This is a genomic window from Gellertiella sp. DMC107 (genome assembly GCF_056313605.1).
Genome location: NZ_JBQUZZ010000008.1, coordinates 1 through 55,936, shown reverse-complemented (window position 1 = coordinate 55,936; position 55,936 = coordinate 1). Strand labels below are relative to the sequence as shown.

Sequence of the window (55,936 nt, the reverse complement as noted above, 5' to 3'; positions counted from 1 at the left end):
TGGACTGGCCCGGCCGGCCAAGTTCCTGAAATTCCGCCGATGTCATGCCTCGCCTGCTCCCATGGTCAATCCGTGTGGGTCCTCGACCATCGGCCAGATGGTCTTCGGCGCCCGCCGATAGGGTGTCTTTGCCGGGTTGTTGGGATAGGGCGTTCCGGCCGAACAGTAAACGATCTCCGACGCAATCCGCGAGAAAGACGCAAAAAAGTGGTTCGTCGATTTGATCACCAGGATCTTCCGCGTGGTCGGATCGATCCCCATCGCCGAAAACAGGCTGGGATCGAAACTCTGGGCGCGGGTGGAGTTCAGGATGATCTCGATGCCGTTCATGATGATCAGGGCGGCATCGCCGAAGGGGGCGTAGCTTTCCCCGAACCGCATTTCGGCATTTTCCACCAGCTTCACAACCCGCACATGCCCATCGATGGGATTGCCTGTGCCGGGAGCGGACTTGGCGCCGAAGCGGAGCGGGATTTCAGCCCCTTCGCCGGCGGCCATGCAGATCTTCACGGCCATGGGATCCCAGATCGTGCCGATGGCGGTATCCGTCGCGCCGCGCGCCAGAAGCTCGGAAAGAAGCACGGTGGCATCGCCGGCCGTGCCGCCCCCCGGATTATCCCAGACATCGGCAATCACGACCGGCCAGGCCGTTGCCTTCATCGCATGCTCTACCGCCAGGCGCTCGTCGACCTGCGGCATGATAAAAGTGCCGCGCTTTTCGAAGAGTTCGAGACCAAGCCTGCGGGCGAGCGCATCGCCCTTGTCCTTTCGGTCATCCGTGACCACCAGCATCTTGGTGCCCATTTCCGGTACGTCACCGGCCATGAAGCCATGAATGACCGAAATCGACAGAATGTCCGGATCCTGTCGCTCTATCTCCACCAACCGGTCGACAAAGGACCGCATCGGATCGCGGGAGGTCGGGTAGACATCGATCATCCGGCAGTCGAATACGGACATCACGGGCTTCACCCGGCCTTCGAGCGTCGCGACCGTGATGCGCCACAGATCTTCCGCGCGATCGACGAAATCCGTATGCGGGAACTCCTTGAAATAGACGAAGACATCGGCCGCCTCGAGCCGCTTTGCCGTTAGATGGCTGTGGGGATCGAGCTCCGCCGTGATCAGCACATCCGGGCCGACGATGGCGCGCATGCGGGCAAGGATATCGCCCTCCGTATCCTCATACCCGGACGCCACCATGGCGCCATGCAGGCCGAGCACCACCGCATCGACGGGCAGGGCCGCCCGCAACTGTTCCAGCACCTCGTCGCGCAAGCCCTCATAGGCCTGCCGGTTGACAAGCCCCGCAGGATCGGCCCAGGCGGCGGTCCCCTCTATGAGCGTCCAGCCCTTTTCCCGGCAAACCCGCCGCCCAACGGTGATGGGGGCGGAGCACAGGGTCGGCGTATCGGGATGCGTCCCCGGCGGTGCGTAAAGCGATGCCTCGAATGCGGATCGGTCCACGCAGATCGGGGAGAAAGTATTGGTCTCGGTGGCAAGCGCTGCCGTGAAAATCCGCACGTTTCAAGCCTTTGTTTCTGAATGTCCCGACCGCAGAGCGGCCTCAGCCCATCGGATTCGGAAGGTAGCCGGTGAAGCCGGAGATTTTCCAGCGGCCTGCATGATGGCGGCAGTAGTAAAGGGTCTGCCACTTCAGCACGTCCTTCGAGCCGTCCGCCTTGGTGATGCTTCCGTCGAACTTCTTGCGAACAAGGGCGGTCTCACCGGCAATCTCGATGTCTTCCAGGCGGGTGGTGGTAAAGATGGCCGTGCGCGGATCCTCCGCAAAGCGCTCCTTCCTGAAGTCCTCCGCCTGCCGCAGCCACTCGTCGCGATAGGCGTCGAGGGTCGGGAAGGCAAGCCGCCATTCATCCGGATTGGTGTGTTTGCCGGCATCTATGCCGAGAAAGCCCTCCGCAATGAAGTCGCCGGCGACAGCCTGCCAGTCGGCAGCCAGGAACGCATCGATATCCCGGGTGACAAGCATCTCCCAGATGGCATGCCGGGCCGTGTCTTCAGGGGGGAAGGGATTGCGGAAGGGGTCACGCATTCGGGCCTCTCATTAAAATTCTTTTCATAAACGCCTGTTTTTCTCTGGTCAAAATCGGCTTTATGTGGTCATTTGTCAACTATCACGAAAATAATTTGCAGGAAATCGACATGACGATCAAGCGCTATGGAACCGTCCAGCAAGGTGCAGGCGGGAAGCCGCTGCCGTTCGCGCGGGCTGTCGAGGCGGATGGATGGCTTTATGTTTCCGGTCAGGTTGCCATGGAAAACGGGGAGATCATAGAGGGCAACATCATCGCCCAGACCCACAAGACCATCGAGAATGTGCTCGCCATTCTCCGCGAGGCCGGCTACGGGCCCGAGCATGTGGTGCGTTGCGGTGTCTGGCTTGACGATCCCCGGGATTTCTGGACATTCAACGCCATCTATCAGCAGTATTTCGGCGAGCATCCGCCGGCACGCGCCTGCGTGCAATCGGCCATGATGGTGGACTGCAAGGTCGAAATCGATTGCGTCGCCTACAAGCCGAAGGATGCCTGAGCCATCAAAAGCGGAGCGACGGGCATGGATCTCTTCTCGACATTGCAGGAGGAAAAGGGGCGGCTTTCCCAATCGGAAACGCGCATTGCCGATATCATCCTCAATGATTTCGAATTTGCGGTGAATGCCTCGATCATCGAGCTGGCGGAGCGGGCCGATGTCTCGCCGCCGACCGTGACACGCTTCTGTCGCCGCCTGGGTTGCGAAAGCTTTTCCGATTTCAAGATCCAGCTCGCCCGAACCGCCTATATCGGCGTGCGCTACCTGAAGCCGGAGCCGCAGAGCACCGATCCGGCGGATGTGGCGAAGGATATTGTCGCGAAGGCGCAGAATGCCCTTTACATGCTGCATCAGGCGCTGGATCTCGCGGCCTACGAGCAGGCGACGGAGCTGCTTGCCCGGGCCGAGATGATCTACGCCTTCGGCGCAGGCGGCAATTCCTCGATGATCGCCAGCGAAATCCAGAACCGCCTCTTCCGGCTCGGCCTTCGGGTCACGGCAAGTCCGGATCACAGCATGCAACTGATGATGGCCGCCGCCGCCAAGCCGGAAAAGGACGTGCTGATCGGATCCTCCTTTTCGGGCCGTAATACCGAACTCGTGCGCGCCTTCCATCTGGCCCGCGAAGGCAAGGTCTCCACGATTGCGCTCACCCAGAGCGGCAGCCCCGTGGCGCGCGCGGCCGACGTGGTGATCGCCATAGACATGCCGGAAGGCACCAATATCTATCGGCCCACCTCCACGAGGATCGCCTATCTCGCGGCCGTGGACATTCTGGCGAGTCTGGTCGCCCACAAGATCCAGACGCAGGCCACGCAAACCTTAAGACGCATCAAGCAGCAGCTCGTTACCCATCGCGACGGGGATGACCGGCAGTTGCTCGGCGACTAGACGAACAAGAAGGATACGGGAATGCCATCGACACTCGCAATCGTGACCGGAGCGGCCGGAGATATCGGGCGGGCCATCGTCAAGCGCCTGGCGCGGGATCACGATCGGGTGCTTCTGGTCGATATCGATGGCGATGCCGCGGCCAGGGCTGTAGAGGGGCTCGGGGGTGGCGCCGGCCTGGAAGCCTTTGCCTGCGACATCACCGATGAGGGGGCGCTCGATCGTCTCGCTGCGCGATCCGCCAGCCTCGGCATCCTCAAGACGCTCGTGAACAATGCGGGGGCGGCGCGGGCAGTCAGCCTGCATGACACGACGCCGGATATCTGGCGGATGGACAATCAGCTGAATCTCGAAGCCGCCTATCTCACGTTCCGGGCGCATGCCGATCAGCTGAAGGCGTCGCGCGGCAGCCTGATCAATATTGCATCCGTCAACGGTCTCAACGTGTTCGGGCATCCCGCCTATAGCGCCGCCAAGGCAGGGCTCATCCACTTCACCCGGCTTGTGGCCGTTGAATATGGCAAATGTGGCATCCGCGCCAACACGGTCGCGCCCGGAACGGTGCGCACGCAAGCCTGGCAGGCCCGTGCTGCCGCGAATCCGCATGTCTTCGAAGAGGCAAAGCGCTGGTATCCGTTGCAGCGGGTGGTCGACCCGGATGATGTGGCAGAGGCAGTCGCCTTTCTGGCAAGCCCACTTGCCGCTGCCATATCCGGCATCTGTCTCCCTGTGGATTGCGGCCTCACCGCCGGTCAGGCCGAGCTGGCGCGCACCTTTTCCCAATCGGAACACTATTGAGAAACGCGCGGCGACGGCCATGTGATGCAGGGGCTGCGCCGCGGGCGCGGCCTCTTTTCCTTGTCATTTCCCGATAAGCAGATCGCCATGTTCCGTTATTTGCCGCCCGTATTCAGCGAACCCACCGTCCGCGCCACCATGCTCGCCATCCTCGCCTTCGGTTTCTCGGGCGCGGCGACATCCCCCTATCAATCGATTGTCGGGATACAGGAACTCGGGCTCGGCAACGGCGCCTATTCGGCCCTGGTGCTGGTTGCTTCTTTCGTGAATGTGGCTGCCAGCATCCTGCTCGGCAATCTGGCGGACCGGATCGGCGCCTACCGGCACATGATGGTCGGCGTCAGTCTGGTGGGCGTGATTGCCTTTGGTTTCATCTATGCCTTTCCGACCCAGTCCAGTTTCGTGTTCAGCCTTCTGTTTCTCATACCGATCTACGGATCGCTGAATGCATTGCTGTTTGCCAATGTGCGCAGCGTGACCCGGCATATGGCCTCTTCGGACATGGCATCGGTGAACTCCGGCGTCCGGGCGATGATTTCCGTTGCCTGGATTCTGGTGCCGGGAATAACCGGCATTCTGCTGGCCGGTTCGCCCAGCATGCTGCCGGCCTATCTCTATGCCGCGTTGGCCTGTCTCGGCTGCCTGGTCATCGTGCTTGCGCTCATGCCGCGCGAGGAGGGGGCTCACAAGGCCGTTGCCAACCCGCTTTCCCATCTCGGGGCCCTCGGAGAGGTGTTGTCGCCCCGCGTTTTCGCCCGGTTGAGCGCCATTGCCCTGATCTGCAGCATGCTGCACATGAACGGCATCCTGCTTCCGCTGATCATGACGACCAGCGCCCGCGGACAGGTGGCCGATATCGGCTTCATCGTGGGCATCGTCGCTCTGCTGGAGGTGATCTTCATTTTTGTCTGGGCGCGACTTCAGCGTCGCATGGGGGCCGTCAGGGCGCTGGCGGCAGGGTCCGCCATTTATGTCGTGAATTTCCTGCTGCTCGGCTGGGTGAACGCCCCCTGGCAGATTTACGCCCTGACCATCATCAGCGGCTTCGGTGCTGCGGCCATCATCACCATTCCGATCACCTATCTGCAGGACCTGATTGCCGAGCGACCCGGTCTTGGCAGCTCGCTCATCTCGGTCAATATCTTCGTCAGCAGCGGAATGAGTGCGCTGATTTTTGCGATAGGAACGGCTCTGACCTCCTATCCGGGCACCGCCTTTCTCTCGGCGGTGGCGGGTGCGGTCGGCATAGGCCTTTTGCTGGTTCTCGAAAGAGGGCGCTAGCCGGGATCAGACGATCCCGCCGCCCGAACCGGTGACCGCGGGGCGCTCTGCCGCGACCCGGGCGCGATAAGCCGAGGCGCGGTAAGTGGCGACCGGATCAATCGCGCCGCCCGATTCCAGCCGTGCCATGGCCAACAGCGGCTCGACATCCGTGCGGAACGCCGACTTGAGGGTCGTCGTTGCCATCAGAGCGTCGTTTCCGTCCTGATAACCGGCAAGCGCCGTCCGGTCGACGATCAGGGACTGCGCATAAGCGCGCACCACCTCCATGGCCGAGACCATCAGGCTTTCGATCGGATCGGTCACGTTATGGCTCTGGTCGAGCATATGGGCCGGGTTGAAGCCCTTCACGCCGGAGAGTTCGGCGTCTGCCAGTTCGTTGAAAACCAGGAACAGGCGATAGGGATCGATGGAGCCCGTATCGAGATCGTCATCGCCATACTTCGAATCGTTGAAGTGAAAGCCTCCCAGCTTGCCGAACTGGATGAGGCGCGCGACGATCATCTCGATATTGGTGTTGGGCGCGTGGTGGCCGAGATCGACCAGGCACTGGGCCTTCGGACCGAGCTCGGTTGCGATGATGTAATTCGTGCCCCAGTCCTGCACCACGGTGGAATAGAAGGCGGGTTCGTACATCTTGTGTTCGGAGAACAGCCGCCAGTCGTCCGGAAGTGCCCTGTAGATCTCCCGCATCGAAGAGAGATAGCGCTCGAAAGCCTTGGTGAAGTGGCTCTGACCCGGAAAATTGGAACCGTCGCCCAGCCATACGGTCAGTGCCTTCGAGCCGAGCTTGCGGCCGATCTCGATACATTCCACATTATGGGCAATCGCCTGCTCGCGGGCGGCGGCGGACGTGTTGGTGAGCGAGCCGAACTTGTAGGAATGGGCCTGGTTCGGCTGGTCCTGGAACGTGTTCGAGTTCATTGCATCGAAGCCTAGACCGAGCGCGTCACCGGTTTCCTTCAGCGCGGCGATATCATCCACCTTGTCCCACGGAATATGAAGCGAAACGGTGGGCGTTGCCCGCGTCAGCTGCTGGATAACCCCGCAATCCGCCATCTTGTCAAAGACGTGGCGCGGTTCCCCCCTGCCCGGAAAGCGGGCAAAGCGGGTACCGCCCGTTCCGACACCCCAGGAGGGGACGGCGACGCCGAAGGCGGCGATTTTCGCCTTGATGGCTTCGATATCCACCCCGCGGCGGTCGAGAATTGCGGCGAGATGGTCGTAATCGGCGCGCAGGGCTGCGAGCGACCGGGCATTCTCCTGTTCGATCAGGTCGCGGCTGATCATGTCTCGGCTGGTCATCCTGTCCTCTCCCTTCCGATCAGCGGGTAAAGGACTGGGCATTGCCCGCGTCCACATTGATGATGTTGCCGGTCGATTTCGCGCTCATGTCGGAAGCGAGGAAGAAGGTGGCCTCGGCAATGTCCTCGGGATAGACGCTGCGCTTCAGCATGGAGCGCTTGCGGTAATGTTCCTCAAGCTCGTCAGGCGCCATATTGTAGGCGGCCGCGCGCTGCTCGCGCCATTCGCCGGTCCAGATCTTCGAGCCGCGCAGCACCGCATCGGGGTTCACCACATTGACCCGGATGCCGAATTCCGCGCCCTCGAGCGCCAGGCACCGGGCCAGATGGATCTCGGCGGCCTTTGCCGTGCAATAGGCCGCGGCATTGGGAGAGGCGGCAAGCCCGTTCTTGGAGGCGATGAACACCATTTCTCCGCCGATCTTCTGGCGCTTCATCAGGCGCAAGGCGGCCCGGGAGACGAGGAAATAGCCCTTGGCGAGAATGTCCATGTTGCGGTTCCACATGGACAGATCGGTCTCGTCATAGGGGGCGGAGGACGAAATGCCGGCATTGGAGACCAGCACGTCGACGCCGCCGAATTCCACCGTCGATTCGCGGAAGGCATGGTCGACGCCTGCCTCATCGGTCACATCCAGCTTCAGCGAGCGGACCTGATCGGCGCCATGGGCGCGCGCCAGTTCCTGGTGCGCTGCAGCAAGGGCGGTCTCGTCGATATCGCCAATAACCACACAAGCGCCATCCTGCAGGAAGCGATTGGCGGTTGCCTTGCCGATGCCGCCGGCGCCACCGGTGATGAAGGCCACCTTGCCGGCCAGCGCCTTGGGCTTAGGCATGCGCTGGAGCTTGGCTTCTTCCAGCAGCCAGTATTCAATGTCGAAGGCTTCCTGCTCCGGCAGGCCGCAATATCTGGACACCGAGGAGGCGCCGCGCATCACGTTGATCGCATTGACGTAGAATTCGCCGGAAATGCGAGCCGTCGCCTTGTCGCGGGCAAAGGTGATCATGCCGACGCCCGGCACCAGATAGACAACCGCATTGGGATCGCGCATGCCGGGACTGTCGTGCCGCTTGCAGCGTTCGTAATAGGCCGCGTAATCCTCGCGATAGGCGGCAATCGCCTCCGGCAAGGTGGCAACCAGTGCATCGACATCCGGGCGGGCAGGATCGAAGGCCAGGACCAGCGGGCGGATCTTGGTGCGCAGGAAGTGGTCGGGGCAGGAGGTGCCGAGCGCTGCCAGCTCTTCCAGACGGTGCGAGCCGACAAATTCGAGCACCGCATCGCTGTCGTCGAAATGACCGAGCTTTCGCTCGGAGACACTGATCATGCCACGGATGACGGGCATCAGCCGTTCGGCAATCGCACGCCGTTCGGCCGGCGCCAGCGCCTTGACCTTCTCGCCGCCGAAGACAGGCCCAGTTTTCTGCCCGTCAAACCAGGTCATGGCCTTGGAAATGATCTCCAGCGTGACCGCATAGCAGCCCTCTGCCGTATCGGCCCAGGTGAAAAGGCCATGACTTTCCAGAATGACCCCGCGCGCCTTCGGGTGATCGAGACAGAATTTCTCGAGCCACAGGCCAAGCTCGAAACCCGGCCGCTTCCAGGGAAGCCAGCCAATATCGTCGCCGAAGATGGCCGCGGTCAGTTCCTTCGAATTCTCCGCTGCCGCAATGGCAATGATCGCATCCGGGTGCATGTGATCCACATGCTTTCTCGGAACGAAGGCATGCAACGGGGTGTCGATGGAGGCCGCGCGCGGATTGAGATTGAAGGTGCAGTGCGGGAGATAGCCGACCATCTCGTCTTCGTGGGCGAGGCCGCGATAGAGCGTCTTCAGTGCCCGCAGCTTGTCCATGTAAAGCGTGGAAAAGCCATCCAGCTTGATCGTGCCCACATCGCCGCCGGAGCCCTTTACCCAGAGAACCTCCACCTCTTCGCCCGTCAGCGGATCCTTTTCCATCACCTTTGCCGAGGTGTTGCCGCCGCCGTAATTGGTGATCCGCTTGTCAGAACCGAGCAGGTTTGACCGATATCGGAGCAATTCCGGCTCGCTCATCTCCGCTGCCTTGGCGATATCCCACAGATTGGCGAGGCTATTGGCTGAATTCGTCGACGGCATTGTCCGTTTTCCTCCCGGCGGCGGATTTCCGGTTACAGAAATCACGCTATTGTCTCATCGCTCAAATCCCACGGGCAGAAAGCGATGTCAATCAAAAATGATCATTTCCAATCATATTGCGCTGCACAATGAAATAATATGATCAGAACTGATTGACAATGAACGAAGATGATGGAAGCATGAACGTATTGGAGGAGCCATGCACGAGAAAGAACGCCACAGGATCATTCTGTCCGCGGTGCTGGAAAAGCCCGTCGTGACGGTCGCGGAGCTGGTCGATTTGACCGACAGTTCCGAGGCGACGATCCGCCGCGACATTGCCGCGCTTCACGTGCAGAAGAAGCTGCGCCGGGTGCGGGGCGGGGCGGAAGCGTTGCACCCGCCGCAATTCGTCGGGCTCGCAGGGCGCCCCTTTTCCGTCAACGAGACGATCAACATCCGCCAGAAGCAGGCGATCGCCAAGGAAGCGGTGGCGCTTTGCGAGGATGGCGATCCGATCATCGTCAATGGCGGCACGACCACATTCCAGATGGTGCATTTCCTCGCCAATCGCCGGCTGCAGGTTTTTACCAACTCCTTCCCCATTGCGGAGCATCTACTGAAGAATTCCAAGAACACGATCATGCTGTCGGGCGGCACGATCTACCGGGAGCAGAACATCATCCTCTCCCCCTTCGAGAATGATGTGACCCGGAATTTCTATGCGAAGCGGATGTTCATGGGTGCGCAGGGGCTCGGACCGCTCGGCCTGATGGAGGCAGATCCGCTGCTGATCCAGGCGGAGCAGAAGCTCATCGATCAGGCGGACGAACTGGTCGTGCTGGCCGACTCGTCGAAGTTCACCAAACGCTCCAGCCTCATCCTGTGCGGGCTGAAGCGGATTGCCACCGTCATTACCGATTCATCCATCGAGGACCGGCACGCCGCGATGCTTGAAGCAGCAGGCGTCAATCTGATTGTCGCCAAAGTGCCAGATGTGAAGTCGAACCCATCCGCCGTACTCGCCTGACCTTTTGGGCGGCACGGTACGAAGCAGACCATCCACGGGAGGAAAAAATGGGATTGCTGAAGAAAATGCTCGTCATGGCGGCCGTCTCTACGGCGCTTGTGGCCAATGTCGCCCATGCGGAAAACAAGAAGATCGCCCTCGTCGTGAAGGCGCTCGGCATCGGCTTCTTCGATGCGGCCAACAAGGGCGCGCAGGAAGCGGCCAAGGAACTCGGTGACGTTGACATCATCTATACCGGCCCGACCGACACCACCGCCGAAGGCCAGATCGAGGTGATCAACTCGCTGGTCGCCCAGAAGGTGGATGCGATCGCCATCTCTGCCAATGACAAGGATGCGCTCGTCCCCGCCCTCAAGAAGGCCATGGAACGCGGTATCAAGGTCATTTCCTGGGATTCGGGCGTCGCGCCGGAAGGCCGGATGATGCACCTCAACCCGTCGTCCAACCCGCTCATCGGCAACATGTGCGTGAAGATGGCCGCCGACAACTTGCCTGAGGGCGGCGATGTGGCGATCCTGTCGGCTGCCGCCACCGCCACGAACCAGAACACCTGGATCGAGGAAATGAAGAAGGTGCTGCCGAACTACAAGGGCATCAACATCGTGGCCACCGTCTATGGCGACGACAAGACCGACAAGTCCTACACCGAAGCCCAGGGCCTGATGAAGGCCTATCCCAACCTGAAGGCCATCATCGCTCCGACCTCGGTCGGCATCGTGGCCGCGGCCCAAGCGGTGGAAGATGCCGGCATGACCGGCAAGATCAACGTTACCGGCCTCGGCCTTCCCTCCGAAATGGCGGGCCATGTGAAGTCGGGCGCTTCCAAGTCCTTCGCGATCTGGAACCCGATCGATCTCGGCTATGCCGCGACGATGATCTCCTACAACCTCGTTACCGGCAAGGAAGAAGCAAAGGCCGGCGCCGAGCTTTCCATGGGCCGCATGGGCAAGGTGAAGCTGGACGACAACAATGAAGGCGCGATGGCCGATCCCTTCGTCTACGACGCCAAGAATGTCGAAGAATTCGCCAAGATCTTCTGATCGGGCGACACGGGCCGCGCCCTGGCGGGGGCGCGGCCTTCCCTCTTTCGGGCCTGCATGAGGCCGGCCTCTTCCAAGCCTTGCACAGACAGGAATGACCCCCGTGACCCTTGCTTCGTTTCCGGCTTCGCCCCAGGAACCGGCTCCGGATGTGGCCCTGCCGCCGTCCGTGATCCGCCTGGTGGGCATTGCCAAGACCTTTCCGGGTGTCCGGGCGCTTGATGGTGTCGAGCTCTCGCTTCACGCGGGATCGGTAACGGCGCTGATCGGCGAAAACGGCGCCGGAAAATCCACTTTGGTGAAGATCCTGACCGGCATCTACCAGCCGGATGAAGGCCATATCGAAATGGATGGCCGTCCGGTCCGGTTCCCGACCACGATGGATGCGGCGCGCGCCGGCGTGACGGCGATCCATCAGGAAACCGTTCTGTTCGACGAATTGTCTGTCGCGGAAAACATCTTTCTCGGGCATCAGCCGCGAAACCGTTTCGGCCTGATCGACTGGCGGCGCATGCATGCGGAGGCGCGCCGGTTGCTGGACCGGATCGGCGCCGAGATGGATCCGGGCATGCGGCTCCGCGATCTCGGAATTGCCAACCGGCATCTGGTCGCCATCGCCCGGGCGCTTTCCATCGATGCCCGGGTGGTCATCATGGACGAGCCAACGGCCGCCCTCTCGCACAAGGAAATCGGCGAGCTTTACGAGCTGGTGGAGCGGTTGAAGGCGGAAGGCAAGGCCATCCTGTTCATCAGTCACAAGTTCGATGAGATCTTCCGGATCGCCGACCGATATACGGTGTTTCGCGATGGCCAGATGGTGGGGGCCGGCCTGCTTCGCGAAACCACCCAGAACGATCTGGTCCGGCTGATGGTCGGGCGCGATGTGGGGCAGGTCTTTCCGAAAGTGCCCGCGACAATCGGCGCGCCTGTCCTGACCGTTTCCGGCTACAGCCATCCGACGGAATTCGAGGATATCGGCTTCGACTTGCGCCGCGGCGAGATCCTTGGTTTTTACGGCCTCATCGGGGCCGGGCGTTCCGAGGTGATGCAGGCCCTTTTCGGCGTCACCCGGCCATCGAAAGGTGCGGTGAGGATCGATGGCGATATTGCCGTCATCCGGACGCCCGCCGAAGCGGTGGCACGCGGCATCGTCTATGTGCCGGAGGATCGCGGGCGGCAGGGCGCCATTGCCGCCATGCCCATCGTCTCCAATGTCACGCTGCCCTCGCTCAATCGCACGTCCCGGCGCGGTTTCATCCGCATGGCGGAAGAATTTGCGCTGGCGCGGGATTATACGGCACGGCTCGATCTGCGCGCGGCCGCGCTCGACCAGAATGTCGGTACGCTGTCGGGCGGCAACCAGCAGAAGGTGGTGATCGCCAAGTGGCTGGCCACGAAGCCGAAAGTCATCATTCTGGATGAACCCACCAAGGGCATCGACATCGGCTCCAAGGCGGCCGTCCATGCCTTCATGAGCGAGCTTGCGGGGCAGGGGCTCTCGGTCATCATGGTCTCCTCGGAAATTCCGGAGATCATGGGCATGTCGGACCGGGTCATCGTCATGCGGGAGGGGCGGATCGTCGGCCGGTTCGAGCGGGAGGGGCTGACACCCGAAATGCTCGTCCGGGCTGCGGCGGGAATTGGAGACATGACATGAAGGCCCTTCTGAAACATCGCGAGCTTCAACTCGTGGCCGTGATCCTTGTGATGATCGGGCTGATTGCCACGCGTTTTCCAAGCTTCGTGACACCCGCAAGCCTCGGTAATGTCTTCAACGACACATCGATCCTGATCATCCTCGCCCTGGGACAGATGACGGTCATCCTGACCAAATGCGTCGATCTTTCCACTGCCGCCACACTCGCACTTGCCGGCATGGTCGCGGCCATGCTGAACAACCTCTATCCGGAGTTGCCGGTGCTGCTGCTGGTGCTTGTCGCCATCTTCACCGGCGCTGTTGCAGGTGCGATCAACGGCCTGATGGTGTGGAAGCTCGACATGCCGCCGATCGTGGTCACGCTTGGCACCATGACCATCTATCGCGGCATCATCTTCCTGATTTCCGGCGGCAAGTGGATCAATGCCCACGAGATGACCGATGCGTTCAAGGCGGTGCCGCGCTCGGATCTGTTGGGCATTCCCGTGCTGAGCTGGCTGGCGCTTCTCGTGATCGGTGTGATGGCGGTGGGTCTCAGCCGCTTCCGCACCGGCCGCGCCTTCTATGCGGTCGGCGGCAATCCGCATGCGGCGGTCTATACCGGGATCGATGTGGGCTACACGCGCTTCCTTTCCTTCGTCCTTTCCGGGGCTCTCTCCGGTCTCGCCGGCTATCTCTGGATTGCCCGCTATGCGGTGGCCTATGTGGATATTGCACTCGGCTTCGAGCTGGATGTGGTCGCAGCCTGCGTGATCGGCGGCGTCTCTATCGCAGGCGGCATCGGGACGGTCTACGGGGCCGTGCTTGGCGCACTGTTTCTCGGCACGATCAAGAATGCGCTTCCGGTCATCAACATTTCGCCCTTCTGGCAGCTGGCCATCTCGGGAACGGTCATCATTCTTGCCGTCGCCTTCAACGCCAGGGCCGAGCGCCGCAAGGGCCGCGTCATCCTGAAGAAAGCCGAGGTCTCCGCATGAGCGCGCCGTCCGCCCGTACCGAACCCCGTTTCGTGCCCGACCGGCTGCAGGGCCGAAGCGAGCGGCTGTTCAAGAGCTGGGAAGCGCTGCTGCTGGCGGTCGGTATCGCGATATTCCTGATCAATGTCTGGTCCTCGCCCTATTTTCTCGATCCCTGGAACCTGTCGGACGCGACGTTCAACTTCACGGAAAAGGGGCTGATTGCCTTTGCGCTTGCGCTGGTCATCGTGTCCGGCGAGATCGACCTTTCGGTGGCGTCCATCCTGGCGCTTGCCTCGACGTTGATGGGACTGGCGATGAGCCATGGGGCCGGAACGCCGGAACTGGTTGCCATCGGCCTGTTGACGGGGCTGGTCTGCGGTGCGGTGAACGGCGTTCTGGTAAGCGGTCTCGGGCTTCCCTCCATCGTCGTCACGATCGGTACGATGAGCCTGTTCCGCGGGATCGCTTTCATCATTCTTGGCGACAAGGCCTATACGGGCTATCCGGCCGATTTTGCCTGGTTCGGGCAGGGTTATGTCTGGTGGGTGTTCTCCTTCGAACTCCTGCTGTTCGTTCTGGCAGCCCTTGTCTTTGCCGTGCTGCTGCATGCGACCCGCTTCGGACGGATGGTCTATGCCATCGGCAATAATGCGGTCGCGGCGCAGTTTTCCGGCATTCGGGTAGAGCGGGTGAAATTCATCCTCTTCCTGCTCTCGGGTCTGATGAGCGGTCTCGCCGCGATTTGCCTGACCTCTCGCCTCGGCTCGACCCGGCCCTCTATCGCCACCGGCTGGGAACTGGAAGCGGTGACCATGGCGGTGCTGGGCGGCATCAACATTCTGGGCGGCTCGGGACGCATTGGGGGTGTCGTGCTGGCTGCCCTGATCATGGGCATGGTCACCTTCGGCTTCGGCCTCCTCAACGTGCCGGGCATCGTCATGTCGATCTTCGTCGGCTTGCTGCTGATCCTGGTCATTGCCCTGCCGAAGGTCGTGGGCCGGCTGCGCCATACGAAGCGGAAGGGCTGATCATGGGCCTGCCGCAACGGATCGCCGTCATCGACATCGGCAAGACCAATGCCAAGGTTGTGCTCTTCGATGCCGCACTTGGACGCGAGACCGTGCAGCATTCCTGCCGCAACAAACCCCTCACGGCTCCCTACCGCCATTTCGATACGGAGATGCTGTGGCATTTCATCCGGGAAAGCCTTGCTTCCATCGGGCGCGAAACCGGCATCGATGCGATCTCGATCACGACGCATGGCGCCTGTTTCGCCCTTCTCGACGGAAAGGGAGATCTTGCTCTTCCGGTGATGGATTACGAAGAAACCACGCCGGATGATCTGGATACGGATTATCGCGCGCTGCGGCCGCCCTTTTCCGAAACGGGCTCGCCGCGCCTGCCCATGGGGTTGAATGCCGGGGCGATGCTGTACTGGCAGTCGCGCGCCGACCGCGCGGCCTTCGCCCGTGTGAAGCACATCCTGCCCTGGCCGCAATATTGGGCCTATCGGCTGACGGGAGTGATCGCCAGCGAAGCCACCTCCCTCGGCGTGCATACCGATCTCTGGAATCCGCATGAGGGGCACTTCTCCTCGATGGTCGACCGGCTCGGCTGGGCGGGTCTCATGCCACCGATACGCGCGGCTGCGGATGTGCTCGGCGCGTTGCGGCCGGCCCTTGCGGCCGAACTCGGGCTTCCTGCCGACATTCCTGTGCATTGCGGCATTCATGATTCCAATGCATCGCTGCTGCCGCATCTCTACCAGCGCCGGTCGCCCTTTTCCGTGCTGTCCACGGGAACCTGGGTCGTCACGCTTTCGGTGGGGGGGCGGGACGTGGCGCTGGACGAGGAGCGCGACACGCTCCTCAATGTGAATGCCCTTGGTGGCAAGACCCCTTCTGCCCGTTTCATGGGCGGTCGAACATTCGAACTTCTGGCCCCGCGGGAGCCGGCCGGCATCACCGAGGCTGACCGGAAGCGGGTGCTCACGGAGCGGATCATGCTGCTGCCGTCCATCCCTTCAAAATCAGGCCCTTTTCCGCATGCGGAAGGGCGCTGGACCCGCGATCCCGGAAGCGGTGGAGAGCGGCTCTATGCGCTCTCGCTTCATCTGGCGCTGATGGCGGGCGTGACGCTCGATCTCGTGGGTGCGGAAGGGGATACCGTGGTGGAGGGGCCGTTTTCGGCCAATCCGGATTTTCTTGCGATGATTGCTGCGCTGCGCGGCCGCCATCCGGTGGTCAGCGAAGGGCGCATGACCGGGACGTCCTATGGCGCGGCGTGCCTTGCCCTCGGACCCTCCGCCATAACCGCCCCAGCGGCGGCAAAGCCTGCCCGTTCATCCGATCCCCGGCTGATTGCCTATGCGATGGACTGGCGCGTGCTGGCCGGTCACTGACAAGGAGCGACCATGACTGAAACCTTTGCTTTCCGCATGAACCTTTTTCCCGGCCAGGCCGAGGAATACAGGCGGCGCCACGATGCTCTTTGGCCGGAGCTCGCCACGCTGCTGAAGGCGGCGGGTGTTTCCGATTATTCGATCTGGCTGGATGAGGATACGAACCATCTTTTCGGGGTTCTCAAGCGGCCAAAGGATCACGGCATGGACCGGTTGCCCTTCGAACCCGTGGTACGCCGCTGGTGGGACATGATGGCCGACATCATGGAAACGGAGCCCGACAATACGCCGGTGCAGGTGCCGCTCCGCAAGATGTTTCATCTTCCCTGAACTCAGAAAGGGCGCCCCGGAGGCGCCCTTTTCAGCCGCCTTCAGGCGGTCATGGGTGTTTCCCGCATGGCCTTCAGAAGAGCGGGTCGGTTTTCTGTCACCAGGGCCTCGATGCGGGCGACCCGCTCGGGCGTGAAGTGCTGCTCCACATCCAGAACATTCACGGTGCCGATCACCTCGCCATTCTCGGAGACGGGCATGTTCAGGGCCGAATGGCAGCCAAGCGCATTGATCAGCGGATGATCGGAAAAATAGGGGGAAAAGCCGTCCGTGGTATTGGCCACGAAGGTCTTGCCGCTGTCGATCACCTGTTCGCTCCAGCCATCGCTGCGCATCGGCTTGACGCCCGAGGTGGGATATTCGGCCGGGTGAGACGTATAGGCCCGGCGGGCCAGCCTTGCCTTGCGATCAAGCACCGTAACGGTAAAGAGGCGCGCGCCGACGGCGGTGTCGATGAGTTTGTGAAGGGATGCAAAAACGGTTTGGGGATCGGAAGACATGAGCTTGGTCCTGAAACAGATTCTCTCTGGGCGGCGGGGCCGGATGCCCCGCCGCCTCATAGCCTTGGGAGGCTTTGGCTCGGTTAGTTTTTCTTGACGAGGCGATAGAAGACGAAATCCGAAATCGCGCCGTTGACGTAGCCGGAGACCTTGGCATTCATGGCCACCTGCTTGACTTCCTGGAACATGACCACGATGGGCGAGCTTTCCTGGACGGACTTCTGAATCTCTTCATAGAGCTTCAGACGCTTGGCGGAATCCTGTTCCTTCAGCGCGGCCATCGTCTTGTCGTTCAGCTCGGCCGGCGGCATCCAGGCATTGCGCCAGGTGGTGGTCGACGCATACTTGTCGTCCGCATTGTCGGCATTATGCGCGAAGGCATAGGCGTTCGAATGCGGATCCATGAAGTCCGGGCCCCAGTAGAGCAGCATGGCCTCGTGGGTACGGGCGCGATACTTGGTAATGACCTGCGAACCCGTGCCGGGGACGATCTCGAAATTGATGCCGGCCGGTGCGAAGGACTGCTGCAGGGCCTGCGCCATGTCGTTGAAGGGGTTGGCGTTGATGACGTCCATCTTGATGGTCATCGGCAGCTTGACGCCACCCTTTTCCAGAATTTCCTTGGCCTTGGCCACGTCATAGGTAAAGGGCGTATCGTTGAGCGCGCCGGGGAAACCCTTCGGCCAGAAGGCCTGGTGAATTTCCATCTGACCCTTCAGGATCGTGTCGGTCATGCCCTTGTAGTCGACCAGGTAGCGGGCCGCTTCCCAGAAAGCGGGGTTGGTCAGCGCCTCGACCTTCTGGTTGAAGGACAGCCAGTGAACGGCGGCCTGCGGATAGGTCTCCACCTTGATCGATGCATTGGTCGAGAGCCCGGCAATCTGGTCGGGCGTCAGGTTCTTGGCCAGGTCCACGTCGCCGGATTCCAGCATCAGGCGCTGGGTTGCGGCTTCGGCCACATGGCGGATCACCAGCTTCTGCATGGCCGGCGCGCCACCGTAATAGTTCGGGTTTGCCTTCATCGACAGCATTTCGGCGGGGCGGAAATTCACCAGCTCGAAGGGACCGGTGCCAGCGGAATGCTGGTTCAGCCAGGCTTTGCCCATGTCGCCATTTTCCTCATGCGACATGACCGTCTTCATGTCGACCACGGAAGCCGGGCGGGAAGCGAGTACGTTCAGAACGAAGGAAGGCGAGAAATCGCCGGTCCACTTGACGGTCACCTTGTTGCCCTCGACAGTGACCATCTGGTCCATGTTTTCGGGCGTCCAGCCGAGCTGCGTCAGGATGAAGGCCGGCGCATCGTTGAGCTTCACCACGCGCTTCCACGAGCCGGCGACATCTTCGCCGGTCAGCGGGTTGCCGGAGGTGAAGGTGACGCCATCGCGGAGCGTGAAGACGAGCGTCTTGTTGGCCGCGTCTTCCGTCCATTCGCTGGCAAGACCGGGCGCGAGCTTCGAGGGATCGGCCGCATCGTAATGCACGAGGGGATCATAGACGTTGGCGACATATTCGCCCGAGCTGAACTCATAGGCGGTCGCCGGGTCGATGGTGACGATATCGTCGATATTCTGCGCGACAACGAGCGCATCATCGGGCGTGGCGGCCAGTGCAGGCGCGGTTGCGAGCGCCAGCATGCTGACAGCAAGCGTCGTTCTGAAAATGGACATGTTCCCTCCAGTTCGTTTTTTCAGATTTTTGTCATATCCGGCCCGGAGCATCCCGCCCCGGAGCCGCCTGGACCCCCGTCGATAAGCCTATTCGGGGGTCTTGCCCAGCAAGCGCGGCGCCGTGCCCGTCCACAGGAGACGGGCTGGCCGGTCGCCGATATTGCCGAAGGAATGGGGCGTATCGCCCATGAAATGCAGGCTGTCACCCGGGTGCAGCACCATTGCGGTATCGCCCAGGGTCTGGCGCACGGTACCTTCCAGCACCATGATGAGTTCCTCGCCCGTATGGGCGGTGATTTCCGACTGATAGCCCGGCGGAATCTCGATGATCAGCGAGGACAGCGTTCCGCCGGGAAGGCTTGTCGTGATGCGTTCGTAGACAAGCGAGCTGTCCGCCAGGGAAAATCGTTCGCGTTCTCCGGCGCGGGTGACGCTGTCGCGCGGCTTCGGCGTGGCGATAAACCAGTCGATCTCCACGCCCAGCGCGGCAGCAAGGGCTGCGAGCGTGCCGAGCGAGGGGGTGGCCTTGTCGCGCTCCACCTGGCTCAGGAAGCCGACGGAAATGCCCGCCTGATCGGCAAGTGCCTGAAGCGTAAGGTCATTTTTTCGGCGAAGCTCGCGAATGCGGCTGCCGAATTGCGGGGAGTAGGGCGAGTCCGATTTTTGAAGAGGTGCGTTCATGCGAAGCCGTTCCGATATTTCTTTTGACCCTAGTAAAAATTTTTTGCTATGTCAAAAAAACTTTATGGGGGACCAATTATGACACAAAAGGGCAGGGCTCGTCTTCTCCCCCCGGGGCTGAAATCGGCCTCGGGCTTCATCCTTTCACTGGCCATGACCGGGCTGGGGCTGCTGGCGATCACTTTTTTCATTGGCCGCGTCGTGCCGATCGATCCGGTCCTGGCCGTCGTCGGCGACCGTGCCCCGCAGGCCGTCTATGAGGCGGCCAAGGAGCGCATGGGACTGAACGATCCGCTGATCCTCCAGTTCATCCACTATGTGTCGGCGATCCTGCAGGGCGATTTCGGCCTTTCCGTCAGCACGCAGCGGCCCGTCATGGAGGATATCGCCCGCTATTTCCCGGCGACGCTGGAAATGGCCACCCTCGGCATCCTGATCGGCGTGGTCATCGGCGTGCCGCTTGGCGCGCTCGCCGCCGCGCGGCAGGGAACGGTCATCGACCAGATCATTCGCGTGATCGGCCTTGCCGGTTATGCCATCCCGGCCTTCTGGCTGGGGCTGGTGGGCCTCGTCGTCTTCTATGCCAAGCTGAAATGGGTGTCCGGCCCCGGTCGGATCGACATCTTCCTCGACGGCATGGTGACGCCGGTGACCGGCCTGCTGCTGATCGACAGCCTCATTGCCGGCGATTTCGAGAGTTTCGGCAATGCGCTCAGCCATATCCTGCTGCCCGCCTCGATTCTCGGCTTCTTCAGCCTTGCCTATATCGCCCGGATGACGCGAAGTTTCATGCTCGACCAGCTGGGGCAGGAATTCATCATCACCGCCCGCGTCAAGGGCGTGCCCGCCTGGGTGATCATCTGGCGCCACGCCTTTCGGCCGATCCGGGTGCAGCTGATCACGGTCATCGGTCTTTCCTATGCGGCGCTTCTGGAAGGCTCCGTCATGGTGGAGACCGTGTTCTCCTGGCCGGGGATCGGCAATTACCTGACCACGGCGCTTCTCAATGCCGACATGAACGCGGTTCTCGGCGGCACGCTGGTCATCGGCGCCGTCTTCATCGCCATCAACAAGATCTCGGATGCGCTCTACCGCATCCTCGATCCGCGCGCCCGCTGAGGAGACGGTCCATGGCTCTTTCCCTTCTTTCCCGCGACTGGCTGCTCGACGAGAACCCGGAAACCCGGATGCAGGCCAAGTTCGGCCAGTTCTACCGCATGAGCCGGGCGCTGATGCGCAATCCGCTGGCGGTGCTCGGGCTCGTGATCATCGTCGCGCTGGTGGCGGTTGCGGCGCTCGCGCCCTGGCTTGCGCCCTATTCCCCCATTGAGGGCTCTTTGTCGAACCGGCTGCTGGCGCCCTCCGCCGCCCACTGGATGGGTACGGATGAACTCGGTCGTGACATTCTCTCGCGCGTCATCCACGGTGCCCGCATCACCCTCTACATCGTGCTTTTGGTTGCGGTTCTTTCGGCTCCCCTCGGTCTCGTGCTCGGGGCGGTCTCCGCCTATTTCGGCGGCTGGGTGGACCGGCTGCTCATGGGGATTACGGATATCTTCCTCTCCATGCCGCGTCTCATCCTGGCCCTTGCCTTCGTGGCGGCGCTGGGGCCGGGCATCGGCAATGCGGTCATCGCCATCACGATTACCGCCTGGCCGGTCTATGCCCGTATCGCGCGGGCGGAAACGCTCACCATCCGCAACAGCGACTTCATCGCAGCGGTGCGGATGCTGGGCGGCAGCCACTGGCGGATCATATCCCGGCATATCCTGCCGCTCTGCCTTTCCTCCACCATCATCCGCGTCACGCTCGACATGGCCGGCATCATCCTGACCGCTGCCGGCCTCGGCTTCATCGGTCTCGGCGCGCAGCCGCCGGCGCCGGAATGGGGCGCCATGATCTCGCGCGGACGCACCTTCATTCTCGATCAGTGGTGGGTCGCCACCATGCCGGGTTTTGCCATCGTCATCGTCAGCCTGGGCTTCTGCCTGTTCGGCGACGGCCTGCGCGATGTTCTCGATCCTCGCCAGCGGAGCAAGTAACCATGGCCCTTCTCGAAGTCGAAAACCTGAAAGTGCGCTTTCCGACCGAGCGCGGCGTTGCCGAAGTGGTCAAGGGCCTGAGCTTCTCGCTGGGGCAGGAGCGTCTCGGCATCGTCGGCGAAAGCGGATCGGGCAAGTCCATGACCGGCCGCGCCCTGCTCGGCCTTATCCCGAAGCCCGGTATCGTTACCGCCGACCGCCTGCAGTTCGATGGCATCGATCTCACCCGGCTGAACGAGCGCGCCTTCCGGAGGCTGCGCGGCGCGCGGCTGTCCATGATCCTGCAGGACCCGAAATTCTCGCTCAATCCGGTGATGACCATCGGCGAGCAGATCGGCGAGGCGCTGGCCTTTCACGGACGGCTTTCCGCCGGAGAGCGCCGCAAGAAGGTGCTTGCCATGCTTGAAGCCGTCCGCATCGCCGATCCGGAGCGGGTCTATCGCCTCTATCCGCATGAGGTTTCCGGCGGCATGGGGCAGCGCGTGATGATCGCGATGATGACCGTGCTCGAGCCGGACCTGATGATTGCCGACGAACCGACCTCCGCGCTCGATGTTTCCGTCCGCGGACAGGTGCTGGAAATCCTCGACGACCTCGTGCACCGGACCGGCATGGGCCTCATCATGATCAGCCATGACCTCAACATGGTCGCGCGCTGGTGCGACCGTATCCTCGTGATGTTCAACGGGCGGGTTGTGGAGGAATGCGCGGCCGGCAAACTGTCAGAGGCGACCCATCCCTACACGCGCGGATTGATCGCCTCGCTGCCCCGCCTTGACGAAACCCGTGAAACCCTGCCCGTCCTCGACCGGCAGAGCCTGGGAGCCCTGTGATGATCCGCATCGAAAAACTCAACGTGCATTATGGGGCCGCCCATGTGGTCCGGGATGTCTCGCTGGATATTGCAACGGGTGAAAGCTTTGCCCTGGTGGGTGAAAGCGGGTCTGGCAAATCCACCGTGCTGAAGGCGCTGGCGGGGCAGGTGCGGGACTGGAGCGGTTCGGTGGAGATGGGCGATGCCCGTCTGCAGCCGGGCGGAATAGACCGTACGCTGGTGCGGAAGGTGCAGATGGTGTTCCAGGATCCCTATGGCTCCCTGCATCCGCGCCGCACCGTCGACGATCACCTGGATGAGCCGCTGCATATTCACGGAATCGGGGACCGGGATCGCCGTATTCTGGAAATGCTGGATGCGGTCGGTCTGGCGCGCAAATTCCGCTTCCGTCTTCCCCACCAGCTGTCCGGCGGCCAGAGACAGCGCGTGGCCATTGCCCGTGCGCTGATGCTGGAGCCGGAAATCCTGCTGCTGGATGAACCCACGTCCGCCCTCGACGTATCCGTGCAGGCGGAAATCCTCAACCTTCTCAAGGGACTTCGGGCCGAACGGGGCCTGACCTTCCTGCTGGTCACCCACGACCTGCCTGTCGTCTCCTTCCTCTGTGACCGTCTCGCCGTCCTGAAGGCAGGGCAGATCCAGGAAATTGCCGAGGTGGAGCAGTTGCGGCATCGCGACCTGAAGAGTGCCTATGGGCGGGAACTGATGGCGGCTGCCGAAGGCATGGGGGCGGAGGCCGCCTAACAGGAGAGCGCAGATCCCAAGCTTTTTTGCCCTGCGGATGCGTGAGCATGCAACGAAATGCCGATTCGATGGTTTCGGTTCAGCGTTGTGAATGTTCCTGTCCTTTCTGGACTTCGCTGATGGTGACACAGCCGGCATGGCGTTTTGAAGACGTTCGCATCGATTGAAATGGCCGGTTTTCGTGGAAGCGGCTGTAATTCATGCAGTATGGCGAGCAGGTTCATGAAGTCAGGCGGACGGGATTATGTGGATATGGAGAAGGCTGAAAGGCGTTTCCGGCTTGACGAGCCGCGCTCCGCCCTGCGCGTACCGTCAGCCGAAGCCGAGGGCCTTCCTTCCTTTCGCGAATATGTGAACGCCCTCGACATACCTGCGGGCGCGCTCACGGTGGCCGGAGATTTGCTCCATGGCAATCCGGCATTGATCCGGCTCATCCAATCCTCCCGGGGAAGCGACAGGGACAGTGCGGCCGAGCCCGGTTTTCCCGAGGATGTGGTTGCCGCGCTCGACGCACTTGTGCAGCGTGCTGCTCCCGCCAGAAGCGATGCGGACATCAAGATCCGTATCGATGGAACCATGCGCAGCTTCAAGGTCGTTGCGGTTCCGTTCGGAGACCGCGAAGAACCGGTGATCGCCGTGACTTTCCATGATGTGACGCGAACCGTGCTGGTCGAACAGCAGGCGCAGCAGCTCATGCGGGAGGTGGATCACCGGGTCAAGAACACGATGGCGCTGGTCTTGTCCATTTCCAATCGTACCGCTTCCAGTGCGGACAGTCTGGACGGATTTCGCTCCGCCTTCTCGGGTCGCATACGGGCCTTGGCTGCCACGCATAATATCCTTGCTGAACGGGCCTGGTCGTCCGTCCGGCTGGCGGATATTCTTGAGACGGAATTGCGCCCCTTCGACACCGCGCTGGCAAGCCGGGTTCGTCTGACAGGGGCGGACACCGCCTTTCTGCCCCGTGCGGCCATCGCGCTCAGCCTGATCCTGCACGAGCTCATTTCCAACGCCATCCGCCATGGTGCCCTCTCCCGCGGAAGCCGGGGCGAGGTTGCGATCGACCTCACCTGTCAGCCAGGCGCGGCCTTTGCAGAGCTGAAGTGGCGGGAGCAGGGCGGCCCTGCCGTCAAACCACCGTCACGGTCGGGATTTGGCCAGGCGGTCATCCTTCGCAGCCTTCAGTATTCCCCCCATGGCGGCGCCGATCTCCATTTCCCCAGGAGCGGGGTCGAATGCACGATCCGCATTCCTGTCGAGGACTTGGCCTGACGGGCTTTTTCGGATCTTTCTGCTTCGCCGCAAATGCGAAATAAAATTACGCGCCGGCGTAAGAATAAAACATAATGCAATGGACGCCGCGCTTTTCAAGACGAGGCGTCTATGTCATGATTTCCGTGAGTGAGGCTTTTAAGTCATTGTTTTAAAAGGCTTGATGGATGACCGCAGGGAGAAGGCGGCATCCTTGCCGGGGAGGCAATCCATGTTTCAGGCAACCATGCGTTTCGCGCTCGGGGACGAGGCGGAGGCCGTTCGGGATACGGTGGAGCGGTTCGGCCGCGAGCGGCTGCAGCACCGGGCGGACGAAATCGACCGCACCAATGAATTTGCGCGGGACCTGTGGCCGGAGCTCGGCGCGTTGGGGCTGCTCGGCCTGACCGCCGATCCGGAATTCGGCGGATCGGGGCTCGGCTATCTCGCCCATGTGGTGGCGGTAGAGCAGCTGGCGCGCTTTTCCGCATCCACTTCGCTCTCCTACGGGGCGCATTCCAATCTCTGCGTGAACCAGATCAGCCGGAACGGCACGACGGAACAGAAGGCCCGCTATCTGCCGAAGCTTTGCTCCGGCGAGTATGTGGGCGCGCTCGCCATGTCCGAGCCGGGTGCCGGGTCCGATGTGGTGTCCATGAAGCTGAAGGCCGAGAAGCGCGGCGGCACCTATGTGCTGAACGGCAACAAGATGTGGATCACCAACGGCCCCGATGCGGATGTGCTGGTGGTCTATGCCAAGACCGACAGTGCGGCAGGCGCCAAGGGCATTACCGCCTTCCTGGTCGAAAAGGGCTTCAAGGGCTTTTCCACGGCGCAGAAGCTGGACAAGCTCGGCATGCGCGGCTCCAACACCTGCGAGCTGGTGTTTTCCGATTGCGAAGTGCCGGAGGAAAACGTGCTGGGTTCGGTCGGCAGCGGCGTCCGGGTGCTGATGTCCGGGCTCGACTACGAGCGGGTGGTGCTGGCCGGTATCGGCATCGGCATCATGCATGCCTGCCTGGACGTGGTCATGCCCTATGTGCATCAGCGCAAGCAGTTCGGGCAGCCGATCGGCGAGTTCCAGCTGATCCAGGCGAAGATCGCCGACATGTATACGGCGATGAATTCGGCGCGCGCCTATGTCTATGCGGTGGCTGCGGCCTGCGACCGCGGCGAGGTCACCCGTCAGGATGCGGCAGCCTGCTGCCTTTACGCATCGGAACAGGCGACCCAGCAGGCTCTGCAGGCCATCCAGGTGCTGGGCGGGAACGGCTATATCAACGACAATCCGACCGGCCGTCTGCTGCGCGATGCGAAGCTGATGGAAATCGGTGCCGGGACCTCCGAAATCCGCCGCATGCTGATCGGCCGGGAACTCTTCAAGGAGACGGACTGATGGCGGTCCTTTCGTCCTCGCACAATCCGGCCAGCGCCGAGGCGAAGGCCAACCGGGCGGCCATGGCGGAGAAGATCGCGGAGGTCCGTGCGGCCGTCGATCTCGCGCGGGCCGGGGGCGGGGCGGAGGCGCGCCAGCGGCACGAGAAGCGCGGCAAGATCCTGCCGCGCGAACGGGTGCAGCGCCTGCTCGATCCGGGTTCGCCCTTTCTCGAAATCGGCGCAACGGCAGCACATGGTCTCTATGACGGGGCGTCGCCTTCGGCGGGGATCGTCACGGGCATAGGCCGTGTCGAGGGACAGGACGTCATGATCGTTGCCAATGATGCGACGGTGAAGGGTGGCACCTATTATCCGATGACGGTCAAGAAGCATCTCCGCGCGCAGGAGATCGCGGCGGAAAACCGTCTGCCCTGCATCTATCTGGTGGATAGCGGCGGCGCGAACCTGCCCAATCAGGATGAGGTCTTTCCGGACCGGGATCATTTCGGCCGCATTTTCTACAATCAGGCGCAGATGTCGGCCGCGGGCATTCCGCAAATCGCGGCCGTGATGGGCTCCTGCACGGCGGGCGGCGCCTATGTGCCGGCCATGTCGGACGAGTCGATCATCGTCGCGAACCAGGGAACCATCTTCCTGGCCGGCCCGCCGCTGGTGAAGGCGGCAACGGGAGAAGAAGTGAGCGCCGAGGATCTCGGCGGCGGCGACGTGCACACACGGCTTTCGGGCGTGGCGGATCATCTTGCCGCCGACGATGCCCATGCGCTTCAACTGGTGCGCCGTGCGGTGGCATCGCTCAACCGCCGCAAATGCATCGATCTTGCGCTGGCCTCCCCGGAAGAGCCGCTTTACGACCCGGAGGAGATCGCCGGCATCGTCCCCGCATCGCTGACCCAGCCCTATGACATCAGGGAGGTGATCGCCCGGCTGGTGGATGGCTCGCGCTTCGAGGAGTTCAAGGCGCGCTACGGTACGACGCTGGTGACCGGCTTTGCCCATGTCATGGGCTTTCCGGTGGGGATTGTCGCCAATAATGGCGTGCTCTTTTCCGAAAGCGCGCAGAAGGGCGCCCATTTCGTGGAGCTTTGCTCGCAGCGCAAGATCCCGCTCGTCTTCCTGCAGAACATCACCGGCTTCATGGTCGGGCAGAAATATGAAGCGGAAGGGATCGCCAAGCATGGAGCCAAGCTGGTGACCGCCGTCGCCACCACGGCCGTGCCCAAGGTGACGGTTCTGGTCGGCGGGTCTTTCGGTGCCGGCAATTACGGCATGTGCGGGCGCGCCTATTCACCGCGCTTTCTCTGGACCTGGCCAAACAGCCGCATCTCCGTCATGGGCGGTCCGCAGGCGGCGGGCGTTCTCTCCACCGTCCGGCGCGAGGCGCTGGAGCGGGCGGGCAAGAGCTGGAGTGCCGAAGAAGAAGCGGCCTTCCGCCAGCCGGTCATCGACCAGTTCGAGCGGCAGGGGCATCCGCTCCATGCATCGGCGCGCCTCTGGGACGACGGTATCATCGAGCCGACGAAGACCCGGCAGGTGCTCGCCCTCAGTCTTTCCGCGGCGCTCAACGCGCCGATTGCCGAGACCCGTTTCGGCCTTTTCAGAATGTGAGGTGCGCCGTGATCCGCAAGGTTCTGATTGCCAATCGTGGTGAAATCGCCGTTCGCCTCATCCGCACCTGCCGTCGGCTGGGCGTGCAGACGGTTGCCGTCCATTCCGATGCGGACCGCGATGCACTCTTCGTCGACATGGCCGATCAGGCCGTTTCGCTCGGCGGAGAAACGGCGGCCGAAAGCTATCTGAAGGGCGGTCTGATCATCGAGGCGGCGCTTCGCACCGGCGCGGATGCCGTCCATCCCGGCTATGGCTTTCTTTCGGAAAATCCTGATTTTGCCGAAGCGGTTGCCAGAGCCGGTCTGCGCTTCATCGGCCCGCCGGCGGATGCGATCCGGGCCATGGGTTTGAAGGATGCAGCCAAGGCCGCCATGGAAAAGGCCGGCGTGCCCGTGGTGCCCGGCTATCACGGCGAGAGCCGGGATCCGTCCGCGCTGCTTCGGGAGGCGGAGCGGATCGGCTTTCCGGTGCTGATCAAGGCTCGCGCCGGCGGCGGCGGCAAGGGCATGCGTCGCGTGGAGACGCCAGAAGCCTTTCCGGCCGCGCTTGAAAGCGCCGAGCGGGAGGCCAAGGCGAGCTTCGGCGATCCGGCCTGCCTGATCGAGAAATATGTCTCCCATCCCCGCCACATCGAAATTCAGGTTTTTGCCGACGATCATGGCAATGTGGTCCATCTGTTCGAACGCGACTGTTCCGCCCAGCGCCGGCATCAGAAGGTCATCGAAGAGGCGCCGGCACCCGGCATGACGCTGGAGATGCGCGAGGCGATGGGCGCCGCGGCCGTGCGGGCGGCGCGTGCCATCGGCTATTCCGGTGCCGGAACGGTCGAATTCATCGCCGATGCCTCGGAGGGGCTTCGCATGGACCGGTTCTGGTTCATGGAAATGAACACCCGTCTGCAGGTCGAACACCCGGTCACGGAAGCCATCACCGGCATTGATCTGGTCGAGTGGCAGCTGCGCGTCGCCTCCGGCGAGCCTTTGCCCTTGCGGCAAGAGGCACTTGCCATTTCGGGATGGGCCTTCGAGGCCCGGCTTTACGCCGAAAACCCGTCGAAGGGCTTCCTGCCGTCGACCGGCCAGATCCGGCATTTGCGCCTGCCGGACGAAACGGCCCGCGTGGACAGCGGGGTGTGTGCCGGAGACCGGATCAGCCCCTTCTACGATCCGATGATCGCGAAGATCATCGTGCATGCGGAAGATCGCGACGCGGCCCTCGAAAAGCTTGCCCGTGCGCTCGACCGGACCGATGTTTCGGGCGTCGAAACCAATGCGCGCTTTCTTGCCCGGCTCGCCCGCCAGCCCGACTTTGCCGCCGGCAATCCGGATACGGGATTGATTGCCCGCCATGCCGATGCACTGGTCGGCAGTGATCCCTCGACGCCGCTTGCCCGCGCCCTTGGAGCAATTTTCGCTGCCGGTCTGGATGCCTCCGGCGAGGGACCGGACCCCTGGTCGCAGCGCTCGGGTTTCCGCCTGTTCGGACAGGCGGAGGAGGTGGTTGTCCTGGAGGAAGAGGGCGCGATCCATACCGTCCGGCTGACCCGGACGGGCGAGCGGCAGTGGGCGGCACGGGAGGAGGGCGCACCCTTGTCGTTCCGCCTGATCCCGCTTGCGCCCGGCGTTTTCCGCGTTGACGCCGAAGGGGCAAGCACCCAGCTGATGCTCTTTCGGGATGGTGAGGGCGCGGATATCCGCATGGAGGGCCGCAGCCATCGCTTCCGCCTGCATGATCCGGTGCCCGATACCGCTGCACAGGCCGGGGGCAACAGCGTGCGCGCGCCCATGCCGGGTTTGATCAAGCATCTTGCCGTGTCGGTCGGTCAGTCCGTAAAGACCGGCGACCCCGTGATCGTGATGGAGGCGATGAAGATGGAGCTCTCGCTCTCCGCGCCGATGGACGGGCGGATTTCCGCCATCCATGCGGATCTGCGCCAGCAGGTGGCCGAGGGGACGTTGCTCGTCGAGATCGAGGCCGAGGAGGGAGCGGCATCGCATGGGTGATTTCGTCCTGATCCATGAAATGGCACCGCGTGACGGCTTGCAGAACGAAAAGCGGCTCATTCCGGCTGCCGACAAGATCAGGCTGGTCGATCTTCTCTCGGAATGCGGCTTTCCGCGCATTGAGGTCACCAGCTTCGTGCGGGCCGACTGGGTGCCACAGATGGCGGACGCCGCCGAAGTGATGGCCGGCATTCACCGACGGGAAGGCACGGCCTATACGGTTCTCACGCCCAATCTGCGCGGCTTCGAAGGCGCGCTTGCCGCCCGGGCTGACGGGGTTGCCGTCTTTGCTGCCGCGTCCGAGAGCTTCAGCCGGAAGAACATCAACTGCTCCATTGCCGAAAGCATCGAGCGGTTTCGTCCTGTTTTGCTCGCGGCGCGGTCGGCGGGCATTCCGGTGCGGGGCTATGTCTCCTGCGTCACGGACTGCCCCTATGAGGGTGAGATCGCACCGCAAGCCGTGGCGCATGTGGCAGAAGCGCTCGCCGCACTCGGCTGCCATGAAATCTCGCTTGGCGATACGCTCGGCCGCGCCGTGCCCGACCGCACCGCTGCCATGCTGGAGGCGGTGCTCGGAGGCGTCGATGCGGGCATGCTCGCCGGGCATTTTCACGATACCGGCGGATGCGCGCTCGAGAATATCGGGGTCGCGCTCGACAAGGGGCTGCGCGTTTTCGACAGTTCGGCAGGCGGGCTCGGCGGATGTCCCTATGCGCCCGGGGCCGAGGGCAATGTCGCCTCCGGCGCGGTGGTGGATTATCTCGCGGCGCGAGGCTTCGAAACCGGGATCGACCGGGCAGCACTCGCCCGGGCGGAAGCCTTTGCCAGCAGCCTGAAGGGAGCGGCCCATGAGCTTTGAGACCATAAGGTTCGACACGGATCATCGCGGGATTGCGAGCATCACGCTCGACCGGCCCGAAAAACACCATGCGCTCAACGAGGCGATGATGCGGGAGCTGATCGCCGTCGCCGACCGGGTCGAAACGGATGCGTCCATCCGTGCGGTGGTGCTGCGCGCAGAGGGCCGCAGCTTCTGTGCCGGTGGCGATCTTGGCTGGATGCGGGAACAGGCCGGGCTCGACCGGGCCGGCAAGATGGAGGGCGCCCGCCTGCTCGCCCGCATGCTGCAGCGGCTGGACGCGCTTCCGGTGCCCCTCATTGCCCGGGTGCAGGGCAATGCCTTCGGCGGGGGGCTCGGCATGATGGCGGTGGCGGATATCGTGATTGCCGCAGATCAGGCGAGCTTTGCCCTGACCGAAACAAAATTGGGTCTCATTCCCGCGACCATCGGCCCCTATGTGGTGCGCCGGATCGGGGAGGGCCATGCGCGCCGTATCTTCCTGAATGCGGGGCGGTTCGGCGCAGCGGATGCGTTGCGGATGGGCCTTCTCTCCCGGGTCACCGGCGCGGACGGCCTCGATCAGGCGGTCGAGGAGGAGGTGGCAAGCCTTCTCGATTGCGCACCGGGTGCGGTTGCCGATGCGAAGCGCCTTGTCCGCATGTTGGCGCGGGGCGAGGCGGAGGATCCGGTTGCGGCCAGCATCGAGGCGCTTGCGGATCGGTGGGAGAGCGACGAGGCAAGGGAGCGGATCGCGCGGTTTCTCGCCAAGGCCTGAGTGATACAGCGGAACGCTCCGGATTGCTTGCCCGGGTTGCCCCGGTCAGACTGGGCTATTGCCATGCGTTTCGCTTCGGGGCTAACTCACAGGGGATGCCACCGGCGCCAGAGCCGGTCTGTTGGCAGGAGGAAGGACTTCAACATTCATGGATGACAAGGATCTCGCGCTTCTGAAAGCGCTGCAATCCAATGCCCGCCTGACCTCCATCGAGCTTGCGGACATGGTTCACCTTTCCCCGTCTCCTGTCCAGCGGCGGCAAAAGCAGCTGGAGCGGGATGGGGTGATCCAGTCCTATGTGACGCTGCTCGACCAGGAAAAGCTCGGTCTCAAGGTCAGCGTCTTCGTTTCCGTGCAGCTCGTCAGCCAGGATGACGAGAATATTTCCTCCTTCGAGCGGGATATCGCCACCGTTCCCCAGGTGATGGAATGCTACCTGATGACCGGCGACTACGATTATCTGCTGCGCGTCGTCACCCGCGATCTCAACGAGTTCGAGGATCTTCTGCGCTCCCGGTTGATCAAGATGAAGCAGGTGAAATCCATCCGCTCCAGCTCGGCGCTCCGCCGGGTCGTCTACAAGACAGCCCTGCCGATCGGCTGACCGGCAAGGCCTCTCCTTACATGTGCAGCCCGTGGCCGAGGGCTGCCATGGCCGCTTCGGGGAAGGCTTCCGACAGGGTCGGATGGGCATGGATCGTGCCCGCCACATCCTCCAGCCGGGCACCCATTTCGATGGCGAGTGCGAAGGCGGCCGAGAGTTCCGACACATGGTCGCCGACCGCCTGGATGCCAAGAACCAGATGATTGTCCGCGCGGGCGACGATCCGCACGAATCCCTCTTCAGCCCCCAGCGTCATGGCCCGGCCATTGGCCTGGAAGGGGAACTGGCCGGTGACCGTTTCCAGCCCTTGTGCCTTCGCCTCATCCGGCGTCAGGCCGGCGCTCACCACTTCCGGTGAGGAGAAGCAGACGGCCGGAATGACGCGCTTGTCGAAGCTGCGGGGCTTCCCGGCCACCAGTTCCGCGACCATTTCCCCCTGCGCCATCGCCCGGTGGGCGAGCATGGGTTCGCCTGTCACGTCGCCGATGGCGTAAAGACCGCGCATGGAGGTGCGGCATTTCTCGTCGATGCGGATAAAGGGGCCGCTCATGTCGAGAACGAGCTCTTCCCGGCCCCAGCCCTCGGTCACCGGCTTGCGGCCAACGGTGACAAGCACCTTCTCGGAACGGATTTCGCGTGGGCGGCCATCGCTGCCCTCGACGGTCACCCGTCCGTTCGCATCGCCGTCCTTGACGCGCGTGCCGGTCAACACGGTGACGCCAAGCGCGGCCAGACGCTTCTCCACCGGACGGACCAGGGTCGGGTCGTAAAGGGGCAGGATTCGCGGCTGAGCCTCGACGAGCGTCACCTTCGCACCGAGTTTGGCGAAGGCCGTCCCGAGCTCGACGCCGATATAGCCGCCGCCGATGACGGTGAGGCTCTCCGGAACCTTATCTAGCGAGAGGGCTTCGGTGGAAGATATCACCGCTCCGCCGAAGGGCAGCATGGGCAGTTCCACCGGTGTCGAACCGGTGGCGATGATCGTGTTTTCCGCATGGATGACCTGGGTTCCGGTTTCGGTTTCCACCGCCACCGTCTTGCCGTCGCGGAAGCGCGCATGGCCGATCACCGTCTTCACACCCGCCTTTTTCAGCAGGCCCGCAACCCCATTGGTGAGCCGGTTGACGATGCCGGATTTCCAGGCTTGCGTCATGGTAAAGTCGAGGGTGGGCCGAGCATGGCCGAGGCCGTAGGGGGAGGGCTTTTCCGAGCGGCGAAGTGCTGCGTGAAACTCCTCCGCCGCATGGATCAGCGCCTTTGACGGGATACAGCCGATGTTCAGGCAGGTGCCGCCGGGGCGAGCCTTTTCCACGATCACCGTATCGATGCCGAGCTGGCCGGCGCGGATTGCGGCCACATAGCCGCCCGGTCCCGCGCCGATCACCAGAAGCCTGCAATGGATCTCTTTCATGTCAGTCCTCGACGAAAATCATGGCCGGGTTTTCAAGCAGCGCCTTGATGCGCTGGATGAAAGTGGCGGCGTCATAGCCGTCGATCACGCGGTGATCGAAGCTGGAAGAGAGGTTCATCATCTTGCGCGGCACGAATTGGGTTCCGTCCCAGTGGGGGCGGACCGCCATCTTGTTGACGCCGATGATCGCCACTTCCGGATGGTTGATGACGGGGGTGGAAACGATGCCGCCGAGCGCACCGAGCGACGAGATGGTGATGGTGGAGCCGGAAAGCTCTTCCCTGAGCGCGGTGCCCGTGCGGGCGGCCTCGCTGAGGCGGACCATCTCGCGGGCGCAATCATGGATGTCGCGCGCCTCCGCGTGGCGCACCACCGGTACCATCAGGCCGGTCGGCGTCTGGGCGGCGATCCCGATATGGACCCCGCCATGCTGGCGGATGATCCCGGCCTCGTCATCATAGATCGCGTTGAAGATCGGCTGGTCGGCAATCGCCTTCACCATGGCGCGCATCAGGAAGGGCAGAAGCGTGAGCTTCACCCGGCCGGGCTTCAGGCTGCGGTTCATGCCGGCGCGCAGCTCTTCCAGCGCCGTCATGTCCACCTCGTCCACATAGGTGATATGGGGAATGCGGCTCTTCGAGCGGCTCATCTGTTCGGCAATGCGGCGGCGCAGGCCCGCCATGCGGATTTCCTTGACCGAGGTGTCGGCTCTCAGACCGCCGGTCTGGGTTGGCGCCGGTCCTTCGGACAGAAAGAGATCGAGGTCTTCGTGGGTGGTGCGCCCTGCCGGACCTGTTCCCGGAACCTGGCGAAGATCGATGCCCGCTTCGCGCGCCCGAAGGCGGACGGCGGGAGAGGCAAGCGGCTTTTCGCCTTCCGTGCGTGGCGCGCCCGGCAGATGGGCGCTGCGGGCAACCGGCACGGCGGGAGCCGCGGCCACCGGCCTGGAGGTGGGCAGGCGGTCGGGGGCGGCGTTCTCCGGGGCCACGGCCTGCGGTTTCGGCTGCGGTGCGGGGGCTGGCTTTCCCGTTGCCGCATCAGGCGCGATTGCGGGTGCCTCGGAAGAGGCCTCTTCCTCGCCGTCGCCCGCATGCTCGATCTTCAGGATCGGCGTGCCGACGGGCACCATCTCGCCGATCGCAGGGCCGATCCAGGTGATCTTGCCTTCGACGGGGGAGGGGATTTCCACCGTTGCCTTGCCGGTCATCACGGCGGTCAGCACATCGTCCTCGCGGACGAGGTCGCCGGGCTTCACATGCCATTCGACGATTTCCGCCTCGGCGACACCTTCGCCCACATCGGGCATCTTGATCGTTTGTATCGCCATGATCAGGCCTCCATCATGTCCTTGAGCGCCTGGCCCACACGGGCCGGGCCGGGGAAGTAGTCCCATTCCTGCGCATGCGGATAGGGCGTATCCCAGCCGGCCACGCGGGTGACGGGTGCTTCCAGATTGTAGAAGCAGTGCTCCTGCACCAGCGCGGCCAACTCACCGCCGAAGCCGGAGGTCAGGGTTGCCTCGTGCAGGACCATGCAGCGGCCGGTCTTCGTGACCGAGCGGATGATACTGTCGAGATCGAGCGGCAGGAGCGTCCGGAGATCGATGATCTCCGCATCGATGCCGGTTTCCTCGGCAGCGGCCATGGCGACGTGCACCATGGTCCCATAGGTGACGATGGTGACGGCGGAACCCTCGCGGGCAATGGCGGCCTCGCCGAGCGGCACGACGAAATGGCCGTCCGGCACTTCGGCGGCGGGATGGCCGGCCCAGGGCGTGACAGGGCGGTCGTGATGGCCGTCGAAGGGGCCGTTATAGAGGCGCTTCGGCTCGAGGAAGATCACCGGATCGGGATCTTCGATGGAGGCTATGAGAAGCCCTTTCGCGTCATAGGGAGTAGACGGGACGACGACCTTCAGTCCGCAGACATGGGTGAAGAGCGCTTCCGGGCTCTGGCTGTGGGTCTGGCCACCGAAAATGCCTCCGCCGGTCGGCATGCGCACGACCATGGGACAGGTGAACTGGTGGTTGGAGCGATAGCGCATGCGGGCCGCTTCCTGGGTCAGCTGGTCATAGGCCGGATACATGTAATCGGCGAACTGGATCTCGACGCAGGGCTTCAAGCCGTAGGCGGCCATGCCGATCGCCGCGCCGACGATGCCGGATTCGGAAATCGGCGCGTCGAAACAGCGGGTACGGCCATATTTCTGCTGGAGGCCCTGCGTGCAGCGGAAAACGCCGCCGAAATAGCCGACATCCTCCCCGAAGACGACCACCCGGTCGTCCCGTTCCATGGTGACATCCATGGCGCTGCGGATGGCTTCGATCATGGTCATGCGTGGCATGGGTCAGACTCCCGCCTGCTGGCGCTGGCGTTTCAGGTGCGGCGGCATCTCGGCATAGACGTCCTCGAACATGTCGCGGGCGGAGGGCTTGCCGCCGGCATGGAGGGTGCCGTGCTTTTCCGCCTCCTTTTGCGCCGCGATCACCTCGTCGCGGATCTCCGCTTCGAGCTGCCGGTGCCGGTCCTCGTTCCAGAGGCCGCGTACGATCAGGTGATTCTTCAGCCGGAGGATCGGATCGCCCAGCGGCCAGGCGCCGGATTCCTCCTTCGGGCGATAGGCGGAGGGATCGTCCGAGGTGGAGTGCGCACCGGCGCGATAGGTCACGTGCTCGATCAGCGTCGGTCCGCCATTGCGGCGGGCGCGGTTGGCGGCCCAGAGCGAGGCGGCGTGCACGGCAAGATAGTCGTTGCCGTCCACCCGAAGCGCCGGGATGCCGAAGCCGAGGCCGCGGGCGGCGAAGGTGCCGGACCCGCCGCGGGCAATGCCCTGGAAGGTGGAGATGGCCCACTGATTGTTGACGATGTTGAGGATGACCGGCGCGCGATAGGTGGAGGCAAAGACGAGTGCGGCATGGAAATCGGAGGCCGCCGTCGAGCCGTCGCCGATCCAGGCGGAGGCGATTTCGGTGCCTTGGCGGATGGCAGACGCCATGGCCCAGCCGACAGCCTGAATATACTGGGTGCCGAGATTGCCGGAGACCGAGAAGAAGCCATGGCTGCGGGCCGAATAGAGCACCGGCAGCTGCCGCCCCTTCAGCGGGTCGGCATCGTTCGAATAGATCTGGTTCATCATGTCGACCATGGGATAGTCGCCGGCAATCAGCAGGCCCGCCTGACGGTAGGTCGGGAAGTTCATGTCGCCGGGTTTCAGCGCCCGCTGGAAGGCGCAGGAAATGGCCTCCTCGCCCAGATGCTGCATGTAGAAGGAGGTCTTGCCCTGGCGTTGCGCCATCAGCATGCGCTGGTCGAAGGCGCGCAGCATCATCATGTGGCGGAGCCCGGTGAGAATATCCTCATCGGTGAGCGATCCCGCCCAGGGGCCGATGGCCTCGCCCTCCGGGTTGAGCACGCGGATGATGGAATAGGCGAGATCGCGCATGGTCTCGGCAGCCGCGTCCTCCGGCGGGCGACGGACGGACCCGGCTTCGGGAATGTCCACCTTCGAGAAATCGGGCTTGCCGCCCGGTCTCACCTCGGGTTCGGGCACATGCAGGCTCAGGCGCTCGTTCATGGGCATCGTTCTTCCTCCTCCCGCGTCTTCCCGAGGGATCAACGCGCTGCCATGCGAAGCGCTCCGTCAAGGCGGATGACGGAGCCGTTCAGCATGGGGTTTTCAATGATTTCGATGGCGAGCCGGGCATATTCTTCGGGTCGCCCGAGCCTTTGCGGAAAGGGCACGGACTGGCCGAGCGCCGCCTGCACCTCTGCCGAAAAGCCCGCCATCATGGGTGTTTCGAAAATGCCGGGTGCGATGGTCATCATGCGGATGCCGAACCGTGCGAGCTCGCGGGCAATCGGCAGGGTCATGCCGGCAACCGCCGCCTTGGAGGCCGCATAGGCTGCCTGGCCGATCTGGCCCTCGAAGGCCGCGACCGAGGCCGTGGAGATGAGCACGCCCCGTTCTCCGTCATCCAGCGGCTCGTTCTTTTCCATCAGGGCGGCGGCATGGCGAATGAGGTTGAAGGTGCCGGTGACGTTGATCGCAAGCGCCCGCTCGAAGCTTGGCAGGCCGTGCGGGCCGGCGCGGCCGAGCACGCGTTCCGAAGGGGCAATGCCCGCACAGGCAATCGCGCCGCGGAGCGGCCCGAGCGCGGACATGCCGGCCGCAAGCGCATTGCTGAGGGCCACGTCCTCGGTGACGTCCGCAGCGGCGAACAACGCGCCTTCCCCCAGTGCCGTCGCAAGGGCTTCGCCGGCTTCAGGGTTGCGATCGATCAGCGTGACCTTGCCGCCCCGCTGTACGATCCGCCGCGCCGTCGCCGCCCCGAGGCCGGAGGCCGCACCGGTGATCGCAAAGTGATGTCCTTCGATCTGCATGGATCCGTTCCCGTTCAGAAGAGTTCGACCGCAACCGCCGTGGCCTCGCCGCCGCCGATGCAGAGAGATGCGATGCCCTTCTTCAGACCATGGGTCTTCAGCGCATGCAGCAGGGTGACCAGGATGCGGGCGCCGGAGGCCCCGATCGGATGACCGAGTGCGCAGGCCCCGCCATGAATGTTGACCCGTTCCCGGTCGAGACCGAGCTCGCGGATGGCAATCAGGGCGACGACCGCGAAGGCTTCGTTGATTTCCCAGAGGTCCACATCTGCCGCCTTCCAGCCGATGCGGGCCAGCAGCAGTTCGATCGCGCCCACAGGCGCCGTCGTGTATTGCGCGGGGGCGCGGGCATGGCCGGTATGGGCGAGAATCCGGGCCATCGGGGTGAGGCCGCGGTTGCGCGCTTCGCTTTCGCGCATCAGCACCAGGGCTGCCGCGCCGTCGGAGATAGAGGAAGCATTGGCCGCCGTCACCGTGCCGTCGGCGCGGAAGGCGGGCTTCAGTTTCGCGATCTTATCAGGGTCAGCCTTTGGCGGCTGCTCGTCCCGGTCAAGCCGCACGGCTGCCCGGCCCTCGCCTTGGGAAATGCCGATGATTTCGCCCGCGAAGGCGCCATTCTGCTGCGCGGCCAGGGCCTTTTCGAGCGACTGGCGGGCATAGAGATCCTGTTCCTGCCGGGAAAAGCCGTATTCGGCGGCGCTATCCTCGGCGAAACTGCCCATCAGACGGCCGGAATAGGCATCCTCGAGACCGTCGAGGAACATGTGGTCCTTGAGCTCGGTATGGCCGAGACGGGCACCGCCCCGGGTCTTCAGCGTCAGGTAGGGCGCGTTCGTCATGGATTCCATGCCGCCGGCCACGACGATCCGGTTCGAGCCGGCGATCAGCACGTCATGGGCGAGCATCACGGCCTTCATGCCCGAACCACAGACTTTCGAAACCGTGGTTGCGGGCAGGGCTTCGGGCAATCCGCCCTTCAAGGCCGCCTGTCGGGCAGGGTTCTGCCCAAGGCCGGCGGAGAGCACGTTGCCCATGAAGATCTCGTCCGGATCTTCCGGCTTGATATGGGCAAGCTGGACGGCCGAGGAAACGGCGATGGCACCGAGTTCCGGCGCGGCCAGCGGTGAGAGGGCGCCCTGAAACGCCCCCATGGGCGTGCGCACCGCCGATACGATCACCACGGGATCGGATGTGAATGGAAAAGTTGACGTCATGATACGGCTCCACGCGGCAGGTGTTGATGCGGGCAAGTGGGGCGCAGGGGAACGTCGGGCCGGACCGCAGGGGCGGCAAGGCGTCGGCCAGGGCGAATGCCAGGTTCCAGATACATCGCTTCTCCTCCCGAAAATCAGCGAGGATGGGATGATAGCGTGAGCGCCTGAGGGGAATCTCCGCTATCTCAAGGCAAAAGGAAAGGGACCGCGCAGATTTTCTGCGTCACAGGCCGCGCCCACGGCGAAGCGCACCAATTTGGCCTCGTACCGGTTTTCCTGGCTGCTTCAGCGGGACAGGTAATTTTCAATCCCTGCGGCGGCCGCATCCCCGGTCGCCAGGCAGGCGGTCAGCAAATAGCCGCCTGTCGGGGCTTCCCAGTCGATCATCTCGCCGGCGACGAAAAGGCCGGGCACCTTCTTCAACATGTACCCTGCATCGATTTCGTCCCAGACAATGCCGCCAGCCGAGGAAATGGCCTCTTCCAGCGGCGTGGGACGGTCCAGCGTCACCGGCAAGGCCTTGATGCACAGGGCAAGCTCCTGTGGCGAAAGGCGGGACGCGTCAGGGCAAATCTCCCGCACCAGTGCGGTCTTGACCGGATCGAGGCCTGCGCCGCGCCGCAAACGGTTCGGCAGGGAAAGCCGTGCGTGCTGCCGCTCCAGGTCGCGCACGAGACGCAGGCGGTCACGGCCGGGGGCCAGATCCAGCGTTAGCGTAGCCTTACCTTCTCGCTCGATACCCTCGCGCAGGGATGCAGCATGAGCGTAGACGAGACTGCCTTCCATACCGGACGCCGTGATGACGAATTCGCCCTGTCGCGATCCCCCGGGGCTGTGGGCAATCACCGACTTTACCGGTGCTCCGGCAAATTTTTCGCGGAAGGCTGCAGACCACTCCCGTTCGAAACCGCAATTGGCCGGTTTGAAGGGCCGGACTTCCACGCCCAGGGCCCGGAGGGCGTCCATCCACCCCCCATCGGAGCCAAGCCTCGGCCAACTGCCGCCGCCGAAGGCGATGAGCGCCGCATCCGGCCTGACCTCGACGATACCGTTCGGGCCTTGAAGGCGGTGCGTGCCGTCGGACGTGACGTCCATCCAGCGATGGCGAACCTGAATGCGCACGCCCTGGCTTTCAAGCTTGCGTAGCCACGCCCGGAGCAGGGGCGAGGCCTTCATGACACGGGGGAAGACGCGGCCGGAGCTTCCGACGAAGGTTTCCGCTCCCAGACCGTCGGCCCAGGTGCGGATGCGCTGCGGCGCCATGCGTCGGACCGCCTCCTCCAGCACCGCACGGGCCTCGCCATAGCGGCCGATGAAGGCTTCCAGTTCTTCGGTATGCGTAAGGTTGAGGCCCGACTTCCCTGCCAGCAGAAACTTGCGCCCGACGGTGGGCATAGCCTCGAAAAGGGTCACGGAGAGGCCCGATGCGGACAGGTGGTCAGCGGCCATGAGCCCCGCAGGACCGCCGCCAAAAATGCAGATGTGTTTCCGGGCCGTGTCCGTCATTTTAACCGCTGCGTTGCAAGAATCATCGGCTCCCATACTAACGGGAACTGTCTGAAGGTTCATCTTGGGCGATCCGACCGCAGCATTTCTTTCGTTCCGGAATGCTTACTCTGTTGTAGACGGGTGTCAGGTGAGCGCCGACCGCCTTGAACAGGCTCGAAGCGGATTGATTTTCATAGCCTTCTTTAGTCCGTGCTTTATATGAAAATGCAGACAATCCGTCTGCGGGACAGCGAGCGAATGACCACACAGCGTCCGACCATCAAGACCATCGCGCAGGATACGGGGCTTTCCATCGCCACCGTCTCGAAGGCGCTCAACAATTCCCCTCAGGTCCGGCCGGAAACCCGCGAACTCGTGCTGAAATCCGCGGCGCGGGTCGGCTATGAGCTGAACCTGCACGGTGTTCAGTTGCGGACGGGCAAGACCTATCAGGTGGCTGCCGTGATGACGGCTCCCGCCGCGGGGCAAAGCGAATGGGAAGGCGTCGAATACGCCCAGCTCCTCAGCGGCATATCCTTCGCGCTGGACAACACGCCCTATCGGGTCGCCTTGCATCCGGTCCGCAATTTCGAGGAAAGCCAGGCTGCGGTCCGGCAAATCGTGACGATGCGCAAGGCGGACGGCATCATCGTGTCGGGGACGCGGGCCGACGATCCGCGCGTGCGCTTCATGCAGGAGGCGGATTTTCCCTTCGTCACCTATGGCATGACGCTGAACAACGCCCCCCACGCCTTTGTGGACCAGGACAACCGTCAGATGATCCTTGCGGCTGTGCAGCGGCTGGTGGAACGAGGGCATCGGCGCATTGCCCTGATCAATCCGGCTCCGGAGCTTACCTATGCCATCATCCGGCTGGCTGCCTATCGGGACGCCCTCGAAATGGCGGGTCTTCCCTATGATCCGGATCTGGTGGCCGAGGGGCGGCTCATTCCCTCCATCGGACGCGAGCATGTCATAGCCATGTCGGCTTTGTCCGATCCGCCAACCGCCTATATCTGCGCCAATGAGTCATCCGCGCTGGGGGCGCTTTCGGGCTTTCACGCGCGCGGGCTCGTGCATGGTCGCGACGCGGTCATCAATGCCACGGACGATCTCAACATCAGCGGCTATTTCGCGCCGCCGATCACGACCTATTTCATGCCCATCAGCATTCCGAGCGCCCTGCTTGGCCAGTTCATCCTTCGGCGAATGGAAGGAGAGCCCGTGGAAAACCTGCAAAGCTTGCTGATGCCGGAATTTCTCGAGCGTTCGGATGATCGTTTGCAACGGTGATCCCGCTGTTTCCGGTCAGCCGTTGAAGGCTCGCCAGCCCCGGGTGCGGGCGACGGCATCGCCGAAGCGCTGCCGGTCGAGGGCCCGGTTTATGCTGCGCGGATCGTGGCGGGATACACCCATGCCGGCGGGTGAGGGCAGGTCGTGCCCCCGCCCGTCTGCCGCGAGTTGCGCCGTGCCGAGTGCCGTCCGCTCGTCGAAGGTGGAGAGGACTACGCTCCGCTGGAGCTGATCGGCCAGGAATTGCACGAAGTAGTGGCTCCGGGTCAGGCCGCCATCGACAGAAATGCTTTCGCCGATCGGAATTTCAGCCGCCATGGCCTCGATGACCTCCGCGGTCCGAAGAGCAATGCCCTCAAGCAAGGCCTGCTGCAGATCCTGCCGGGTCGTCGCTCCGGACATGCCGATGAACAGGGCTGCGGCGCTCCGGTCCCAGTGGGGGCAAGCGAGACCGGAAAGTGCGGGGACGAAGGTCAGGCCGCGTGAAAGGGCGGACGAGCCCTCGAACCGGTCGAGCTCGGCGAGATCCCCGACCAGCCCGATCCGCTGGGCCCATTCGACCGCAGATCCCGCATCGTAGACGCCGCCGTCGAGCGCATAGGCGGTCCCGGCGTTTCGGCCCCAGGCAATGGTGGGCAGCAAGCCTTTTTCCGGCGCCCGGACGATCTGCTCGCCGGTCACCGCGAGCGCGAAAGCTCCCGTCCCGAAAGTGATCTTTGCGTCCCCCTTCTGCCGGCAGCCGTGGCCGTAGAGAGCAGCCTGCTGGTCGACCACGCTGGCGGTCACGGGAATGCCGCCAATGTCACCGAAATGGCCGGATGTGGGCCTGATCTCCGGCAGGCATTCGATGGGGACCCCGAAAACGGCGCATAATTCAGGATCCCATTGCCCGGTTTGCAGGTTGAGGAGGGAGGTCCGGGAGGCCGTGGTCAGGTCGGTTGCAAAGCAGCCGGCGAGACGGTCCAGGAAAAAGGCATCCGTCGTGCCGAGGCGAAGTCGCCCCTTTCGGTGGGCATGTTCGGCCTCGGGGCAGTGCCGGAGGATCCAGGCGAGCTTCGAGGCGGAAAAATAGGCATCCAGCGGCAGGCCTGCCCGCTCCAGCGTCAGGGATGCTGCGCCCTCCGCCTCAAGCGCGTTGATGCGATCGGCGGTCCGGTTGTCCTGCCATACGATGACGGGGGAAAGCGCCGTACCCGTGACGGCGTCCCAGGCTAGGCAGGATTCGCCCTGGTTGTCGATGCCGATCGCATCCACGGTATCCGCAACCATCAGGCATTCGCGGATGTTCCGCAGCAGTTCCTCGGGATCATGTTCGACCCATCCGTCCCGCGGATGGATCTGACGATGGCGTGCTGCGTGCCGGATGGCCGCGTTTCCGCTGTCGTCGGCAACCAGCACGCGGGTGGATGTGGTTCCCTGATCAATGGCCGCTATGCGCATGGTCTTCTCCCGGCTTTCCTCAGTTCTCAAGCGTGAGGCGAATGGTATCGGCTCCCGCCAGCGGGCCCGCCTGCAACAGGATTCGCCGTTCCGGCCGGCTTTTCAGGCGTGTGCGGGAAAGGATCTTTCCGCCACCGTCCCGCGCGACCAGCCAGCCGTGGAACGGCTTTTCCAGCCGGAGCTGTATCTGCTCCAGACCTCTGCCCGTCAGCCGTTGCGGCATCACATAACGGATGCCGGGGCCGACCGATATGGCCGCTCCTTCGCGGATCGGCGGAGGGTTCAGCCCGAAATCCTCCACCATCGCCCTTGCAATGCGCCGACCTTCCCGGAAACACCAGCCCGCAGTCTCCACCGGGCGCAGGAGATTGCCTGCCGCATATACGCCGGGCATGCTTGTGCGCCCCTGATCGTCGACGGCGGGGCCACCCGTCAGGGGATCGAGCTCCAGCCCCGATTGCCGCGCCAGATGGTTTTCCGCCGTGAAGCGTCCGCTCAGGATGACCCCGTCGCAGGCAATCATTTGCCGTTTTCCTGCGGACTCGATCACCACATGCTCGACTCGCGGGTTGCCGGCAATATCCACGATCCGGGTCCCGGTCATCACCGGCATGCCCAGAAGCCAGGGATAGAGAAAATAGCCCTTGCGGGCGAGAACCTCGTTCTGTTCCTCAATCATGGCGACCGGATGGATCCCCATCGACCGGCAGGTCAGGATGGCTGACAGCGACACCAGCTCCGTGCCGACAATCAGCGGGCGACGGAAAGGCGAGCGGCCCTCCAGATAGGCATAGGCCTGCAGCGCGCCGGTATTGATCACGCCCAGTGGACGCTCCCCCGACAGGAGGCGGGCCGAGCGAGGGGCCTCACGGGTACCCGTGGCGATGAGCACACGCCGCGCCCTGATCTGCGCGAGGCCGGACGGTGTCGTCGTCGAAAGGACGAGATTGCCTTCCTGCGCCTTCATGTCGACCACGGAGGTGTCGCACCGGATTTCGGCGCCCAGACCGGCTGCGGTGTCAACCAGGCGTCGCGCATAGGAAGGACCGGTCAGCAGACGTCCGAATTCCCGCAATCCGAAAGGAGGGTGGCCGCAGTGTCGAGGAATGCCACCCGCCGTGCCCTCCCGCTCCAGTATCACGACGGTTCCCATCCCCGCTCTTTTCAATTCGGCTGCTGCGGAGAGGCCGGCAGGGCCGCCTCCGATGATGGCGATGTCGACGGATCTTTCCATCATTCGGGCTCCGCTCCGATGGGAAGGGGGATGCGCAGGTAAGGCTCGCTCAGCGTCGCCACCCGTGCCTGGCAGTTGAAACCCTGGCACCGCCCTATGCCGCAGCGGGTGCGGCGTCGCAAGCCGCCATAGTCGCCGGGGGGCAGCGGGCTGTTCAGGGCCTGCTCGATTTCCCGCCGGGTCACCATTTCGCAGTGACAGACGATGCCGCCATGACCGGGCGACGCCCAGTCTCTTGGCCGATGTTCGGCCAGGTTGGGCACCGTCACATGGGGGACGTCGCGGACCGGGTCGAGCGGCTTTTCGCCATGCGCGCGGAGCTGGCGGTAGAGCTCGACCGCATGGGCGGCAATGCCGAGCGATGCGGTGAGTCCCGTGGAGCGGATACCACCCAGCGTGATCCAGTTTCGCTCCGCTTCGACCCGGATGCGATACTGCTTCTTATCCGATGCGGGCCTCAGGCCAGCATAGGTGGCGGTGACCGGCATGCCCTTGAGGGCCGGAACCAGTTCGGCAGCCTTTTCGAGCAACGCTTTCAGCGTTGCCTCCTGCGTGGTGGCCCGGTTTCGATCGTCCTGTTCCTCGGCGGTGGGGCCAACCAGCAGGTTGCCGAAAGCGGTGCGGCAGAGCACGACCCCTTTGGTGCGCTCGTTCGGCACCGGCAGGATGATGGTGTTCAGGAGGGCTGTCGCCCACTTGTCGAAGACGACGAACTGACCCTTGCGGGGATGAATGGAAAAATGCGCCTCGCCGAGCAGGCGCTCCTCCATGTGGTCGCCGAACAGGCCGGCGCAGTTGATGATCGCGCGGGCCCGATGGGTGCCTTTCGTGGTCTCGACGGTCCACCACTCGCCATCGAAATGCCCGCCTGTGACTTCCGTTTGAAAGTGGAACCCGGCGCCGAGGGCCTTTGCCTGCATCATGTAGGCGAGGAAGGGCGACCAGGGATCGATGACATGCTCGCCCGGCACCTGCACGGCATCCAGCGCGGCCGGGGACAGATGCGGTTCCAGTGCCCGGATCTCTGCAGGGCCAAGGCGCTTCACATTTGTCACACCATTGGCAACGGCCTGTTCGGCAATGCCGTCCAGCGCGGCCTGCTCGGTCTCGTTCCAGGCGACCACCATGGCACCGGTTTCAAGCAGCGGCAAATTGAAACGGTCGCGGATATCGAGGTACTCGGCATATCCCGCTTGCATGCACTGGAGTTCCAGGCTGCCCGTAGGCGCATCGAAACCCGTATGCAGGATGGCGCTGTTGGCCTTGCTGGCACCGGACAGAATGTCAGCGCCCTTTTCGAGCAGCACCACCCGCGCGCCTTCCAGCGCGAAACGACGGGCTGCCGCACAGCCAACCACGCCTGCCCCGATGATGAGAATATCTGCCGCCATGACCGCTGTGTCCGTGAGAGCCCGGACTTCACCATGGGCATTTGTGACCGATCAGTCAACCATGACGACCGATCGGTCAAATTTCAACTGGACTTGGTCTTCGATACGGAGGCATGCTACGAAGACTACAACCAACAAGTCAGGTATCTGCACCATGATGCAGCCGGAGATGCGGCGCGCCGCCATTCTGGATCTCGTCAGGCGGGAAGGAAGGGTGAGCGTCAACGCGCTTGCCGACGCCCTGGGAGCGTCCCGGGAAACCATCCGTCGCGATCTGACCGAACTCGAAGCGGCGCGTGCGCTCCGAAAGGTCCATGGCGGTGCGATCGCACCGGAGCCGCCCGTCTATCAGTTCGGTTCGGAAAGCCCGTTCAAGGCACGCTTGAACGAGGGGGCGGAGGCAAAGCGTTCGATTGCCCGGGCGGCGGCGCCGATGTTTCAGGCCGGCGATACCCTGTTCATCGATACGGGTAGCACCACGCTCCTGTTTGCCGAGGAGTTGGCGACGAAGAGCGGGCTTACGGTCATTACCAATTCCGGCCTGATTGCTGCTCATGCGGCGCGAGGCACGGATCAGCGGGTCATCCAGCTCGGAGGAGACTTCCGGAGCGATGGAGCCGAAACAATCGGCGCCGTCACCATCGAGCAAATCGGGCTCTACCAGGTCACGCATGCGGTGCTGACCATCGGCGGGCTGACGGAAAAGGGCGCCCATGACTATGATGCGGCGGAAGCGGACATTGCGCGCGCCATGGCGCGTCAAGCCCATTGGGTTGTCGTGCTCGCCCATGGAGACAAGTTCTATCGCAGTGCGCCTTACCTCGCGGTCGATCTGGCGTCCATCGATGTGCTGGTGACGGACAGGGTCCCGGAAGGGTCGCTCGCCGATGCTCTCGACGCTGCCGAGGTCGAGATCGTGCTGGCCTCGCTCTAGCCGTTCTGCTCGAGAGGAAAGGTAAGGATATAGGTTATATCCGTTTCCGACTGCCGGTAATCCGCTTCTCCGCCGACAGAAGCAGGCACGACATGTTCCAGAACCGTGCTGCCGAAATGCTTCTGCGGCCGACCCATTCCCAAGGCCTGGCGCAAATGCGGCGCCAGCGGCTCGCGCCACTCGAAACGGATGGCTTCGCTTTCTGCCTCGTGGATTCGCGTGCAAGCGATCATGATCGGCTCGGACCGTGTGTCGAAGACCGTGCCGTGATTGGTCGCATTGGTCATCAGTTCATGCATGGCAAGGCCGAGATGCATGGCGGCATTCGGCGTGAGGAAGACATTGTCCCCTTCGATGTGCAGCAGCCTGCGATTCTCTGGCGAGAGGTGTTTCGACTGCTGATAGACGAGGTCGAAAAAATGGGCACCGCGCCAGCGCGAACCCGTAATCAGGTCCTGCGATTGAGAAAGCGAGAGCAATCTGTCCCGGAACTTCTTCAGGAATTCCTGGAGGGAGGTGGAATGGCGGGCGGTCTGCGAGGCGATGCTTTGTATGACCGCCAGCATGTTTTTCGAGCGGTGGCTGCCCTCCCGCTGAAGCGAGTGCAGCATCTGCTCGCTGTTGCGCGCGTCGGTAATTTCGTCGATGCGTGTACGATAGAAGAGGACGCCCGCCTCATCCGAGACGCGGCTGAGCGTGAAGCGGAAGACCTGCTCGTCCACTTCCACTTCCAGGCTTCGTTCGACACCGGACGATTCAACATTGCGTTTCAGATCGGCCAGTTTTCCGGCTATGTCCGCTCCGAAGAGGGTCAGATCGGTCCGCACTCCCTCCTCGGGCAGGTCCCGTTGCCAGCAATCGGGCAAATTCGCAATCAAAGTATAGGTCCATCCCGCATCCTGCAGGAGAATGCAGCTTGCTGACCCGGACAGCGCCAGGGCCAGCAAGCTGTTTCGGCCCGCGCCGCCAGGTACGGGCTGAAGCCAAAGTGCTCGTGACATCTAAGAAGCCATTCCTTTGCAGAGCCCCTTCTGCTCCAGGGCCGTCAGGCGGGGTTCGATACGCTTGCGTTGAAGAACAGGGCCTGACTGATCATCGCCTTCACCACGTCGGGGTTGAAGGGTTTGGTCACGAGGAAGGTGGGTTCCGGGCGTTCGCCTGTCAGCAGACGTTCCGGGAATGCGGTGATGAAGATCACCGGAATGCTCGCCTCGTTCAGAATGTCGGAAATGGCGTCCAGACCCGAGCTGCCATCAGCCAGCTGAATGTCGGCCAGCACCATTTTCGGGCGGGTCTTGTGGAAGAGTTCGACTGCCTCGCGGTGGGTTCGGGCAATGCCGGTAACGAAATGTCCCAGCTCGTGCAGCATCTGCTCGATATCCATCGCGATCAGGGGTTCGTCCTCGATGATCATGATATCGGTGGCGATTTGTTCGGAAATCTCGCGCGACGCCTGGTCGAGAAGCAGCTTCACGTCATCTTCCGTGACCTGAAGGATTTCGGCGGTTTCCGACAGGGAGAATCCTTCGACGGTGGTCAAAAGGAAGGCCTGCTTTGCCCGGGTCGGAAGGGCGGACAGGTTGGCGGCGGCGCGCTGCTCCCACGCAAAGGGAGAATCCGTGGCCGGGATTCTTACTTCAGCGGAACCGAATATGGTTGCGAAGAGTTGATAGAGCGAGACGCGGTCGCTGGAGGATTTCGGGAAAATCTTGATGTCGGCGATCAGCGCCTCAAGCGTCGCGGCGACATAGGCATCACCTGATGTCTGGGAACCGCTTACACTGCGGGCATAACGACGAAGGAGTGGTAGATGGGCTGCGATGCGAACCGATAGAGACATTTTTTAGCTTTCCAGTTGTGTCGGACGACCCCGACGCTCCACAAAACGCATCTGCGGAAATAAAGTTCCTTTCGCTTGGAACTTTTTCTGCGCGCTCCGCATTTACCCGCCAACTAATCAAAACAGGTCGCCATCCATCATGCACGAAAAACACAATGAGGCTGCGGAAAATGTACAAGCCGGCGCGGAATCCAGTGTCATAGATCCAAATTCGCTCGTGTCCCGTGTCCTGCGGGAGTTGTACGACAGCGTCCAGAACGAGGCCATTCCCGACCGTTTTCTGGACCTTCTCGAGAAACTGGACATGGCGGAAAGCTCTGCCAAGGCGGACGAAACCCCATGAACGAAAAGATTGAATCCGACCAGCGTCGTTTCAAGCGCGAGCTTCTGGCAGCCCTGCCGAACCTGCGCGCCTTTGCGGTTTCCCTCGTCGGACGCCATGATCGGGCCGACGACCTCGTGCAGGACACGATCATGAAGGCCTGGGCCAAACAGGACAGTTTCGAGATCGGTACCAACATCAAGGCCTGGCTGATCAAGATCCTGCTGAACAGCTTCTACAGCCAGATGCGCAAGAACGGTCGCGAGGTGCAGGACAGCGACGGGATCCTGACAGAACGTCTTTCCGTTCATCCCGCGCAGCACGGCGCCCTCGATCTTCAGGATTTCCGCATGGCATTGAACCGCCTGCCGCCGGATCAGCGCGAAGCCATCATCCTCGTCGGCGCCTCCGGCTTTTCCTATGAGGAGGCTGCCGAGATCTGCAATTGCGCGGTCGGCACCATCAAGAGCCGGGTCAGCCGGGCGCGCCAGCGCCTGCAGGAGTTGCTCGGCATTACCGGAGAAGCGGATTACGGGCCCGACGCCGCGGCAACGGCCGTCACGGCAAGGCCCGTTTCGAGCTCACCGCTCTGATCATGAAGAAGCCGGGTCAAAAGCCCGGCTTCTTTTTTTGGAGGTGTCTTTCCCCGATAGATTACAGGAGGCGTTTCAGGGCCGCCATCAGAAGGCTGTCGTCGAAAGGCTTCGTCAGCTGTTCGGTCTTGCCGGGAGGGAGTTCGCCAATGTCCACGTGCCCTGTCGCGATCAGCGCCGGCAGATCGGGACGCAGTTCGCGGGCCCGGTGCAGAAGATCGATGCCGGTCATGTCCGGCAAGCCAAAGTCCGTGATCAGCACGTCGATGCGCGAGGTTTCGATGGAGGCCAGCGCTTCTGCGCCGGTTCCGGCTTCGATGACCAGAAAATTCTCGTCCTCCAGGATTTCCGCAGTCGTCAGACGGATCAGGTAATCGTCCTCGCATAAAAGCACCACGGGCCTTCCGTGCAGGTGTCCCTGCGGCTGGTCGCTTGCGGACGGAGCGGATGCCGGCACGGGAGCTAGGAGCGCAGCGGTTCCGTCCCCCGCAACGGCGGATGCCTCCTGCTGGCCCTTCATGTGATCCAGCGCCTTGCGCACCTTGTTGGCGAGCGCTTCGCGAGAATAGGGCTTCTGCAGCAATTCGATCCCGCTTTGCTCGATTTCCGGCTCGTCCGGGCCGGCATAACCGGATGTGAGAAGGATGCCAAGCGCCGGCCGCATGTCGCGGGCCCGCCGGATCAGATCCGTGCTCTTCAGCTGACCGGGCATGATCATGTCGGCAAATAGAAGGTCGACCGGTGCTCCGCTGTCGATGACGGTGAGGGCGGTTGCTCCGTCCCTTGCCCTGAGGACACGATATCCGAGGTCAGAGAGAATGGCGGCTACGGTTTCCCGGACGGCCTCGTCGTCTTCCGCTACCAGAATGGTTTCGCAACCGCCGCTGACCGGCAGCTGTTCTTCCTCCGGCACCTGATCCTGATCCTGCGATGCGGTTGAGCGGGGCAGGTAGAGCCGGATCGTCGTGCCCCTGTCGATCTGGCTGTCGATGATCACGTGCCCTCCGGATTGCTTGACGAAACCATAGACCATGGACAGGCCCAGGCCGGTTCCCTTTCCTTCGGGTTTGGTGGTGAAGAAGGGCTCGAAAACCTTGTCCAGCAGATCGCTGCTCATTCCGCAACCGCTGTCTTCCACGGCCACCATCACATAGTCGCCGGCGGACAGATCCATGCCATTGCGCGAGACATGTCCGGGGATGGAAACATTGCGCACTTCTATCGTCACCCGGCCGCTGCCGTCCATGGCATCCCGGGCATTGATAGCCAGGTTGAGAATGGCATTTTCCAGGTTGCCCGGATCGATTTCCGTATTCCAGAGGTCATCGTCGATGCGCGTCTCCACGGAAATCGCTTCGCCGAGCGCCCGGTGCAGGATGTCATCCATATTGCGGATCAGTCGTCCGATATGCAGAACGCGCGGCATGAGGGGTTGGCGGCGACCGAAGGCCAGCAGCTGGGAGGCCAGCTTGGCGCCACGGGTCACGCCCTTGATGGCATTTTGCAGTCGTGCTTCCAGAACAGGGTTGCTGACCATGTCCTTGGCAATCAGATGCAGGTTTCCACTGATGACCTGAAGCAGATTGTTGAAGTCATGGGCAATCCCGCCCGTCAGATTGCCGATGGCCTCCATCTTCTGGCTCTGGCGCAAGGCATCCTGCATGCGCACGAGTTCTGCCGTGCGGGCCTCGACCCTCTGTTCCAGGTTGGCGGCCAGATCTGCAAGAGCCGCTTCCGCACTTTTCTGATCGTCGATATCGGTGTTCGTCCCGATCCAGCGCTTGATATCGCCGGCCTTGTTGCGCACCGGCACCGCTCGCACGATATGCCAGCGATAGACACCATCGCGCCGACGCAGGCGAAACTCGGCCTTGTAGAGATGTCCGTTTGCGACAGCGGCCTGCCAGGCTTCCTGGATTCGCGGCAAGTCGTCGGGATGGATCATCCGGACCCAGTTCTCGCCATCGAGCGCGCCGCGCTGAAGACCGCCATAGTCGTAGACCCGCTCGTTGAACCAGTCGAGATGGCCATTGGCCCTTGCCGTCCAGACATGGTTCGGCATGGACTGCGCAAGCAGCCGGAATTTGGCCTCGCTTTCCGAAATGGATCGTTCTGCCTGCTTGCGCAGGGTGACGTCGAGCAGAAGCACGCCGATCCGGTTGCCGGAAACCCGTTGCGCGCGGGCTTCGTACCATCGCTCGAACGGCCTGCCGAGGCACAACTCGAATTCCGCCGGTGCGCCGCTTGCCATGGTGCGTTGAAGCGCCTCGATGACCGCCTCGTCCAGATCGGGCACCAGGCTCCGAAGGCTCTGCCCGGCCATTCGTTCGGCCGGGTGGTTCAGATGCTTCAGAAGGGCTGCGTTGAATTCCATCACCTGAAAATCGCGGATGGTTCCGTCGGCGCCCATCACGGGATCGCCGATGAAAAAACCTTCCTTCATCTGTTCGAAAAGTGTTTTCCAGCGGTTCTCGTTGTGGAGAATTTCCTGTTCGGCCCGTTTGTAAGCCGTCGTTTCCATGACGATGCACAAGGCCCCGCCAATCTCGCCATTCGCGTGCTTCAGGGGGCTGTAGTCGAGATTCAGCCACACATCGCGAAACTGTCCATTCTCCCGCAGCCGGACGGATTGATCGCTGAGATGCACCCTTTCACCGGCCAGGACCGCATCGAGCGCCGATCGATGCAGTTGGCAAAAGGTCTGCGGAAAAGCACCGATCGGCTCGCCGAACAGGCGTGGATGAAGGTCGCCGGCCAGCGGTGCGAAGGCATCGTTGTAAAAGGCCTGCCCACGGCTGCCCCACAGCACAAGCATCGGAAGTGCAGAGTCGGAGGCCAGATTCATCGCGTGAAAGAGAGTGGGCGGGCAGCTTTCTTCCGGGATTATACGGGACGAGTGCCCCGGTTGTGGGTCAGGCTGTTCTGAGATCGTATTGCTTTCCGGTCTGTTCGCGTCGGGCCGATCTGCGGCGAGGGTCATCTAATCTGCTTTCTGTTCGATCTGGTCGACAATCGGTGCCCGGTCAGGCTGACAGCGGTTGCTGGTGGCTGCGGTCGGGAAATCGGAAGAGGTCTGCATCGGGGTCCTGCCGGCCCTCGACGGCTGCACGCACGATGTCGGCGGCAATCTGGCAAAAGCTCATGCCATTGGCGCCATAGCCGAGTATGGCATGGGCCTGATGCTGGTCAGGAAGGCGAGCGATGACCGGCAAGCCGAGCGGCGACGTGGAAATCGAACCGGACCAGCAATAGTCCGGTTCCCCGATCTCCAGACCGATCAGCCGGGAAACCTTTTCGGCGAGCTTCTGGAACCGTCCGAACGCGGACAGGGGCGACTGCCAGTTGCCCTCGTCTTCCGGTGGCGCGAGGCAGTGGGCAATGATCCGGCCATCGGTCGTGGTGCGCAGATTGAGCATGTCCTCGGAATGGACGCGGACCACATGGCGGGTGAGCCAGGACGAGGGGACCAGGCCCGGCTTGCTGGCAATGGCGACAACCGACTGGAGCGCGCCGGGTTCCGAGGGAACACAGTCGGGCGTTTCGCAGCCGGTGCAGAAAATCACATGCCCGGCGCTCAGAAAATCGCCTTCGGAGGTCAGGAGATGCGCGCGTCCGCCACTTTGCCGGGAATCCAGCACCTCGACATTGCTGACGATTTCCGCGCCCCGGCGCGCAGCATGCGCCAGAAGACCGGCGGCCAGCTGTACGGGATTGAGCGTGGCTGCGACGGGTGAACTCAGCGCGCCGGCCCTGTCTATCCCGAACTGGGCGATCAGCTGATCCCTGCTGACGAACTGGGTTCGGATGCCGCACTGGTTGCGGGTTTCCGCTTCCCTTTCGAGCAGGTGGGCAGTCTGGTTTTCGCCAGTCAGCACCAGGCTCCGCTTGCGCTCCAGGCCGCATTCGATGCCCAGCCGCGCGACGAGCCCCAGCAGTTGTTCCACGGCATGGTCGGAACGATGCCATAAATGCTCAGCCACGTCAGGAGTGACGGCGTCCGACAAACCAGCCAGTCCGATCTCAAATCCGGGCTGCAGGATGGCGGAACTGGCTGCCGTTCCTCCCGAAAAGGGCAGACGCCGATCGATGACCAGCAGGGAGCGGCCGGTGCTGCTCAACGCCTCGGCGACCAGGGCGCCCGTGAGGCCGGCGCCGACAACGACAATATCGTAGGAGCGTTGCAGCGGGCCGCGGGTGACGGGGAGCGTGCTGTGGGGGAGGGCGTTCCAGTATCCGTGGCTGGCATCCAGCCCTGCAAGAACTGCCTTTTCCAGATCGGCCGCACTGTTCCAAGGCTGTCTCATGGCTGTTCCCTCCCGCTTGGCGCACGACACAGCGGCGCACAAGCGTGAACGTCCCATGACCCGATCGGTTCCAGCGGGAATGCCGGAACGGGCAAAAAAGCGGAAACGGAACCCGTGAGCGAGCCTTGACGTTGAGAAGCGAACCAGTTTCCGGAAAGGGAGGCTCCCATGATCTTCAAGGAACGCCGCTTTCATCAAACGGATCCCTCGGACGAAGCGCTTCGGGCGGGCGATCTCAGCTTTCAGGCCGATCTCGAGGCGCGCATTGCGGATTTTCTTTCCAGTCTCGCCGGGCTTGACGTCACGCAAATGTCGGTTGTGGTCGGGGATGGAAAAGCCATCCTCGGAGGCTTTGCTGCCTCGGAGGCGGAGCGCCTGAAGGCCGAAGAGGCCATCCTGCATGCCTTCCCGGGTGTGCCTGTCGACAACCGGCTGAGTACGGCCTGAGGGCAAGGATGGTTGGCCGTGTGCCTCGCATCGCTTCAACACCGTTTCGATCGCCCTGCTCCTGAGGTCGCGGCGAGACTGATTGGCTGGACCTTGCTTCTGGAGGGCGTGGGCGGCGTGATCGTCGAAACGGAGGCCTATGCCCGGGATGACGAGGCGTCACACAGTTTCCGCGGGCCGGGAAAGACCAATGCAGCCATGTTCGGCGCACCCGGAACTGCCTATGTCTACAGAAGTTACGGCCTTCACCTCTGCCTCAATTTCGTCTGTGCGGAAGCGAGCGCCGTCCTCTTGCGGGCGCTGATGCCCACGGACGGACAGCAGCGGATGCAGGAACGCCGAAGGACGGGCAATCCCCGCCTCTGGTGCAGCGGACCGGGGCGGTTGGGTCAGGCGCTCGGCGTCGGGCGGTCTCTCAACGGAGCGCCGCTGGCCAGCCCACCCTTTTCCCTCACGGAGGGCGCACCGGCCGGACCGGTTGTTGCCGGACCGAGGATCGGCATTTCCCGGGCGCGGGACAAGCCCTGGCGTTTCGTCCTTTCCGGTTCCGCCTTCCTCAGCAGGCCGCCCCCTCCAAACTCTCAACCCCATCCTCCCTTGGAAGGAACCATCCGATGACCATGTCCCGGGATCTTCAATCCGACCACAAGCCGCGCAAGGATTACTTCGCGATCTTCTCCAACACCATATCCGAATGGGCGGGCAAGCCGGTTACCTTCGTGCTTGCCGTTGCCGGCATAGGGCTCTGGGCTCTGCTCGGGCCGGTCCTCGATTATTCGGAAAGCTGGCAGCTGGTGGTCAATACAGCGACCACCATCGTGACCTTCCTTATGATTTTCGTCTTGCAGAACTCCCAGAACCGGGATGCAAAGGCCCTTCAGGTCAAGCTCGACGAACTGATCCTGACGAATACGCGAGCCGAAAACTGCTTCATCGGCGCGGAAGCCTTGGGTGAAGCGGAATTGCTGCGCCTGCGCACCATGCTGGATGCGAAACTCGAAGCGGCGGAGAATGCCCGCTCCCCGGAAAAGCGCGAGGAAATAGAAGATCGTCTCGAAGAAACGGTACGGTCAGCAAAAATAGCGTGAATTGTTGGAACATAAATGGTCCGCAGTTGGTTGTAATAGGGCGGGGGCAAGTGTTTCAACCGATCAGGATTAGCCGATATGAAATATATCCCTCTGTTTGCTAGCGTGTTGTTGCTTTCTTCGGTCGCCGCTCAGGCGCAGACCAGTTCGGATGCCAATACAACCGAAACGCCTGCCGTTTCTACATCCGAAACGAACAACGCCAATGCACCTGTCGAAGGGCAGAACAGCTTTACCGAGGACCAGGCGCGCGAGCGCATGGCAGATGCCGGCTATACCGACATCAAGGACCTCAAACTGGACGACAAGGGCTTCTGGAATGCCTCGGCGATGAAGGGAGGCAGCTCCGTTCACGTGGTGCTCGATTACCAGGGCAATGTCGTTACCCAATAATTCTCTTTCCATGAAAGGAGTTCTCCCATGAGAACAGTGACCGGAATTTTCGATACTTATGCCGATGGTCAGGCCGCAGTGCGTGCGCTTGAGAATGCCAATGTTCCCCGCGACCAGATCAGCATCATGTCGCGCGACGAGGACGGAACGGTTCGCGACGGTGACGGCGCCGTGGATGGCGCCGAAACCGGTGCAGGGCTCGGCGCTCTTGCCGGCGGCGCGGGCGGCCTTCTGGCCGGCCTTGGCATGCTCTCCATTCCGGGCGTCGGTCCGGTGGTGGCTGCCGGCTGGCTCGCCTCGACGATTACCGGTCTCGCAGCCGGTGCAGTCGCGGGCGGTGCTGCGGGTGGCATTATCGGTGCGCTGACCGATGCGGGCGTTCCCGAAGACGAGGCCCATGTCTACGCGGAAAGCCTCCGCCGCGGCGGTACGCTGGTGACGGCCCGTGTCGATGATGCCATGGCGCCCAGCGCCGCACGCATCCTGGATGACGCTCATCGCGTCGACTGGAACACGCGTCGCCGGGAATATACCGAAAGCGGCTGGAGCAATTTCGACGAAAACGTTCCCTACGACCCCGCACCGGGGCGCTATCAGGGCAGCGGACTTTCGGGCCGACTGTAAAGCTGCACGGCATACTCCCATAAGAATGGCGGGTCGCAAGACCCGCCATTTTCCATGTACGGGGTACGGTCACTTATATATAGGGCGAAAGGTGATGCTTAAGGATCGATAAACAGGCTTGCCAGGCGAGCCATTTGAACGCGCCTCGAATAAAAATAATAAAATCAATCACTTACAAATTTATATAATTTTTTTGACGGAATGGTGTTGACTGTTTTTGGTTGGTAGTTCTATAAGGCGATCACT

General features: G+C 62.8%; 53 protein-coding genes (1 of these 53 cut by a window edge). 31 read left to right on the top strand and 22 right to left on the bottom strand.

The genetic code is table 11. The annotated features are described in order from the left end of the window. The 3 genes in view from ACT54B_RS20965 to ACT54B_RS20955 are tightly spaced (at most 43 nt apart) and all read right to left on the bottom strand, a layout consistent with a single transcriptional unit that may run on beyond the window. A protein-coding gene (locus tag ACT54B_RS20965; protein WP_476047846.1) for a D-TA family PLP-dependent enzyme crosses the window boundary here: on the bottom strand, positions 1-46 show its 5' portion. Its footprint begins 1,052 nt before the window's first position; only the first 46 of its 1,098 coding nucleotides appear in the window; its start codon is at positions 44-46; its stop codon lies off the left edge, out of view. Beyond that, complete coding sequence (locus ACT54B_RS20960; RefSeq protein WP_476047845.1) at positions 43-1,524, bottom strand: M81 family metallopeptidase; 1,482 nt, start codon at positions 1,522-1,524, stop codon at positions 43-45. The genes ACT54B_RS20965 and ACT54B_RS20960 overlap by 4 nt, the downstream gene beginning before the upstream one ends. Positions 1,525-1,567: 43 nt before the next feature. Then, complete coding sequence (locus ACT54B_RS20955) at positions 1,568-2,053, bottom strand: hypothetical protein (RefSeq protein ID WP_476047843.1); 486 nt, start codon at positions 2,051-2,053, stop codon at positions 1,568-1,570. A 110-nt stretch (positions 2,054-2,163) separates the two neighbouring features. On the opposite strand from ACT54B_RS20955, the gene ACT54B_RS20950 reads away from it, so the two are divergent. The 4 genes from ACT54B_RS20950 to ACT54B_RS20935 all read left to right on the top strand — a co-directional run bounded on the left by ACT54B_RS20950 (position 2,164) and on the right by ACT54B_RS20935 (position 5,523). Then, positions 2,164-2,553: a RidA family protein gene (locus ACT54B_RS20950; RefSeq protein ID WP_476047841.1), complete on the top strand. Its 390-nt coding sequence runs from the start codon at positions 2,164-2,166 to the stop codon at positions 2,551-2,553. A gap of 24 nt (positions 2,554-2,577) precedes the next feature. Next, positions 2,578-3,444 carry a MurR/RpiR family transcriptional regulator gene (locus tag ACT54B_RS20945; RefSeq protein ID WP_476047840.1) on the top strand — a complete coding sequence of 289 codons (867 nt, stop codon included), beginning with the start codon at positions 2,578-2,580 and terminating at the stop codon, positions 3,442-3,444. Positions 3,445-3,465: 21 nt separating this feature from the next. Beyond that, positions 3,466-4,242, top strand: a complete 777-nt coding sequence (locus ACT54B_RS20940; protein WP_476047839.1) for an SDR family oxidoreductase — start codon at positions 3,466-3,468, stop codon at positions 4,240-4,242. A gap of 87 nt (positions 4,243-4,329) precedes the next feature. Continuing rightward, the gene (locus tag ACT54B_RS20935; protein ID WP_476047837.1) at positions 4,330-5,523 is read left to right on the top strand and encodes an MFS transporter; all 1,194 of its coding nucleotides are present in this window, start codon (positions 4,330-4,332) and stop codon (positions 5,521-5,523) included. Between the two features lie 6 nt (positions 5,524-5,529). On the opposite strand, the gene rhaI is transcribed toward ACT54B_RS20935, so the two are convergent. Both rhaI and ACT54B_RS20925 read right to left on the bottom strand, forming a co-directional pair. Next, positions 5,530-6,813 carry an L-rhamnose catabolism isomerase gene (gene rhaI, locus ACT54B_RS20930; protein WP_476047903.1) on the bottom strand — a complete coding sequence of 428 codons (1,284 nt, stop codon included), beginning with the start codon at positions 6,811-6,813 and terminating at the stop codon, positions 5,530-5,532. Between the two features lie 34 nt (positions 6,814-6,847). Beyond that, a complete protein-coding gene (locus ACT54B_RS20925; RefSeq protein WP_476047836.1) occupies positions 6,848-8,947 on the bottom strand; it encodes a bifunctional rhamnulose-1-phosphate aldolase/short-chain dehydrogenase in 2,100 nt (699 codons plus the stop codon). A 199-nt stretch (positions 8,948-9,146) separates the two neighbouring features. On the opposite strand from ACT54B_RS20925, the gene ACT54B_RS20920 reads away from it, so the two are divergent. The 7 genes from ACT54B_RS20920 (at position 9,147) to rhaM (ending at position 16,343) form a co-directional block, all read left to right on the top strand. After that, positions 9,147-9,956: a DeoR/GlpR family DNA-binding transcription regulator gene (locus tag ACT54B_RS20920; RefSeq protein ID WP_476047835.1), complete on the top strand. Its 810-nt coding sequence runs from the start codon at positions 9,147-9,149 to the stop codon at positions 9,954-9,956. Between the two features lie 47 nt (positions 9,957-10,003). After that, the gene (gene rhaS, locus ACT54B_RS20915; RefSeq protein WP_476047834.1) at positions 10,004-10,996 is read left to right on the top strand and encodes a rhamnose ABC transporter substrate-binding protein; all 993 of its coding nucleotides are present in this window, start codon (positions 10,004-10,006) and stop codon (positions 10,994-10,996) included. A gap of 94 nt (positions 10,997-11,090) precedes the next feature. After that, positions 11,091-12,653, top strand: a complete 1,563-nt coding sequence (locus ACT54B_RS20910; protein WP_476047833.1) for a sugar ABC transporter ATP-binding protein — start codon at positions 11,091-11,093, stop codon at positions 12,651-12,653. Further along, positions 12,650-13,630, top strand: coding sequence for an ABC transporter permease (locus ACT54B_RS20905; RefSeq protein WP_476047831.1), 981 nt, complete (start codon positions 12,650-12,652; stop codon positions 13,628-13,630). Before ACT54B_RS20910 ends, ACT54B_RS20905 begins: the two co-directional genes overlap by 4 nt. After that, positions 13,627-14,640, top strand: coding sequence for an ABC transporter permease (locus tag ACT54B_RS20900; protein WP_476047830.1), 1,014 nt, complete (start codon positions 13,627-13,629; stop codon positions 14,638-14,640). The genes ACT54B_RS20905 and ACT54B_RS20900 overlap by 4 nt, the downstream gene beginning before the upstream one ends. Positions 14,641-14,642: 2 nt before the next feature. Continuing rightward, the gene (locus tag ACT54B_RS20895) at positions 14,643-16,013 is read left to right on the top strand and encodes an FGGY-family carbohydrate kinase (protein WP_476047828.1); all 1,371 of its coding nucleotides are present in this window, start codon (positions 14,643-14,645) and stop codon (positions 16,011-16,013) included. A 12-nt stretch (positions 16,014-16,025) separates the two neighbouring features. Then, positions 16,026-16,343, top strand: a complete 318-nt coding sequence (gene rhaM / locus ACT54B_RS20890) for an L-rhamnose mutarotase (RefSeq protein WP_476047827.1) — start codon at positions 16,026-16,028, stop codon at positions 16,341-16,343. A 41-nt stretch (positions 16,344-16,384) separates the two neighbouring features. Here rhaM and ACT54B_RS20885 read toward each other — a convergent pair whose 3' ends face one another. The 3 genes from ACT54B_RS20885 to ACT54B_RS20875 all read right to left on the bottom strand — a co-directional run bounded on the left by ACT54B_RS20885 (position 16,385) and on the right by ACT54B_RS20875 (position 19,194). Beyond that, positions 16,385-16,843: a GAF domain-containing protein gene (locus ACT54B_RS20885; protein WP_476047825.1), complete on the bottom strand. Its 459-nt coding sequence runs from the start codon at positions 16,841-16,843 to the stop codon at positions 16,385-16,387. Between the two features lie 83 nt (positions 16,844-16,926). Further along, the gene (locus ACT54B_RS20880) at positions 16,927-18,513 is read right to left on the bottom strand and encodes an ABC transporter substrate-binding protein (protein WP_476047824.1); all 1,587 of its coding nucleotides are present in this window, start codon (positions 18,511-18,513) and stop codon (positions 16,927-16,929) included. An 87-nt stretch (positions 18,514-18,600) separates the two neighbouring features. Beyond that, positions 18,601-19,194, bottom strand: a complete 594-nt coding sequence (locus ACT54B_RS20875) for a helix-turn-helix domain-containing protein (protein WP_476047822.1) — start codon at positions 19,192-19,194, stop codon at positions 18,601-18,603. 78 nt (positions 19,195-19,272) lie between these two features. On the opposite strand from ACT54B_RS20875, the gene ACT54B_RS20870 reads away from it, so the two are divergent. The 11 genes from ACT54B_RS20870 (at position 19,273) to ACT54B_RS20820 (ending at position 31,295) form a co-directional block, all read left to right on the top strand. After that, positions 19,273-20,313: an ABC transporter permease gene (locus tag ACT54B_RS20870; RefSeq protein ID WP_476047820.1), complete on the top strand. Its 1,041-nt coding sequence runs from the start codon at positions 19,273-19,275 to the stop codon at positions 20,311-20,313. 11 nt (positions 20,314-20,324) lie between these two features. Then, on the top strand, positions 20,325-21,236 hold the full coding sequence (locus tag ACT54B_RS20865; protein WP_476047818.1) for an ABC transporter permease: 912 nt from the start codon (positions 20,325-20,327) through the stop codon (positions 21,234-21,236). A 2-nt stretch (positions 21,237-21,238) separates the two neighbouring features. Continuing rightward, on the top strand, positions 21,239-22,069 hold the full coding sequence (locus ACT54B_RS20860; RefSeq protein ID WP_476047816.1) for an ABC transporter ATP-binding protein: 831 nt from the start codon (positions 21,239-21,241) through the stop codon (positions 22,067-22,069). Continuing rightward, a complete protein-coding gene (locus ACT54B_RS20855; protein WP_476047815.1) occupies positions 22,069-22,815 on the top strand; it encodes an ABC transporter ATP-binding protein in 747 nt (248 codons plus the stop codon). The genes ACT54B_RS20860 and ACT54B_RS20855 overlap by 1 nt, the downstream gene beginning before the upstream one ends. 222 nt (positions 22,816-23,037) lie before the next feature. Beyond that, positions 23,038-24,087, top strand: a complete 1,050-nt coding sequence (locus ACT54B_RS20850) for a sensor histidine kinase (RefSeq protein WP_476047813.1) — start codon at positions 23,038-23,040, stop codon at positions 24,085-24,087. 226 nt (positions 24,088-24,313) lie between these two features. After that, positions 24,314-25,462, top strand: a complete 1,149-nt coding sequence (locus ACT54B_RS20845; protein WP_476047901.1) for an isovaleryl-CoA dehydrogenase — start codon at positions 24,314-24,316, stop codon at positions 25,460-25,462. Further along, on the top strand, positions 25,462-27,069 hold the full coding sequence (locus ACT54B_RS20840; RefSeq protein WP_476047811.1) for a carboxyl transferase domain-containing protein: 1,608 nt from the start codon (positions 25,462-25,464) through the stop codon (positions 27,067-27,069). Before ACT54B_RS20845 ends, ACT54B_RS20840 begins: the two co-directional genes overlap by 1 nt. 8 nt (positions 27,070-27,077) lie before the next feature. After that, positions 27,078-29,075 (top strand): acetyl/propionyl/methylcrotonyl-CoA carboxylase subunit alpha, encoded by a 1,998-nt coding sequence (locus ACT54B_RS20835; protein ID WP_476047809.1) that lies wholly within the window; start codon positions 27,078-27,080, stop codon positions 29,073-29,075. Then, positions 29,068-29,934 (top strand): hydroxymethylglutaryl-CoA lyase, encoded by an 867-nt coding sequence (locus ACT54B_RS20830; RefSeq protein ID WP_476047807.1) that lies wholly within the window; start codon positions 29,068-29,070, stop codon positions 29,932-29,934. Before ACT54B_RS20835 ends, ACT54B_RS20830 begins: the two co-directional genes overlap by 8 nt. After that, positions 29,924-30,691 (top strand): enoyl-CoA hydratase-related protein, encoded by a 768-nt coding sequence (locus ACT54B_RS20825; protein WP_476047805.1) that lies wholly within the window; start codon positions 29,924-29,926, stop codon positions 30,689-30,691. The genes ACT54B_RS20830 and ACT54B_RS20825 overlap by 11 nt, the downstream gene beginning before the upstream one ends. A gap of 148 nt (positions 30,692-30,839) precedes the next feature. Next, positions 30,840-31,295 carry an Lrp/AsnC family transcriptional regulator gene (locus ACT54B_RS20820; RefSeq protein ID WP_476047803.1) on the top strand — a complete coding sequence of 152 codons (456 nt, stop codon included), beginning with the start codon at positions 30,840-30,842 and terminating at the stop codon, positions 31,293-31,295. Positions 31,296-31,311: 16 nt separating this feature from the next. On the opposite strand, the gene lpdA is transcribed toward ACT54B_RS20820, so the two are convergent. The 7 genes from lpdA to ACT54B_RS20785 form a co-directional block, all read right to left on the bottom strand. Further along, positions 31,312-32,706, bottom strand: coding sequence for a dihydrolipoyl dehydrogenase (gene lpdA, locus ACT54B_RS20815; RefSeq protein ID WP_476047801.1), 1,395 nt, complete (start codon positions 32,704-32,706; stop codon positions 31,312-31,314). A 1-nt stretch (position 32,707) separates the two neighbouring features. Continuing rightward, the gene (locus ACT54B_RS20810) at positions 32,708-34,033 is read right to left on the bottom strand and encodes a dihydrolipoamide acetyltransferase family protein (RefSeq protein ID WP_476047800.1); all 1,326 of its coding nucleotides are present in this window, start codon (positions 34,031-34,033) and stop codon (positions 32,708-32,710) included. A gap of 2 nt (positions 34,034-34,035) precedes the next feature. Continuing rightward, positions 34,036-35,049: an alpha-ketoacid dehydrogenase subunit beta gene (locus ACT54B_RS20805; RefSeq protein ID WP_476047798.1), complete on the bottom strand. Its 1,014-nt coding sequence runs from the start codon at positions 35,047-35,049 to the stop codon at positions 34,036-34,038. Positions 35,050-35,052: 3 nt separating this feature from the next. Then, positions 35,053-36,285, bottom strand: coding sequence for a thiamine pyrophosphate-dependent enzyme (locus ACT54B_RS20800; protein ID WP_476047796.1), 1,233 nt, complete (start codon positions 36,283-36,285; stop codon positions 35,053-35,055). 32 nt (positions 36,286-36,317) lie between these two features. Continuing rightward, a complete protein-coding gene (locus ACT54B_RS20795) occupies positions 36,318-37,085 on the bottom strand; it encodes an SDR family NAD(P)-dependent oxidoreductase (RefSeq protein WP_476047795.1) in 768 nt (255 codons plus the stop codon). 14 nt (positions 37,086-37,099) lie between these two features. Further along, on the bottom strand, positions 37,100-38,299 hold the full coding sequence (locus ACT54B_RS20790) for an acetyl-CoA C-acyltransferase (protein ID WP_476047793.1): 1,200 nt from the start codon (positions 38,297-38,299) through the stop codon (positions 37,100-37,102). 285 nt (positions 38,300-38,584) lie between these two features. Beyond that, positions 38,585-39,805 (bottom strand): TIGR03862 family flavoprotein, encoded by a 1,221-nt coding sequence (locus ACT54B_RS20785; RefSeq protein WP_476047791.1) that lies wholly within the window; start codon positions 39,803-39,805, stop codon positions 38,585-38,587. Between the two features lie 240 nt (positions 39,806-40,045). Between ACT54B_RS20785 and ACT54B_RS20780 the strand changes: the two genes are divergently transcribed. Next, positions 40,046-41,080 (top strand): LacI family DNA-binding transcriptional regulator, encoded by a 1,035-nt coding sequence (locus ACT54B_RS20780; RefSeq protein WP_476047789.1) that lies wholly within the window; start codon positions 40,046-40,048, stop codon positions 41,078-41,080. Positions 41,081-41,095: 15 nt separating this feature from the next. Here ACT54B_RS20780 and ACT54B_RS20775 read toward each other — a convergent pair whose 3' ends face one another. From ACT54B_RS20775 to ACT54B_RS20765, 3 genes are read right to left on the bottom strand one after another with little or no spacing between them, the layout of a single operon-like run. Next, entirely contained in the window at positions 41,096-42,520 is a 1,425-nt protein-coding gene (locus ACT54B_RS20775; protein ID WP_476047787.1) for an FGGY family carbohydrate kinase, read from the bottom strand. A gap of 19 nt (positions 42,521-42,539) precedes the next feature. After that, complete coding sequence (locus ACT54B_RS20770; RefSeq protein WP_476047785.1) at positions 42,540-43,757, bottom strand: NAD(P)/FAD-dependent oxidoreductase; 1,218 nt, start codon at positions 43,755-43,757, stop codon at positions 42,540-42,542. Continuing rightward, positions 43,754-45,145 (bottom strand): FAD-dependent oxidoreductase, encoded by a 1,392-nt coding sequence (locus ACT54B_RS20765; RefSeq protein WP_476047783.1) that lies wholly within the window; start codon positions 45,143-45,145, stop codon positions 43,754-43,756. Before ACT54B_RS20765 ends, ACT54B_RS20770 begins: the two co-directional genes overlap by 4 nt. Positions 45,146-45,299: 154 nt before the next feature. Between ACT54B_RS20765 and ACT54B_RS20760 the strand changes: the two genes are divergently transcribed. After that, positions 45,300-46,079 (top strand): DeoR/GlpR family DNA-binding transcription regulator, encoded by a 780-nt coding sequence (locus ACT54B_RS20760; protein WP_476047781.1) that lies wholly within the window; start codon positions 45,300-45,302, stop codon positions 46,077-46,079. Here the strand turns inward: ACT54B_RS20760 and ACT54B_RS20755 are convergent. After that, entirely contained in the window at positions 46,076-47,080 is a 1,005-nt protein-coding gene (locus ACT54B_RS20755) for a sensor histidine kinase (RefSeq protein ID WP_476047779.1), read from the bottom strand. The genes ACT54B_RS20760 and ACT54B_RS20755 overlap by 4 nt on opposite strands. 44 nt (positions 47,081-47,124) lie before the next feature. Beyond that, on the bottom strand, positions 47,125-47,919 hold the full coding sequence (locus ACT54B_RS20750; protein ID WP_476047777.1) for a response regulator: 795 nt from the start codon (positions 47,917-47,919) through the stop codon (positions 47,125-47,127). Positions 47,920-48,058: 139 nt separating this feature from the next. On the opposite strand from ACT54B_RS20750, the gene ACT54B_RS20745 reads away from it, so the two are divergent. Further along, positions 48,059-48,262, top strand: a complete 204-nt coding sequence (locus tag ACT54B_RS20745; RefSeq protein WP_476047775.1) for a NepR family anti-sigma factor — start codon at positions 48,059-48,061, stop codon at positions 48,260-48,262. Then, positions 48,259-48,834 (top strand): RNA polymerase sigma factor, encoded by a 576-nt coding sequence (locus ACT54B_RS20740; RefSeq protein WP_476047773.1) that lies wholly within the window; start codon positions 48,259-48,261, stop codon positions 48,832-48,834. Before ACT54B_RS20745 ends, ACT54B_RS20740 begins: the two co-directional genes overlap by 4 nt. Positions 48,835-48,895: 61 nt before the next feature. On the opposite strand, the gene ACT54B_RS20735 is transcribed toward ACT54B_RS20740, so the two are convergent. Both ACT54B_RS20735 and ACT54B_RS20730 read right to left on the bottom strand, forming a co-directional pair. Further along, positions 48,896-51,649: a hybrid sensor histidine kinase/response regulator gene (locus ACT54B_RS20735; protein ID WP_476047771.1), complete on the bottom strand. Its 2,754-nt coding sequence runs from the start codon at positions 51,647-51,649 to the stop codon at positions 48,896-48,898. A gap of 208 nt (positions 51,650-51,857) precedes the next feature. Beyond that, positions 51,858-53,138: an NAD(P)/FAD-dependent oxidoreductase gene (locus ACT54B_RS20730; protein WP_476047770.1), complete on the bottom strand. Its 1,281-nt coding sequence runs from the start codon at positions 53,136-53,138 to the stop codon at positions 51,858-51,860. A 168-nt stretch (positions 53,139-53,306) separates the two neighbouring features. Here ACT54B_RS20730 and ACT54B_RS20725 point away from each other — a divergent pair, with 168 nt between their 5' ends. The 5 genes from ACT54B_RS20725 (at position 53,307) to ACT54B_RS20705 (ending at position 55,690) form a co-directional block, all read left to right on the top strand. Then, the gene (locus ACT54B_RS20725; protein ID WP_476047768.1) at positions 53,307-53,585 is read left to right on the top strand and encodes a BON domain-containing protein; all 279 of its coding nucleotides are present in this window, start codon (positions 53,307-53,309) and stop codon (positions 53,583-53,585) included. Positions 53,586-53,603: 18 nt separating this feature from the next. Further along, complete coding sequence (locus tag ACT54B_RS20720; RefSeq protein WP_476047766.1) at positions 53,604-54,203, top strand: DNA-3-methyladenine glycosylase; 600 nt, start codon at positions 53,604-53,606, stop codon at positions 54,201-54,203. After that, on the top strand, positions 54,200-54,673 hold the full coding sequence (locus tag ACT54B_RS20715; RefSeq protein ID WP_476047764.1) for a low affinity iron permease family protein: 474 nt from the start codon (positions 54,200-54,202) through the stop codon (positions 54,671-54,673). Before ACT54B_RS20720 ends, ACT54B_RS20715 begins: the two co-directional genes overlap by 4 nt. A gap of 78 nt (positions 54,674-54,751) precedes the next feature. Next, a complete protein-coding gene (locus tag ACT54B_RS20710; RefSeq protein ID WP_476047763.1) occupies positions 54,752-55,066 on the top strand; it encodes a PepSY domain-containing protein in 315 nt (104 codons plus the stop codon). 27 nt (positions 55,067-55,093) lie between these two features. Beyond that, positions 55,094-55,690: a hypothetical protein gene (locus tag ACT54B_RS20705; RefSeq protein ID WP_476047761.1), complete on the top strand. Its 597-nt coding sequence runs from the start codon at positions 55,094-55,096 to the stop codon at positions 55,688-55,690. The last annotated feature ends 246 nt before the right edge of the window (positions 55,691-55,936 follow it).

Excerpts from the sequence above, each read along its gene's own strand:
- ACT54B_RS20850 (WP_476047813.1), top strand. The coding sequence starts at position 23,038 with ATGAAGTCAGGCGGACGGGATTATGTGGATATGGAGAAGGCTGAAAGG.
- ACT54B_RS20780 (WP_476047789.1), top strand. The coding sequence starts at position 40,046 with ATGACCACACAGCGTCCGACCATCAAGACCATCGCGCAGGATACGGGG.
- ACT54B_RS20825 (WP_476047805.1), top strand. The coding sequence starts at position 29,924 with ATGAGCTTTGAGACCATAAGGTTCGACACGGATCATCGCGGGATTGCG.
- ACT54B_RS20940 (WP_476047839.1), top strand. The coding sequence starts at position 3,466 with ATGCCATCGACACTCGCAATCGTGACCGGAGCGGCCGGAGATATCGGG.
- ACT54B_RS20810 (WP_476047800.1), bottom strand. The coding sequence starts at position 34,033 with ATGGCGATACAAACGATCAAGATGCCCGATGTGGGCGAAGGTGTCGCC.
- ACT54B_RS20920 (WP_476047835.1), top strand. The coding sequence starts at position 9,147 with ATGCACGAGAAAGAACGCCACAGGATCATTCTGTCCGCGGTGCTGGAA.
- ACT54B_RS20865 (WP_476047818.1), top strand. The coding sequence starts at position 20,325 with ATGGCTCTTTCCCTTCTTTCCCGCGACTGGCTGCTCGACGAGAACCCG.
- ACT54B_RS20955 (WP_476047843.1), bottom strand. The coding sequence starts at position 2,053 with ATGCGTGACCCCTTCCGCAATCCCTTCCCCCCTGAAGACACGGCCCGG.
- ACT54B_RS20935 (WP_476047837.1), top strand. The coding sequence starts at position 4,330 with ATGTTCCGTTATTTGCCGCCCGTATTCAGCGAACCCACCGTCCGCGCC.
- ACT54B_RS20745 (WP_476047775.1), top strand. The coding sequence starts at position 48,059 with ATGCACGAAAAACACAATGAGGCTGCGGAAAATGTACAAGCCGGCGCG.
- ACT54B_RS20885 (WP_476047825.1), bottom strand. The coding sequence starts at position 16,843 with ATGTCTTCCGATCCCCAAACCGTTTTTGCATCCCTTCACAAACTCATC.
- ACT54B_RS20900 (WP_476047830.1), top strand. The coding sequence starts at position 13,627 with ATGAGCGCGCCGTCCGCCCGTACCGAACCCCGTTTCGTGCCCGACCGG.
- rhaS (WP_476047834.1), top strand. The coding sequence starts at position 10,004 with ATGGGATTGCTGAAGAAAATGCTCGTCATGGCGGCCGTCTCTACGGCG.
- ACT54B_RS20800 (WP_476047796.1), bottom strand. The coding sequence starts at position 36,285 with ATGCCCATGAACGAGCGCCTGAGCCTGCATGTGCCCGAACCCGAGGTG.
- ACT54B_RS20870 (WP_476047820.1), top strand. The coding sequence starts at position 19,273 with ATGACACAAAAGGGCAGGGCTCGTCTTCTCCCCCCGGGGCTGAAATCG.
- ACT54B_RS20820 (WP_476047803.1), top strand. The coding sequence starts at position 30,840 with ATGGATGACAAGGATCTCGCGCTTCTGAAAGCGCTGCAATCCAATGCC.
- ACT54B_RS20725 (WP_476047768.1), top strand. The coding sequence starts at position 53,307 with ATGATCTTCAAGGAACGCCGCTTTCATCAAACGGATCCCTCGGACGAA.
- ACT54B_RS20945 (WP_476047840.1), top strand. The coding sequence starts at position 2,578 with ATGGATCTCTTCTCGACATTGCAGGAGGAAAAGGGGCGGCTTTCCCAA.
- ACT54B_RS20735 (WP_476047771.1), bottom strand. The coding sequence starts at position 51,649 with ATGCTTGTGCTGTGGGGCAGCCGTGGGCAGGCCTTTTACAACGATGCC.
- ACT54B_RS20715 (WP_476047764.1), top strand. The coding sequence starts at position 54,200 with ATGACCATGTCCCGGGATCTTCAATCCGACCACAAGCCGCGCAAGGAT.
- ACT54B_RS20740 (WP_476047773.1), top strand. The coding sequence starts at position 48,259 with ATGAACGAAAAGATTGAATCCGACCAGCGTCGTTTCAAGCGCGAGCTT.
- ACT54B_RS20790 (WP_476047793.1), bottom strand. The coding sequence starts at position 38,299 with ATGACGTCAACTTTTCCATTCACATCCGATCCCGTGGTGATCGTATCG.
- ACT54B_RS20845 (WP_476047901.1), top strand. The coding sequence starts at position 24,314 with ATGCGTTTCGCGCTCGGGGACGAGGCGGAGGCCGTTCGGGATACGGTG.
- lpdA (WP_476047801.1), bottom strand. The coding sequence starts at position 32,706 with ATGAAAGAGATCCATTGCAGGCTTCTGGTGATCGGCGCGGGACCGGGC.
- rhaI (WP_476047903.1), bottom strand. The coding sequence starts at position 6,813 with ATGATCAGCCGCGACCTGATCGAACAGGAGAATGCCCGGTCGCTCGCA.
- ACT54B_RS20710 (WP_476047763.1), top strand. The coding sequence starts at position 54,752 with ATGAAATATATCCCTCTGTTTGCTAGCGTGTTGTTGCTTTCTTCGGTC.
- rhaM (WP_476047827.1), top strand. The coding sequence starts at position 16,026 with ATGACTGAAACCTTTGCTTTCCGCATGAACCTTTTTCCCGGCCAGGCC.
- ACT54B_RS20755 (WP_476047779.1), bottom strand. The coding sequence starts at position 47,080 with ATGTCACGAGCACTTTGGCTTCAGCCCGTACCTGGCGGCGCGGGCCGA.
- ACT54B_RS20760 (WP_476047781.1), top strand. The coding sequence starts at position 45,300 with ATGATGCAGCCGGAGATGCGGCGCGCCGCCATTCTGGATCTCGTCAGG.
- ACT54B_RS20925 (WP_476047836.1), bottom strand. The coding sequence starts at position 8,947 with ATGCCGTCGACGAATTCAGCCAATAGCCTCGCCAATCTGTGGGATATC.
- ACT54B_RS20860 (WP_476047816.1), top strand. The coding sequence starts at position 21,239 with ATGGCCCTTCTCGAAGTCGAAAACCTGAAAGTGCGCTTTCCGACCGAG.
- ACT54B_RS20785 (WP_476047791.1), bottom strand. The coding sequence starts at position 39,805 with ATGACGGACACGGCCCGGAAACACATCTGCATTTTTGGCGGCGGTCCT.
- ACT54B_RS20880 (WP_476047824.1), bottom strand. The coding sequence starts at position 18,513 with ATGTCCATTTTCAGAACGACGCTTGCTGTCAGCATGCTGGCGCTCGCA.
- ACT54B_RS20910 (WP_476047833.1), top strand. The coding sequence starts at position 11,091 with ATGACCCCCGTGACCCTTGCTTCGTTTCCGGCTTCGCCCCAGGAACCG.
- ACT54B_RS20805 (WP_476047798.1), bottom strand. The coding sequence starts at position 35,049 with ATGCCACGCATGACCATGATCGAAGCCATCCGCAGCGCCATGGATGTC.
- ACT54B_RS20905 (WP_476047831.1), top strand. The coding sequence starts at position 12,650 with ATGAAGGCCCTTCTGAAACATCGCGAGCTTCAACTCGTGGCCGTGATC.
- ACT54B_RS20855 (WP_476047815.1), top strand. The coding sequence starts at position 22,069 with ATGATCCGCATCGAAAAACTCAACGTGCATTATGGGGCCGCCCATGTG.
- ACT54B_RS20765 (WP_476047783.1), bottom strand. The coding sequence starts at position 45,145 with ATGGCGGCAGATATTCTCATCATCGGGGCAGGCGTGGTTGGCTGTGCG.
- ACT54B_RS20950 (WP_476047841.1), top strand. The coding sequence starts at position 2,164 with ATGACGATCAAGCGCTATGGAACCGTCCAGCAAGGTGCAGGCGGGAAG.
- ACT54B_RS20795 (WP_476047795.1), bottom strand. The coding sequence starts at position 37,085 with ATGCAGATCGAAGGACATCACTTTGCGATCACCGGTGCGGCCTCCGGC.
- ACT54B_RS20895 (WP_476047828.1), top strand. The coding sequence starts at position 14,643 with ATGGGCCTGCCGCAACGGATCGCCGTCATCGACATCGGCAAGACCAAT.
- ACT54B_RS20840 (WP_476047811.1), top strand. The coding sequence starts at position 25,462 with ATGGCGGTCCTTTCGTCCTCGCACAATCCGGCCAGCGCCGAGGCGAAG.
- ACT54B_RS20830 (WP_476047807.1), top strand. The coding sequence starts at position 29,068 with ATGGGTGATTTCGTCCTGATCCATGAAATGGCACCGCGTGACGGCTTG.
- ACT54B_RS20750 (WP_476047777.1), bottom strand. The coding sequence starts at position 47,919 with ATGTCTCTATCGGTTCGCATCGCAGCCCATCTACCACTCCTTCGTCGT.
- ACT54B_RS20705 (WP_476047761.1), top strand. The coding sequence starts at position 55,094 with ATGAGAACAGTGACCGGAATTTTCGATACTTATGCCGATGGTCAGGCC.
- ACT54B_RS20730 (WP_476047770.1), bottom strand. The coding sequence starts at position 53,138 with ATGAGACAGCCTTGGAACAGTGCGGCCGATCTGGAAAAGGCAGTTCTT.
- ACT54B_RS20875 (WP_476047822.1), bottom strand. The coding sequence starts at position 19,194 with ATGAACGCACCTCTTCAAAAATCGGACTCGCCCTACTCCCCGCAATTC.
- ACT54B_RS20770 (WP_476047785.1), bottom strand. The coding sequence starts at position 43,757 with ATGATGGAAAGATCCGTCGACATCGCCATCATCGGAGGCGGCCCTGCC.
- ACT54B_RS20775 (WP_476047787.1), bottom strand. The coding sequence starts at position 42,520 with ATGCGCATAGCGGCCATTGATCAGGGAACCACATCCACCCGCGTGCTG.